Here is a 54,160-nt window from a genome sequence, read left to right on the forward strand (position 1 = left end):
CTGCCGAATTACCGCTTCATCATCATGCGTGAGGGCTACGCCTCCGTCGTGCCCGATCCCCGACGCACCGTCTGGGGCATCCTGTGGGAGTTGGCTGTCGACGACATCCCGGCGCTCGACCGCTACGAGGGCGTCGCCGGGGGGCTCTACACGAAGGCGGCGCTCCCGGTCCGCACGGGGGAGGGCGTCAAGCGCGCTCTGATCTATCGCGGATGCTCGACCGCGCCTGGCCGCCCGCGGCCCGGATATCTGGACGCCGTCGTCGCGGCGGCGCGCGCGGCGCAGCTGCCGCCGGCCTATCTCCGGGAACTCAGCAGTTGGGCCCGCGGCCTTCCCGCCTGAGCGCCGCGCACTTGGTACGCGACATGCTTGCCCACGATCGAGCTGGAGGGCGAACGGCAGCACCACGCCTGGCCAGCCATCCATGATTGCGCAGCGCGCCCGTCGGCCAACGATGATTGGCGTGCGCCTGCGAGGGAGAGTTGTACATGTCGTATTTGGCGCCCGCCGATTTCGTGAAGAAGGCCGTCGATGCCGGTGAGGCAAAGGTCTTCATGGCGACCAAGGATACCTTCATCCGGGCCTACATGGCCGGCGCGATCCTGGCGCTCGCCGCCGCCTTTGCGGTGACCGTCAACCAGGCGACCGGTCAGCCTCTGGTCGCGGCGCTGCTGTTCCCGGTCGGCTTCTCGATGCTGTACCTGCTCGGCTACGACCTGTTCACCGGCGTCTGCGTGCTGACCCCGCTCGCCCTGATCGACAAGCGGCCGGGCGTCACCGTCGCCGGCGTCGCCCGCAACTGGGTGCTGGTCTTCTTCGGCAACTTCGCGGGCGCGCTCACCACCGCGGTGTTGATGTCGATCGTCTTCACCTTCGGCTTCGCCACCGAGCCGAACGCCGTGGGCAAGCTCATCGCCGGCATCGGCGAGGCGCGCACCCTCGGCTACGAGAAGTACGGCGCCGCCGGGATGCTGACCCTCTTCGTCCGCGCCATGCTGTGCAACTGGATGGTCTCCACCGGCGTCATCGGCGCCATGCTGTCGACCTCGGTGCCCGGCAAGGTCATCGCGATGTGGATGCCCATCACGGTGTTCTTCTTCATGACCTTCGAGCACTCGGTGGTGAACATGTTCCTGTTCCCGTCGGCGATCCTCATGGGCGGCCACCTGACGGTGATGGACTACCTGCTCTGGAACGAGATCCCGACGCTGATCGGAAACATCGTGGGCGGCATCGCCTTCACGGGCCTGATGCTCTACTCCACCCATGTCCGCACCGGTGCGACGCGGAGCCCGGCCCTGGGTGCCGGCGTCCGTCGCCCGATCGCGGCCGAGTAAGGCCATCCCGGCCCGCGTCGCCCGGCGCGGGCCCAGTCAGACGAAGCGGCGCCTGCATGAGCGAGACCCGGACGATTTCAGTCATCGTCGCGGGCCGCGTCCAGGGCGTCTCCTACCGGGCCTGGACGCAGGCGGAAGCCCGCGCCCGGGGCCTCTCGGGTTCCGTGCGCAACCGCGACGACGGCACGGTCGAGGCGGTGTTCAGCGGCCCACCGGAGGCCGTGGCGGCGATGGAGGCCCTGTGCCGGTCGGGTCCCGCCGGTGCGCGCGTGACCGACGTGGCCGTGCGTGCCGGCGGCGACGTGCCGCCCGGCGGCGGTTTCCGGATCCTGCGCGACTGACCTCGGCGGCGCGGGTTCAGTACGCGCCCGCGGGCTGATATGCGGGATCGCCCCCTCGCGAATCCGCCATCCGGAGACCATGAACGACTTCTCCGCCGGCAGCGCCGCCTTCTCGCACCTCGACCTCGGGGCGCTCCTCTACTTCATCGTCGCCTGGGTCGCCTACGGCCTCTCCGTGGGCCGGCTGCGCGGACGGATGGTCTCCCTCAGCCAGATCATGAACGGCCACCGGGCCAACTGGGCGCGCCAGGTCATCGGCCGCGACAACCGGGTGGTCGATACGCAGATCAACGCCTCCCTGCAGAACGGCACGGCCTTCTTCGCCTCGACGTCACTGATCGCCTTGGGCTCCGTCCTCACCCTGTCGCGGTCCGGGGACGATGTCCTGAACCTGTTCGCGACGCTGCCCTTCGGGACGGTGGCCAACCGCCTGACCTGGGAGTTGAAGGTCGCCGGCCTCGCACTGATCTTCGTCTACGCCTTCTTCAAGTTCGCCTGGGCCTACAGGCTGTTCAACTACACGGCCATCCTGCTCGGCGCCGTGCCGCCGAAAGGATCCGGCGCGAGCGACACCGAGATGCTGCGGGCCGTGCGGCGGCTCGCGGCCATGAACGTCAGCGCCGGGCGTCACTTCGCCCGCGGACAGCGGGCGTTCTTCTTCGCGCTCGCCTATCTGGGCTGGTTCATCAGCCCCTACATCCTGTTCGTCTCGACGACCGCCGTGGTGATCATCATGTGGCGCCGCCAATTCGCCTCGGAGATCCGCAAGGCGCTTCTGGAAGCCGGGGAGGGACCGCACGAGGGGCCGCTCCTGTCGCCCGCCGAGGAGGCACGCACATGACCGACGCACGACCCGACGACGACGCCATCGAGACGACGATGCTGCGCCTCGTGACCGAGCGCGGCGCCGACAAGACCGTCTGCCCCTCGGAAGTCGCCCGCGCCCTCGGCGGTCCGCATCCGGATGGCTGGGGGCCACTGATGCAGCCCGTGCGACGGATCGCGGTGCGGCTCGCCCATGCCGGGCGCATCGCGATCCTGCGAAAGGGAAAGGCCGTCGATCCGGACGATTTCCGGGGCGTCTACCGGCTGTCGTTGCCGGGCTCGGGCGCGGGAAGCCAGTCGGGCGTGTAGCCGGACCAGCGGTAGACGGCGAGGCCGATCCACTCCTTGATCGCGAGGTCGAACTGGAGGAGCCCGTCCGAGGCGAAGCCGTGGACACGGGTCACGTCACCCCAGCCGCGGGTCCGGTAATCCACCGGGAAGGCGTCCACCGTGAAGCCCGCTTGGCGGAAGCAGCCGATCGCCCGCGGCATGTGCCAGGCCGAGGTGACGAGCAGCCAGCGCTCGCCGGGCTTCGGCTGCACCAGAGCGGCCGAGAAGGCGGCGTTCTCCTGCGTGTTGCGTGAGCGGTTCTCCAGGATGAGGCGCGTCCGCGGCACGCCGATCACATCCGCCTGCCGACTGACGATGTCGGCCTCCGCGATGCCGCCGGCGATGAAGCCGCTGCCGCCGGAGAAGACCAGCCGCGCCCCGGGAAAGCGGCGGGCGAGGTCGGCGAGGTAGATCGGTCGCTCGCCGGCATCGTTGACGACGATCTGATCCCGCGCTTCCGAGAGGCCGGCCTCGATCCCGCCCCCCAGCACGATGATCCCCGCCGGCGCCGGACCGTCGGCCGGATAGGGCGGGAACCGCTGCTCGAGGGGCAGCAGGACCATTTCCGACACCGGCGACAGGCCGCCTGCGGCGAGCAGCAGCGCGCCGAAGAGCGCGCATCCGAACCCGGTTCTGCGCCACCGCGTCATCGCCGTCAGGCCGAGGCCGACCAGGATGGCGAAGATGCAGAAATTGGAGGGCGTGATCAGGAAGAAGATCAGCTTCGAGGCGGGGAAAAACACGGATCTCAAGCCGGCTTCGTCTCGGACTCGAACCGGGCCAGGGCGGCGGCATCCGGCGGAAGCAGGCTCGCGAGCGTGGCACCCCGCTCCACCTCGCGCTGGATCCAGAGGTCGAGACGCTGCTGCTCCACGGCTTCGAGGGCGACGCGCTCGGCGATCGCGGCCGGCACGGCGACGATTCCGGTGGATTCGCACACGAGAATGTCGCCCGGATGGATCGCCGCCCCTCCGCAGGCCACCCGCTCCTGCGTGCCGACCAGGGCGAGAGTGCCCCCGGCGGCTGCCGGACGGCTCCAGGCCGGTATGCCGATCTCGTCCGGCAGGGCCGCGTCGGTCACGAGGCCGACGGCGCCCCGCTGGGCGAGCCGCGCGGCCAATATCGCCCCGAACGGCAGGGCGAGGCCGGACGCGGCGGCATCGATCACCACGACCGCGCCGTCCGGCACGGCGTCGATGGCGGCGGCGAGGTCGCCGGCGGCATCGTCACGGGCGGGAATCATCCGCATTGTGTAGGCGGGGCCGACGACGGCGCCGCTCCCGCGCGCCGAGAGGCCGTGCGGGGTGAAGGCCTTCACGCCGGCCCGCGTCAAGGCGCGGGCGAGGCTCGCCGGGGTGACGGCGGAGAGCGCATCGCGCAGGGTCGGATCGATGGCCATCGGGGGCTCCGTGAAAGGCCGGCCCCGGTCCGGGCGGCGCGGTCGGGAAAGGTGGATCGCGCCGGCGCGCCGGCAAGTCCGAGGATGCCGTCAGGCGATGGGCTCGCCCAGGGCGCGGGCGGCGCCGGGCCGGGCGGCCACGCGCTCGTACCAGCGGTGCAGCGCCGGGCGCTCGATCCGCTCGGCCGGCAGGTTCAGCCAGCGATGCGCCGCGCAGCCGAGGGCGATGTCGGCGATGCTGAAGCCCTCGCCGACCATGTAGGTCCGCTCCGCGAGATGGTGGTCGAGGATCGCGGCCATGGCCTCGCTCTTCTCCAGCGAGGCGGCGATCAGGGCACGGTCGGGCGCGGCCGCCCGGTAGAGTTGCCAGAACGCGTCGCGCATGGCGGGCGTGAAGCTCGTGGCCTGCCAATCGACCCATTGCTCCACGTGGGCGCGCGCCCGCGGATCCGCCGGCAAGGCCAGGGCCGGACTGGTCGCCGCGAGGTAGCGCAGGATCGCGTTGGATTCCCAGAGGACAAAGCCGTCCTCCTCCAGCGTCGGGACAAGACCGTTCGGGTTCAAGGTGCGATAGCCGGGATCGTTGACGACCCCGTGGGCACCGCCGGCCGCGACCCGCTCGTAGGGCAGGCCGGCCTCGTCGAGCCCCCATACGGCCTTCTGCACGTTCACCGAGGTGAGGCGGCCCCAAAGCCTGCGCATGGTCGAAGAGTCTCCGTCACACCTTGGGCGGGTAGGCATGATCCTGCCCGTTCGGATCGGTCACGCGGACCCCGTCCCCCGTCTCGCGGAGGTAGCCGGGGCCGATCGGCACCTTGCCGTGCCCGCCGGGAATGTCGAGCACGTAGGTCGGCTGGGCGAGGCCCGAGAGGCGGCCGCGCAGGGCGCGCATCAGCTCCTGCCCCTCGGGCACACCCGTGCGGAGATGGCCCGTTCCGGGGGCCAGATCGCCATGATGGAGGTAGTAGGGCTTGATCCGATTCTCGACGAGAACTCGCATCAGCGCCTCGAGGGTCGCGGCCTCGTCGTTGACTCCGCGCAGGAGCACCGACTGGCTCACCAGGGGGATGCCCGCATCGACCAACCGGGCGCAGGCGGCGCTGGCGGCGGCGGTGAATTCCCGCGGATGGTTGGCGTGGATGGCGACGAAGACCGCCCGCCCGAAGCGCTTGAGCGCCTGGACGAGCGCGTCGGAGACGAGATCGGGCTTCACCACTGGCACGCGGGTATGGACCCGCATCACCCGGACATGCGGGATGGCGGCGAGGCGCTCCGCGATGACGCCGAGGCGGCGCGGCGAGAGCGCGAACGGGTCGCCGCCGGTGAGCACCACCTCCCAGATCCGCGGATCCTGCGCGATGTAGGCGAGGGCGGTGTCGAGCTCGGCGTCGGTGAGCGTCCCGAGCCCATCGGGTCCGACCATCTCCCGGCGGAAGCAGAAGCGGCAATAGACCGGGCAGACATGGAGCGGCTTCAGCAGCACGCGGTCGGGATAGCGATGCACGATCCCGGTCACGGGGGCGTGGGCGGCGTCGCCGATCGGGTCGGCGCGCTCCTCCGGCGTCGCCACGGCCTCCTCGGCCCGGGGGACGAACTGGCGGCCGATCGGATCGTCGGGATCCTGCGGGTCGATCAGTTCGGCCATGTCGGGCGTCACCGAGACGGCGTAGCGTGCGAGGACGGCGCCGAGGGCCTCGGCCTCCGCCCCGGAGATCAGGCCGGCGGAGAAAAGGTCGTCCGCGCTGCGCAGGGCCCGGTTCATGGCCGCGTCTCCGCCACGGGTGTCCAGATCACGTCCTCGATCCGGGTTGCCCCGCAGGCCAGCATCGCCAAGCGGTCGAAGCCCAGGGCGATCCCGGACGCCTCCGGCATGACGGCGAGCGCCGCGAGGAAGTCGTCGTCGATCGGGTAGCGCTCGCCGTAGACGCGCTGCTTCTCGGCCATCTCCGCCTCGAACCGGCGGCGCTGCTCCTCCGGGTCGGTCAGCTCGCCGAAGGCGTTGGCGAGTTCGACGCCGCAGGCGTAGAGCTCGAAGCGCTCGGCCACGCGCGGATCGTGCGGCGCCGGACGGGCGAGGGCGGCCTCGCTGATGGGGTATTCGCACAGGATGGTCGGGCGGCCGAGGCCGAGATGCGGCTCGATCCGCGCGACGAGGACGCGGGAGAACAGGTCGGCCCAGGTGTCGTCCGGGACGACCCGGAGCCCGGCCCCGGCGACGGCGGCGGCCAGGGCATCCCGATCGGTCGCACCGCTCGGCGTGACGCTGGCCAGGAGGTCGATCCCGGCGAAGCGGTCGAAGGCCTCCGCCAGGGTCAGGCGCTCCGGTTCCGCGAAGGGATCCGTCTCCCGGCCGCGGAAGACGAGACGGCGGGCGCCCGCGGTCTCGGCCGCGCAGGCGAGCAGCGCGGCGCAATCCGCCATCAGCGCCGTGTACGAGGCGCCGGCCCGATACCATTCGAGCATGGTGAACTCGGGATGGTGCAGGGGCCCGCGCTCGCGGTTGCGGAACACGCGGGCGACGCTGAACAGCCGCGTCTCGCCCGCGGCCAGAAGCTTCTTGCAGGCGAATTCCGGTGAGGTGTGGAGGTAGAGGGGCGTGCGGGCACCGCTGGCGCCGATCGCCTCCGTGGCGAAGGCCGACAGATGCGCTTCGTTGCCGGGCGAGACCTGGAGGCAGGCGGCCTCGGCCTCGATGAAGTCGCGGTCGGAGAACCATGCGCGGAACGCCGCGAGGATGCGGTTGCGCAGGAGCAGCGCCGGGCGCCGGTCGGCGTGGCGGCCGGCTGACCACCAGGGGGAGGCCGCGCCCGTCACGACCGGCCTCCGCGTCCGCTACGGAGCGAGTCCGGCCGGCTCCGACCGTACGGCGTCGCGTTCTGGAGCACTCTCAATCCTCGGCCCTGACTGGCTCCGGACCGCGGAGACGCGCCGCGGCCGAGGCTGTGTGCCATCGACGGTTCACGCCCGCCCGCTGGCAACCGCGGCGCAGATGCGATAGTGGCGGGGTCCGAGATGCAGCGCCCGCGCTTGGCGCGTGCCGGCCCCCATGTCAATGCAGGACGCAATTCCGTGAAGGTGATCGCCTCAACGCTCCGTAAGGGCAATGTCGTCGAGAAGGATGGCAAGCTCTACGTGATCCTGTTCGCCGAGAACATTCACCCCGGCAAGGGCACGCCGGTGACCCAGCTCGACATGCGCCGGATCACGGACGGCGTAAAGGTGTCCGAGCGCTACCGGACGACCGAGCAGGTCGAGCGCGCCTTCGTGGAGGATCGCGAGCACACCTTCCTTTACAGCGATGGAGAGGGGTTCCACTTCATGAACCCCGAGAATTACGAGCAGATCGCCGTGCCGGAGGACGTGGTGGGCGATGCCGCCCCGTACCTCCAGGAGGGCATGGCGGTGATGCTCTCGGTCCATAACGGCGTCCCGCTGACGATCGAGCTGCCGCAGCGCGTGACCCTTGAAGTCGCCGAGACCGAGCCGGTCCTCAAGGGCCAGACCGCCTCCTCGTCCTACAAGCCCGCGACCCTGTCGAACGGCGTGCGCACGACCGTGCCGCCCCATATCGCGGCCGGAACCCGCGTCGTCGTCATGACGGCCGACGGTTCCTACGTCGAGCGCGCCAAGGACTGATCCGGTCCTCGCCGGTCGCCGGGCCCGGGCGGTTCGGCGCCGGGCTCAAGGCGCGGCCCGCGCGGCCGCGTCCAGGGTGGCGTAGCAGGCCTGCGAGAGCCCCTGCGCGCGCAGGCGCTCCGTCCCGCTGAAGGGGCGCCCATCCTCCCGGAACAGATCCTCGCGGAGCAGCGCCTCCGACGTGCAGCGCGCGGCGATGCGGCAGAGCGCCGGCTCGCCGCCCGTGCGGGTGCAGATCGTCACGTAATCGGCGCGGAACGCCCGCAGCCCGGCGCGTGGATTGGCGCCGATCACCGTGACGACACCGGTCAGCAGGGCCAGCAGGACGGGCTGGTGGATGAGGTAGATCGCGAGGCTGTGGCGGCCCGCGAAGGTGGCGGCGCGCCCCAGGCGCGTGCGTGGAGCCCAGGCCCCGAGGCGCGAACGGGCAAGCTTCGGCAGCGCCAGACGACCCAGGACGATCCCGGCCAGAACCAGCCCGAACCAGGGGAAGAGCGGCACGTAATCGTTCGTCCGTGGCACGACCGAGCCCAGGCCGAGAAAGGACAGGGCCGCGGCGTCGAAGATGGGCGCGTGCACGACATGCGGTGCGGCGAGGAAAGCGGCGGCCGCAACGGCCGTGACGGGCACCGGCAGGTACAGGAACGGCAGCCCGAGCAGGCTCGAGACGGCGATGCAGTGGAGCACGCCGAAGAACACGAAGGCGTCCGGGAACATGACCCAGGTGCCGAGGGTCACGAGCAGCGCCGCCCCGCCGATCCGCGCGAACCGCAGCAGGGTCGGCCGGACCCGGACGCCCCGGCCGTTCATCAGCACGAGCCCGACGCCGACCAGAAGCACGAAGCTTCCGGCGATCGCCTCGGCGGCGTGCCGGCCCAATGGGGTCAGCGCGTAATTCTCCGCCGTCAGCCGCAGGTGGCCGAGATCCCAGACCGTGTGGTAGCTCGCCATCGCCGCCAGGGCTGCGGCCCGGGCGGCGTCGATGACCGGCCATCGGCGCTGCGCAGCCGGTGATGCGGAGACGGGGCGGTCGAGGGTGACGTCAACGGACATGATGGTGCTCCCAAACCATGTCGGCGCCGCCCTTTCCACCGGAACCGGCTCGGGGCGCCTCGGCCCACCGTGACGCAGGCGCGAAGGCTCTCGGAAACGTGAAGGCGGTGGGCGCGCGAATGTGCGGCGACGGTCCGCAGCGGGGGATCGGAAAAACCCTTCGGCGGCCCCGGCGCTTAAACCCCGGTTTCCCCGGTAGCTGCGACCGATCGACTGTTGCGGCCCCGCCTCCGTGCGCCAAGATTGCAACTTCGCGGGGCTCATCAGGCGGCCAAATGGGCTTCCCGGCCATCAGGACTTCGTTAATCTTGTCGGGAGAGCGCGCGGCGTGATTCGGTGTAGGTTGCTCGGCCATGTCTGACGAACGCGGATCCGGGCCGGAGAACCCCGAACGGTTGCCGGTCGCCCGAACCGGCGAACAGGGTCAGTACGAGGACGAGGCTCTCGATCTCGTCGAGGTGGCGGGGCGCATCAAGTGGTTCGACGTCTCGAAGGGCTTCGGCTTCATCGTGCCCGACGACGGCGCGCCGGACATCCTGCTGCACGTGACCTGTCTGCGTCGCGACGGGTATCAGGCCGCGAGCGAGGGCGCACGCATCGTCGTGGAAGCCGTCGAGCGCCCACGGGGCTGGCAGGCGTTCCGGGTGATCTCCCTCGATCAGGCCACGGCGGTGCATCCGTCCGAGATGCCCATGCCGCGCACCCACGTTACCGTGACGCCGACCAGCGGATTGGAAACGGCCGTCGTGAAGTGGTTCAACCGCCTGCGCGGGTTCGGCTTCCTCACGCGGGGCGACGGAACGCCTGACATCTTCGTGCACATGGAGACGTTGCGGCGCTACGGGATCGCCGAGCTGAAGCCCGGGGAGTCCGTTCTCGTCCGCTATGGCGACGGCTCGAAGGGCGTCATGGCGGCCGAGGTCCGGCTGATCGACGGGGCGATGCCCGCCTCGCATTAGTTTGCGCCCTGCCGGCAGCGCGCAGCCTGCGCCATAGGCCTGGCGAATCGGCGGAAATCCAGCGCCGGATTCCCCTGTCGCACATCCTGGTCTAACACCGGCGCCGGGCGCGCGGGCCCGCGCGCCATTCCTCGAGAGGCTTGAGCCTGTGAGATCCATATTCCGCGCCGCCTCGGCGGCCGCACTAGCCTGTCTCGCCGTGAGCGCGGTCGGCCCGACCCCGGCGGCCCGGGCACAGGCTGCGGCGCGCGCCGCTGCGGTCAAGTCGGAGCCGCTGACGATCATCACGAAATCCGGGCCCAAGCGCTTCGACGTCGAGGTGATGCGCGACGACGCCGCCCGCGCCCGGGGCCTGATGTTCCGTCGGCACATGGCGGGGGATCACGGCATGCTGTTCGATTTCGAGCAGGACCAGCCCGTCACCATGTGGATGAAGAACACCTATCTGCCTCTCGACATGGTCTTCATCCGCGCCGACGGGACGATCAGCCGGATCGCGGCCGATACCGAGCCGCTCTCCACCGCGATCATCGCTTCGGGCGGCCCCGTCCTCGCGGTCCTGGAACTGAATGCGGGAACCGCGGCGAAGCTCGGAATCGCGCCGGGCGACCGGATCGAGCACGCCATTTTCAAGGCCCGCTGACGTCCATCCCGGCCCGCGAACGCACCGGGAACAAGTGCCTTGACCGCCGCCGAATTCCGCGCCAGTGTTCCGGCAATGTTCCGGTGCGCCGGAAGGCAGGTTCAGGGCGGAGGACCCGATGGGCAACGCAGCCGCGGCCGAACTGTTCGGCAATGACGACTGGTCGGTCCAGACGGACGGGATCGAGCACCGGGAGACCGGCTATTTCATCGCACGCGGCGCCCTGGCCATGCGCCGGGCCGAGGGCTTGTGGGACTGGCCGCTGCAGATGGCCGAGAAGCGCTGGTGCCGGCCGAGCCTGTTCCGGGAAGCCTTCCTGGCGGCCCTCGACCGCTTCGGTATTGCGCGCGACGCCGAGCTGATCCGGTCCTTCGCGCTGGGCTACGGCATCCGCGCGGTGGTCGCACCGGCGGCCGAGACCTTCGTCAGCCTGGGTGAGATGCTGACGCCGCGCGAGACGCCCGAACCGGTCCGGGTGACCGTGCGCCGGCCGGCGCGGGCCCTGGCTGCCGCAGGGGCGTGACGGTCCGGCGGCGGGCGGAAGATTTGACCCGGGCCGCCGCACGCGGATAGCCCTCATCCTTGAAGCAAGGGAGAGAGCATCATGGCGGATCACGACCGGGCTGGACTCGACGGGCTGATCACGCAACCCTTCTCCCGGCGAGGCTTCGTGATGACGAGCCTGATGAGTGGCTTGACCCTCGCGACCACCCGCGTGGAGGCTCAGGTGATCCACACGGACCCGACCGGCATCGAGGCCGGCGAGGTCAAGATCCCGGCCGCAGACGGGCCGATGCCGGCCTATCGGGCGGTTCCGGAGGGCACCGGCCCCTTCCCGATCGTTCTGGTGATCGAGGAGATCTTCGGCGTCCACGATTATATCAAGGACATCTGCCGCCGGCTCGCGAAGGCCGGCTACTGCGCGGTGGCGCCCGAACTCTACGCCCGCCAGGGCGATCTCTCGACCATGTCGGATCCCAAGCAGATCATCCGGGACGTCATCGCGAAGACGCCGGACGCGCAGTGGATCGGCGACCTCGATGCGGCGGCCGCCTGGGCGGCTTCGGCGGCGAAGGGTGATGCGAACCGGCTCGGCGTCATGGGCTGGTGCCGGGGTGGACGTGACGTGTGGCTGTACGCGGCGCATCGTCGCGACCTGAAGGCGGCGGTCGCTTGGTACGGGCCTGTCGGCGGCGAACGCACCGACATTCAGCCGCGCACCGCCGGCGACGTGGCCGCCGAGATCCATGCTCCGCTGCTCGGCCTGTATGGAGGAGCCGATACCGGTATCCCGGTAAAGGCCGTGGAAGAGGCGCGTGATCGTGCTCTGGCGGCGGGCAAGAGCGTCGAGATCGTGATCTATCCGGATGCGCCGCACGGCTTCCATGCGGATTACCGTCCGAGCTACCGGCGTGAGGCTGCCGAGGATGGCTGGACACGCGCTCTGGCTTTCCTGAAGTCACACGGTGTCGGCTGAAAAGACGTCATCGACGGTCGAGCGAACGCGTTCTGCGTTGGCTGTGTTGCCCAAGACACGGCCTCAATTTCTCAATTGTGCAAGGATCAAAGGAGGATCTGTGCCCGCGCGGGTGTGGCCCTTCGCGGCGTTCGGGCGTTGAACCGATCGAAGCGACCGCCGTTCAGCCCCTGTAGAGTGTCCTGGCCCATGAGCGAATCGGTACAGCCTGGCCAGAAGCCCGTGATCCTCGTCGTGGAAGACCAGCCCGACGAGCGCTTCCTCGCGGCCACGCTGCTGGAGGATACGGGCTTCACGGTCATCGAAGCCGAGACCGCCGATCGCGCCCTGGCCATTCTCAATGATCGCGCGGACGAGGTCAGCGTGGTGTTCTCGGACGTCCGGACTCCCGGGCCGATCGGCGGTTTCGAACTGGCGCGGATCATCGGCGTGACCTGGCCGCGCGTGCGGGTCCTCCTAACCTCCGGCGATGCCGGCGACCAGCCGAGCGACCTGCGCGTCTCGGCGACATTCATCCCGAAGCCCTGGCGCGCCGAAGACATCCTCGCCTGGGTGGAGCAGGCCGCCGGCCGGCCGTCCACCGAGCCCGGACCGTCCGTTATCGGACCGGGCGGCAAAATAATCCCCACCGGCCTGGAAACCTGAGGCGGCCACACAGTTGTACGCCACTCCGGAGCAGCAGCCCCCGGACGTGCGCAGTACACTTGACCCGCGGCACCGCCATGAAGATCGTTGCAATCAACCACGCCGATTCCCTGCGCCGGCCCGGCGCCCGGGATACGGTCGAGTCCGTCCTTCTCGATACGGTCCGCGAGGGGCTGCTCAGCGTCTACGGCGCAGCGGAATACGACATTCCGGCGGAGATGGCAGCGATCGTGCGGCGGCTCGACCGTCCGGATATGACGCGGTGCATGCTGTCCTGAGGCTCGACCGCCGAAGCTTGGCGGAAGACTGAGGCGATGAGTCGCCAAGGCGAGAGAATCTGCTATTCAGCGCATTCTGACCTGCCGACGCCAAGCGTCTCTCAGTCGAGTCCCTGATGCGTCTCACAGTTCTTCGCGGATCGCTGACTGCCGCCGCGATCATGACCCTGGCCGGCCTCGTATCCGTCCAGGCGGCGACGCCGCCCGCCCAGCCTGCCGATGGGGCGGGGGGTGCGGGTGACCGCAAGGCCACGATCACCAAGCGGCTGCTCGGGCGCGGCACGGCCTCCACCTATGCGTTCTACGCAGCGGGCGCTGCGCCGGAGGCGGGACGGCCCGTCGCCATCGTCCTGCACGGGTGGGGGGCGGTCAATCCGCAGAGCTATGGCGGCTGGATCGACCATCTCGCCCGCCAGGGCTGGCTCGTCCTGTTCCCCCGGTTCCAGGAGGTCAACCGGACGCGACCGGCCGATGCCCCGGCCATCGCGGAAGGCTTGGTCAAGGCCGCGCTCGCGGAACTTGCGACGGAGAGCGAGGCCAAGCCCGATCTTGGCCGCGTCGCGATGATCGGCCATCTCGCCGGCGCGCCGCTCGCCATGGATCTCGCAGCGGCCGCAAAGGCGCAGGGCCTGCCGGTTCCGAAGCTGATCTTTGCGGCGACGCCCGGCGGTATCGCCAGCGGGCCGAAATCCAGAGGTATCGCGCTGACCGACCTGGCGGCGATCGACCCATCCACGCTCCTCGTGGCCATGGTCGGCGACAAGGACACGCGGGCTGCCGACCTCGCGGCGAAGCGTCTCCTGCGCGAGGCCAGCGGCGTGCCGCTGGACCGCAAGTTGTTCGTGCGGGTCCTTTCGGACGATCATGGCTTCCCGGCCCTTACGGCGACGCTGGCCGCCCCTGCGGGCGTCGACAGCGCCTATGACGGGGGCAACATCAAGCCCGCGCCGGAGCCCAAGGATGCGCCGAAGGAGTCGACCAAGCCGCCGCCGTTCCGCTGGTCCGCCGACATGGCCTTGACCGGCGAGCAGCAGACGCTGGTCTCGCAGATCAATCTCGCCCGGGTCGATGCCCTGGACTATCTCGGTTTCTGGAAGACCTTCGACCTCGCCGCCGCCGCGGCCTTCGCCGGGTCGGATGCGACGGCGCTGAAGAACAATCCACGCCTGGCCGACATGGAGCGCTGGAGCGACGGTTGGCCGGTGAAGCGGCTCGCCGTCGAGACGCCCCGGCCCACGCCGGCCGCGCAGGCGGGGACGCCGGCATCCGCGCCCGCAGGCCGCAAGCGCTGAGATCGGCGGTTCCGGCAGCTTGGCCCTGGCGCGGGGCTTGCTAATCTCCTCCCGTTCGACACGGGAGCGCGATCATGCCCGAGTTCGTCGCCAGCCTGCTGGCCGCTGCAGCCTTCTGCCTGACATTGCTCGCGCTGAACGCGCTGACGCGGCTGCTGATCCAGGCGCATTTCGCGCCCTCGGATCTCGGCGAGACCGGCCTCCTGCAAATCGGCGGCGCGCTGGTGATGGCCCGGGCGGCCTACCGCCGGGCGCCGCACCGCCGCACGGGCTGAGCCTCAGCGCAGAAAGGCGCCGAACGAGCGCGGGCCGTTGCCGGTGGGGATGGTCGCCAGCACCTTGAGCGTCTTGGAATCGAGGACGCTCAGGGTGTTGTCGCCCCAATTGGCCACGTAGAGGCGGCCGTCCGAATCCGCGGCGATCCCTTCCGGATGATCGCCGACATCGACGTCGGCGATCGGCTTCAGCGTGGCGAGGTCGAACGCCGTGACGCTGCCGGCATATTGGTCGGTGACGAAGCCGCGCCCGCCGGCGAGGGCGATCACGTAAGGCCGGCGGCCGGTCGGCACGCGGCCGATCTCGCGCCCGGTCTTCAGGTCCAGAACCGAGACGTCGTCCCCGGTGACATTGGCCGTGTAGGCGCGCCCGGCCGCGGCATCGAGGGTGATGCCGAACGGATGCTGCCCCACGGGAATGACGGAGCTCTCCCGTCGGGTCGCTGTATCCACGACGGAGACCGTGTCGGCCTCGCGGTTGGCGACATAGAGCGTTCCGCCATCGGGGCTGACGGCGATTCCCGAGGGCGAGGCGCCGACCGCGATCTCGCCGTCCGGGACCAGCGTACCGTCGCGCTCGGTCAGCACGAACAGACGGTGCCCGTACCAGTCGGCCACGTAGACGGTGCCGCCCCGCGGGTCGGCCGCGACGCCGAGCGGCCCGCCGGGCAGCGGCACCTCGGCGAGGACGCGGCCGGCATCGAGATCGAGGATCGCGAGACCGTGCCCCTCCGGACGCGTGACGTAGGCGCGCCGGCGATCGGGCGACAGGGCGATCCCGGCCGGGGCCCCGTCGACGGGGATGCGGCGCACCACCGTCCGGGTGGCCAGATCGACGATCTCGATCGCGCCGCCGAGCTGCGCGGTGACGATGGCCTCCCGGGCCGGTTCGGCTCGGGAGGCGGTTGCGATGAGAACGAGGCCGGCGACGAGGGCCGCGCGGCCCCGAGACAGGCTCACGAGCCCTTCTCGACCTTGGCCTTCAGGTTGGCGAGGCTCGCCTTGATCCAGTCGCCGACGCCCTTCTCGGAAGCCTCGTCGTTCAGATCCGGCGGCGGATCGTTGTTCATGTAGCCGCGATAGAAGGCCGCCTTCCACTCGACCTTCGACTTGGCGTTGCCCTCGGGCTCGACCGTGATCGTCGCCGAGTAGTCGTTCGCCGGAAGATCCTTCACGTCGACCTTGTCGATGTAATAGGAGAACAGCTTGTCATCGGGCTTGTACTTGTTGCTGGTCTCCTGGATCTGATCGCCGTTCTTCAGGGTCAGGACACGCTTGAACTTGCCGGCCGGATCGCCGTTGAGCTCCGTCTTGGTGACGTTCTGCATCCAGTCGGAATTCTTCATATCGCCGAGCACGGCCCAGACCTTGTCGGCGGGGGCGTTGATCTCGATCGACTCGGTGATCTTGCGCCGGGTTGGGCCGTGGGCCTGCGCGGTAGCCGCCACTAGGGCTGCCGTGGCCGCCAGGGCCAGGGTGATTTTCTTCATCTTGTCCTTCTCCTCCCGCCCTCAGCGGTCGTCGCGATCGAGAACGCGCGCCTCGGGGCCGAACGCCGCCGCGACCTTGTCCTCGATCCAACCCCAGGCCTCGCGCTCGCGCGGCCCAGCGGTCTTGCCGATGGCGATGGCGAGGTAGGCCATCTCCGTCAACACCTTATCGGGCTCCAGCATGTGGAGCCGGGTCGAAAGAATGGCGCCTTCGAGGACGGCGGCCTGGGCGCGGTTATAGCCGATGAACGGCTGATGCGCGGCGCTGTGGACCATGCGGCCGCGGAAGCGCGGCCGCGTCTCGTGGGCCTCGACGGCGGCGACGGCGAACTCCGCGTGGCCGAAACTGTCGGCGAGGCGGCGGCCCTCGATCGCCGTGCAGGGCAGCGTCGGCCATTCGCGTCGGCCGGTCACCGCGCCGGCGATCACCCGGATGTCGCGGGGGCTCGAGGCCGCGAAGCAGGGGTTGGCCTCCAGATTGGCGATGGTCGGCGACGGCCGGAACGGCGCGAGGACGTAGCCGTCATCCTCGCCGATCAGTCCGAACGGAACGAGGTGCAGTTCGCCCGCCGGGGACAGGGTCGTGACGATGGTCTCGAGGATCAGCGGCATGGCCTCACGCCTTGTCGGCGGGGACGAGGCGCCCGCAGACCAGCTTCGTCGGCGGGTCCTGCGGACGCTCGGGCGCGGCCTCGGCCCGCACCTGGGCTTCGGGAATGGTCTCGGGCGGCGTTGCGCCGGCCTCGGGCCCGACCAGCCGCGCATCGCGTGTCCCCGGTGGCGGCGCATCGGGTCCCGAATGCCGGGTATGGCCGGCCTTCTTGAAGGCGGTGGCATCCTCGATGTCGGCGTCGGCGGCGCAGCCCCAGTCGAGCGCCTCGTCCTGGACGTAGCGCTTGCCGAGTCGCCACGCCGTCTCCGCCTTGGCCAGTTCGGCGCCAAGATAGAAGGCGTGGGCGCCGTCGCTGGCCACATCGAGTTCGGGGAAGAAGGCCATCGCGTCGGTGCCGACCCTGTGGATGTCGCGATTGTAGAGGTGGATCCCGTCTTCGGCGGTCACGATCCGGTAATTCGGGTCGCGCACCTCCGCGGCGGCCTGGGCGATCTCGTCGGCCGTCTGCACGAACGGGCGCTTGTCGTGGAGGGCAAGCAGCGCCCGACCGTATCCCTTGGGCAGCGCGGAATCGGCCTTGGCCGCGTACATGATCCGTCGGGCGGCGTCGTGCTCCTCGACGGTGCGGCGGGTGTGGTTGGAGACCTGCACGATCAGCACATTGCCGATCGACAGTTCCGAGCACATGCCGACGAGCAGCGCGGTGACGCCGAGTGAATCGGCCTCGGTCAGCTCGGTGAGATTGCCGGTGCCCATCATCATGTCGATCTCGGGCCAGCGGGCGCGGGTGTCGCGGTAGCGCGCGATCGAATCGACGAAGCCGTGATGGATCGGCTCCAGGATCGGATCGGCGAGGAAGGGGCGTCCCGCCTTCAGCATGCGCTCGATCGCGCGATCCAGGGAGGGCAGGTCGTCCGGCCGCAGGGGCACGAGGATCGGCACCGCGTCGGTCTCGAAGGCGAGATCGAGAGTCTCCTCGTTCAGGCTCAGCAGGAAGTCGGCGCCGGCCCCGGCGCCCCGGACCAGTTCCTCGCGGGAGAAGGAATCGACGCTGACCTTCAGGCCTGCGCCCTTGAGGGCCTGGACGGACTCCTCGAGATGCGGAAACGGAGTGTCGGGCAAGCCGCCGAGATCGATGACGTCCGAGCCGCGCTGGGCGAGATCGAGGCCCTTGGCGACGATCTGCGCGACACTCATCTTCGACGCATCCACGATCTCCGAGAAGATCCGGAGGTCGTGCCGGGACAGATCGACCTTGCGCGCGGTCAGGCCGAGCCAGGCCGGCAGGTCGACCACCTCGTCGGGTCCCCGCTCCACGGGCACACCGAAATGGGCGGCGAGATGCTCCGGGTTGGCCCGGCACCGGCCCGGAAGGATGATCCGGGTGGCGCCCTCGGGGAGGACGATCCGTCGGCGGATGATCTCCTCGGTCATCAGCGCCGCGACCTTCACGCCGGCATCCGCGATGCTCCAGTGCAGATTCTCCGGCAGCCCCGCCGCGACCTTCTCGAGCCGCGCCCGGGCCAGACGGCCGGTGACGAAGACGATGTGCTCGGGGGTGCTCACGCGGCGGTCCTCGTCTCGACCGCAACGCGGCACTGCGGGCCCCAGATCTCGATCGCCCCCTCGAACTTGGCTGCGAAGCCCGGGAAGGCGCCATCCACGATCCCCTCCTGCGCCAGCGCGACGGGATCCCGGCCCTGCGGTACATCGATGGATTTCACCAGGACGCAGCGCTCGGCCCGGATCCGCGTCGCGAGCCAGAGGGCGAGGCTGTCCGAGGTCACGTCCCAGGTTTCCGGAATGTCCGGATGGCCGCCGCGCAGGCCGCGCGGATTCCAAACCCGAATCCGGGCGGGCGCGGTCTCCGCCCAGGGCTCCAGGCTCTGCGCCAGACGCGGCTCGATCCCGCGGAAGATTCCGGCCGCGTCGCTCATGGCATCGAGGGCCCGGCGATGGGCCTCGGCATCGCCGAACCGCTCCCGTGCCTGCGCGGCCCGGACGGCGTCGGCGAAGGCGCCGCCGCCCGGGACCACGATGCAGCGCCCGTGCGCCCCGTCGCCGATCGCCGTCAGCAGGGCGCGGCGGCGATGCGGATCCGCTTCGAGGCTGCCGCCGACCTTGATGACGGTGGTCACGCCGCGTCCTGCCTGCTCGGCCGGAGGGCGCGCAGCGCCTCGGCCACGCGCAGGGGATCGATGCCGTTGCGGCGGTCGAAGTCCCGGCACAGGCCGCCGCGGAAGCCGAGATAATCCGGCCGGTATGCGCACAGAACCGGGATGTCGATCACCCGAAGCGACCCGGCGAGGCCACTCATCAGGCCGTGCACCCGGCAGGCGGCGGTGAAGGCCGAGAGATCCGCGGGAGCGGCGAGATCGGGCAGGCGGGCGCCGGTCTTCCCTGCGGTATCGACCATGGCGCCCGCGAAGCCGGCGGCTGCGAGTGCGGGCACATGCGGGGCCGTCGTGCCGTCCTCGGCGAACAGCACGGCGATCAGCCGCCCCGGTGCCGCCGCGACAAGGTCGACCAGGGCCGACGGATCCCGGAGCAGGGCTGGCGCGAGGCCCACCTTCACCCAGTCGACGCCGGTCTGCGCCAGGGCGGCCACGGATCGGACCGCGGGATCGGCCACCGCACTCGTCGCGGCACCGCCGGACACGCGGGCGACGATCTCCCGCACGATCCCGTCGTCCAGGGCGCCGAGCGCCCCGCGCTCCGGATCCTTGGCATCGATCAGGTCGGCACCCGCAAGGCGAGCGGCCTCGGCCTCAGCCGGATCGCGGACGCTGACGAGGAGCCGGGGCAGAGGATCTTGCTGGGTTGAAGACGTGGGCACGAAACACTCGGACTTGAACGGACCGTCTCAAGACTTCCCGGGCAGCGGCTCGGCGAGCAGGCGGTTCTTCACCACCCAGCGCATCGCGTGCGCCCAGGTATCGTCGGTGTCGGCGCGGATCGTCACCTGGCCGCCGCGCACCGCCTTGCCGGTATCGGCCTCGGCGATCGTGACGCTCAGGTTGAAGATCTGACCGGACCCCTTCTCCACATAACCGGTCACGACGAGGTCCGCACCCAGGCTCTTGGCGATGTCCGCCGCGCAGCCGTTGCATTTGTAGAGCGGCCCCTCCTTGGCGACGACGTCGGCCTTGGATGCGGTATCGACGATCTCCAGCCCGGCCCTGTCACGGAGGGCGTTGCGCAATTCGTCCGTGACGAGGGTGAGTTTTCGCGCATCGACCGGCCGCGTCCGGGTTCCGTAGGAGGCGCCGGGATCGAAGAGTTCGACCGGAAACACGGCCGCCTTCTCGGCTGCGCTGGCCGCGCCGGGCAGGGCGGCCGAGAGCGCCACGAAACTGCAGGCAATCGCGGCGCGGAGAGACGTCAGGCGCATCGGCGGGAGCTTCCTCTCAAGGCGTTCGGCCGCCCGTATCGGCGGCGTCGTTCCCGCCATAGGTCGGGCGAAGGGACAATTTGGCAATGTACTTCCGCGTCCACCTATCCCACGACGGCAACGTGAACGTCGGGACGACACGCCGCGGTTGAGCGGCCAGAGCGGAAGCTGATAGAGGCCGCCCACATGCATCATCCTGCACCCGACACCGTCTTCCGGCCTCCGACGCGCCCGGCTTGGCTGCGCGCGGCCCTCGTCGCGCTGGCCCTGGCTCCGCCGTCGGCATGGGCCGAGGACCAAGCCCCGGCTGCGGCGGCGCAACCGGCCCAGCACGCGGCCCCGCAGGGGATCGAGACCCATATCGGCCTGATCTACCGGCCGCAGCCTGCGCCGTCCTCCTACGATGCCGAGGCGGCGCCCGAGGACGAGGGCCTGGCCGGCGCCAAGATGGGCATCGCCGACAACAACACCACCGGCCGTTTCACCAAGCAGTCCTACGTCCTCGACGAGGTGGCGCTGACGGACGACAAGCCGGACGCCGTGGCGGCCGCCAAGACGCTGATCGGTAACGGCGTCCGCTACCTCGTCCTGGCGCTCCCCGCAGATTCCGTCCTGGCGGTCGCGGACGCGGTCAAGGACACGGGGGCCGTCATCCTCAACGCGGGGGCTGCCGACGACCGTCTGCGCGGCACCGATTGCCGCGCCAACGTGTTCCACATCCTGCCGTCCCGGGCGATGCTGACCGATGCCCTGGCGCAGTACCTGACCGTGATGCGCTGGCGGAAGCTCTTCCTGATCGTCGGCCCGACCGAGGCCGACAAGGCCTACGCCGACGCGATGCGCAATTCGGCGCGGAAATTCGCGCTGAAGATCACCGCCGAGAAGCCCTGGACCTTCGGCCCGCTCGCCAAGGCGCGCGGCGACACGCCGACCCGGGCCGAGGCGATGGTCTTCACCCGGGGCCTCGACTACGACATGGCCGTCGTGGCGGATGAGGAGGGCGACTGGGGCGACTACGTTCCCTACCGCACCGTCGATCCGCGGCCCGTCGGCGGAACGCAGGCGCTGACGCCGACGACGTGGTCGCCGGTCCTAGAGACCTGGGGCGCCGCGCAGGCCCAGAACCGCTTCCGCCGGCTCGCATCGCGGCTGATGCGCCCGCTGGATTACCAAGCCTGGGCGGCGGTGCGGACGGTCGGCGAAGCCGTCACGGCGAAGAAGACCAACGATCCGGCCGTGATCGCCCCGTACCTCGTCGATCCCGCCTTCACCCTTCCGGCCTACAAGGGCGTGCCGCTGAGTTTCCGGCCTTGGGACCATCAGTTGCGCCAAGCGATCATCGTCGTGCAGCCCAAGGCGCTGGTCTCCGTCGCGCCCGAGCAGGGCTTCCTGCACCAGCGCACGCCCCTCGATACGCTGGGCGTCGACCTCCCGGAGACCACCTGCAAATTCAGGTAGGCCCGCGGCCTGCGGCGATGGAGAGCGGCCAAGGCCCTCGCAACGCGCGGGAATCGCACTACAAACCACCGGAGAGAACGTCCGCCGAGGACGCCGGGAAGCCGCAAGGGAAGGAATTGGGATGAGCCGCCCCGTCGAGGCATGTCTGAGTGGGATCGCCCTTGGGGCGTGGTTCGCCCTGTGCGGTCCGGCCGCCGCCTTCACCGCCTACGTCACGAACGAGAAGGGCAACTCGGTCAGCGTCATCGACACCAACACGATGGCGGTGACGGCGACCTGGAAGGTGGGGCGGCGCCCGCGCGGCGTGACCGTCTCCAAGGACGGCAAGGAGGTGTACGTCTGCGCCAGCGACGACGACCGGATCGACGTGCTCGATACCAGTTCCGGCAAGGTGGTGCGCTCGCTGCGCTCCGGGCCGGATCCGGAGCAGTTCATCCTCGATGCCTCCGGCAACCCGCTCTACGTCGCCAACGAGGACGACAGCCAGGTCACGATCATCGACATCGAGAAGAACAAGGTGCTCGCCGAGGTGCCGGTGGGGGTCGAGCCGGAGGGGATGGGCCTGTCGCCGGACGGCAAGGTCCTGGTCAACACCTCCGAAACCACAAACATGGCCCACTTCATCGACACGAAGACCTTCCAGGTCATCGACAACGTGCTGGTCGATGCCCGGCCGCGCTTCGCCGAGTTCACCGCCGACGGCAAGTACCTGTGGGTCTCGGCTGAGGTCGGCGGCACGGTGAGCGTCATCGACGTGGCGCAGCGCCGGGTGATCAAGAAGATCACCTTCAAGATCCCGAGCGTGAACGACGAGGCGATCCAGCCGGTGGGCATCCGGATCACCAAGGACGGCAGCAAGGCCTTCGTCGCCCTGGGACCGGCCAACCGCGTCGCGGTGATCGATGCCAAGACCTACGAGGTCGAGAAGTATCTGCCGGTCGGCCAGCGCGTCTGGCAACTGGCCTTCACGCCGGACCAGAAGATGCTGTTCACCACGAACGGCACCTCGAACGACGTCTCGGTGATCGACGTGGCCGCCGAGAAGGTGGTGAAGAGCATCCCGGTCGGGCTCCTGCCCTGGGGCGTGGCGATCTCGCCGAACTGATCCGCGCGACCTCCGGGCGCCAAGCGAGGACGGCCGCGCGCGAAGCGGCCCTAGGGTGGAACACGACATGACGCGCATGTTTCGAACGGCGGCCCTCGGCCTGGCAGGGCTGCTCGCCGCAGCCCCGGCGAGTGCCCTCGACCTGACCAAGAAGCGGGAGAACCTGCCCGACCTCGTCCTGGGCGACGATCAGGGCAACGACTTCGTGGTCGAGAACAAGGACATCACCCTGGAATCCGGCAAGGCCTACCGGCTGCGGATCGTCGCCAAGGGGCGCCAGGAATACAAGTTCTACGCGCCGGAGTTCTTCCGCTACATCTGGTTCAACCAGATCGTGATCGAGCACAAGGAGATCCACGGCGGCGGACCGCCCGATCACCTGGAGTTCGACGATCCCGGCGAGATCGCCATCGAGTTCGTGGCGATCAAGCCCGGCACCTACACCTGGGCGGCGCGGGGCCTGGAATCCAAGGGCATGACCGGCACGCTGACGGTGAAGTGATGCGCATCCTCCTGCTCTCCGCCTGCCTCCTCGCTGCCGGTCCGGCTTTCGCGGCCGACGATGCCTCCGCCTGTGCCGAAGGCATCACGATGATCCGCGACGCCCTCGCGCTGAACCCGCCGGAAGCGGCCGTGCCGAAGCTCAAGAAGGCCCTGCGGGTCGCCGAGCGGGAGCAGAAGGAGGGCGAGTTCGACGAGTGCCTCGACGCCGTGGCCGACGCCCGCAAGGTCCTGGGCCGATGAGCACATCCGAGGCGGCGGCCCTCCTGATCGAGCATGTCGGCCACCGGTTCGGCGCCCGCGCCGCGCTGGACGACGTCTCGATCACGGTGGAGCGCGGGCACTTCGCCGCGCTGCTGGGGCCGAACGGCGCCGGCAAGACGACGCTGTTCTCGGTCATCACCCGGCTCTACAACAACCAGACGGGGAGGGTCTCGATCTTCGGCCACGCTCTCGATCGCGAGCCGTCCCGGGCGCTGGCGCGGCTCGGCGTCGTGTTCCAGGCCCGCACCCTCGACACCGATCTCACCGTCGAGCAGAACCTTCTCTACCATGCGAGCCTGCACGGCATCACCCGCACCGCCGCCAAGGTCCGGGTCGGCGAACTCCTCGACCGCGTCGGTCTGGCGGACCGGCGCCACGACAAGGTACGCACGCTCTCGGGCGGCCAGTCGCGCCGGATCGAGATCGCCCGCTCGCTGATCCACCGCCCGGACCTGCTGCTCCTCGACGAGCCCACCGTCGGACTCGACCTCGAGTCGCGGGCCGACATCGTGGCGATCGTCCGCGCCCTGGTGCGGGAGGAGGGATTGTCGGTGCTCTGGGCAACCCACATCTTCGAGGAGATCGCGGACGACGACGATGCGGTGGTCCTGCACCGGGGCCGGATCGTCGCCCGGGAACGGGCCGGCGAGATCGGCATGCCCGGCGAGGCGCTCGCCGACGCGTTCCGCCGCCTCGTGGCCGAACCGGGGAGGGCGGCGGCATGACCCATCCGACACCCCTCGCCACACGGATCGGCGCCGCCCCGCCGCGGAGCCAGACGGAACGGATCGGTCGCCTCGACGCGGTGGGCTACCTGCTCTGCCTCGGCGGCATCGTCCGCCGCGAATTGCTGCGCTTCTTCAATCAGAAGGAGCGGTTCTTCTCGGCGCTGGTCCGGCCGCTGGTCTGGCTGTTCATTTTCGCGGCGGGTTTCCGCAACACGCTCGGCGTGTCCATCGAGCCGCCCTACCAGACCTACGTGCTCTACGAAGTCTACGTGGTGCCGGGCCTCGCCGTGATGATCCAGCTGTTCAACGGCATGCAGTCGTCCCTGTCGATGGTCTACGACCGCGAAGTCGGCTCGATGAAGGTTCTGCTGACCTCGCCCTATCCGCGCTGGCTGCTGCTGCTCGCCAAGCTGATCGCCGGCGTCGCCGTCTCGATCGTGCAAGCCTACGCGTTCCTCGCCGTGGCCTATTTCTGGGAAAGCGACATCCCGGTGCTCGGCTACCTCACGGCGCTCCCGGCCTTCCTGGCCACCGGGCTCATGCTCGGGGCGATCGGGCTGTTCCTGTCCTCTCTGGTCCGCCAGCTCGAGAACTTCGCCAGCGTGATGAACTTCGTGATCTTCCCGATGTTCTTCGCTTCCTCGGCCCTCTATCCCCTGTGGCGGATTCGGGAATCCTCGGAGACCCTGTACTGGATCTGTGAGCTGAACCCGTTCAGCCACGCGGTCCAGCTCGTCCGCTACGCCCTCTACGTCCAGTTCGAGCCGGTCGCCTGCGCCGTGGTAGTGGGCGTGGGGCTCGCCTTTTTCGGCATGGCGGTGGTCGCCTACGATCCCGGTCGCGGCATCATGGCCCGGCGCGGCGGCCCGGCCGGCGACAACACCTGATGGAGCCTGCCCGATGAACGTCCTCCTCACCCGCATCCTCGGCCCGGTGCTGGGGCTGGCCTTTCTCTCCGGCCCCGCCCTGGCTCAGCCGAAGCCGGACCCGAATTGGCCCTGCGTCCAGCGCAAGGTCGCCACCCTGAGCGCCGGCCAGTTCTGGACCGGACCGGACGTCGCGGCGGCCGGCGATTGGGGCAGCGACAACGATGCGGCGGTCCTGGCGCAGAAAATCGCCTCCCGGCGCACGGACCTGTCGCAGGTCGGGCCGCTCCTCGACACGTTCGTGGAGAAATTCGGGTCCGACAAGGACGCGAAGGACAAGGCCCTGACGCGCGTCTTCGCGGGCGTGTTCGAGGTGCTGAACGGCGAGCGGGACAAGGTGGTCAGCGGCATCGCGCGCTACGCGCAGGGTCAGCGCCGGATGGCCGAGCGGATCCGCGACGAGGCCGACAAGATCAGCCAGGTGAAGGACGCGCCCAGCGCCTCGGACGCCACCGAGCTTCCCAAGGACCAGTCCGAGCTGGAGACGAAGTTCGCCTGGGATCGCCGGATCTTCCAGGAGCGAAGCCAGTCACTGACCTATGTCTGCGAGGTTCCGCAGCTGCTGGAGCAGCGGCTCGGCGAGCTCGCCCGCCTGATCCAGGCGCGACTGTGACAGCGTTCGGCCTCCTCTTGCCGATTCATCCCGGACATATTGCCGAAACGTCCCTAAGCCTCTGAGATCGTTATCGAAACTGTTGCCGTTTCACCACGTCGTGACGGCTTAGCTTGGCTCCAACCGGAAATAGAGCCGAAACGCGGCTCGCGTGTTCTTGAACCAATTGTGTGCGTCCCCGGCACCCGCCAAGAGAGACCCAAGCTCGGAAGTCACGAGCATGTGTTCGGTCTTGAGGGGGTTGGGGATGTCACTTCGGGCGCTTCGGAGCAGCCTGGTCGCGTCAGCATCGGTCCTGGCGGGGACGATTCTCCCCACCGCCGTGCAGGCTCAGCAATCGGTGACGCTCGGCGAGATCAGCGTCGTCTCGACGTCGCCGGTCGGGTCCGGCGGCGGCAATTCGAGCCAGGCGCAGATCTTCAACGGGCCCGGCCCGGTGCCGCCGGCGGGTTCGGTGGGACCGAGCACCGGAACGCGGCTGCGCGGCTCCGAGCAGCCGCTCTACAAGATCCCCAGCACCGTCGAGTCGGTCACCGCCAGCGATCTCACCATCGATCGCGCCAGCAACAACCTGACCACGACGCTGGCCCGGCGCACCCCTGGCATCAACGTCTCCGACTCGCAGGGCAACAACAACCGCGTCGACATCACCTATCGCGGCTTCACGGCCTCGCCGGTCCAGGGCGTGCCGCAGGGGCTCGCCGTCTACCAGAACGGCGTGCGTATCAACGAAGCCTTCGGCGACATCGTCAATTTCGACCTGATCCCCCCGCAGGCGATCCAGCGGATCGACGTCGTCACCGGCAACCCGGTCTTCGGCCTCAACGCGCTGGGCGGCGCGGTCAACATCCAGATGAAGAACGGCTTCACCTGGCAGGGGACCGAGATCTCGGCCTGGGGCGGCTCGGACGCGCGCACCGCCGGCTACCTCGAATACGGCAAGGTCTCCGGCCCCTGGAGCGTCTACTTCACCGGCGACGGCCTGAACGACCGCGGCTGGCGCTACGAGAGCCCGAGCACGATCGGCCGGATCTACGGCGACATCGGCTACCGCTCCCAGGATTCGGAGTTCCACCTGATCGGGCTCGCCGCCCGCAGCTTCTACGGCGCAGCCGCTGCCACCCCGGTGGACTTCACCCACCGCGACCCGCGGGCGATCTTCACCTACCCGCAGACCACCACCACCGAGGTCGGCACCCTCCAGCTGACCGGCCGGGTGGACATCTCGCCGACCTGGGATCTCGCCGGCAACGCCTATTTCCGCCGCTTCAGCCAGACCTACGTCGACGGCAACGACGGCAACTTCGAGAATTGCAGTACACGGTCGAGCTTCCGCGGGAATCTCTGCTTCGAGGATGACGGCTTCAGCCCGGCTGCCGGCCAGTCGCAGAACGCCTTCCGCAACCAGTTCCTGATCCTGGGCCAGCAGAACCAGCGGATCCCGTTCCGGGCGGGCATCCCGTACGGCACGCTGGACACGACCCGGACGGAAGCCACCGGCTTCGGCGGCTCGCTGCAGGCGGCCAACCGCGACCGGATCTTCGGCCTGTCCAACACGTTCGTGGTCGGCGGCAGCATCGACGCGGCCAACTACTCGTTCAAGTCGTCCAGCACCCTGGGCGTGATCAACCCGAACCTGTCGATCACCACCGATCCGAGCAACCCGTTCTACGGCAACATCCCGGGCCTCGGCACGCCGCAGCTGCGGACCGCGGGCGCGCTGGGCATCGCGCCGAGCTCGGTCAACGGCTCCAACCTCTATATGGGCCTCTACACCCTCGACACGCTCGACGTGACCGACCGGCTGTCGCTGACCGCCGGTGCCCGGCTCAACTTCGCGCGCATCCAGAGCGAGGATCTGACCGGCTTCTCGCCGGACGTGACCGGCACGCACTACTTCAACAAGATCAACCCGGTCGCCGGCCTGACCTACCGGTTCTTCGACGCGCTGAACCTCTACGGCAGCTACTCGGAGTCGAACCGCGCCCCGACCCCGCTGGAACTGGCCTGTGCCAACCCGGACCGGCCGTGCCTGCTGCCGAACTCGCTGGTGGCCGACCCGCCGCTCAAGCAGGTCACCGGGCGGACCTACGAGGTCGGCTTCCGCGGCCAGCTGCCGAACACCTATGACGGCGGCATCATCACCTACAAGATCGGCGCCTTCCGCACCGACCTCGCCAACGACATCCTGTCGCTGGCCACCCCCGGCAACACCGCCCGTGCCTATTTCGTCAACGTGCCGTCGACGCAGCGGCAGGGCATTGAGGTCGGCGGCGAGTACACGGCGGATTACCTGCGGGTCTACGCCAACTACGCGCTGGTGGACGCAACCTTCCAGTTCAACGGCACCCTGTCGTCGCCCAACAACCCGCTGGCGGATGACGGCGCGATCCAGGTCCGCAAGGGCAACATCGTGCCGCTGGTGCCGACCCATCAGATCAAGGCCGGGTTCGACTATTTCGTCACGCCCGACTGGCAGTTCGGCCTCTACCTCCAGGCCTTCTCCTCGTCCTACTTCCGCGGCGACGAGTCGAACCTGAACCGTAAGCTGCCGCCCTACTACGTGCTGAACTTCCAGACGAAGTATCAGGTGACGAAGAACCTCGAGGTCTTCGGCCTGATCACCAACCTGACCAACAACCGCTACGCCACGTTCGGCACCTTTGCCGAGCCGGGCGCGGTGGCCGGCAACCTGCGGATCAGCGATCCGCGGACCACGACCCTGGCGCAGCCGTTCTCGGTCTACGCCGGCATCCGCTACGCCTTCGGTGCCGACCCCGTGCCGATGTCGCCGGAGCCGATCATCCGGAAGTACTGATCCGTCCCAGGTGTCCAGAAGCGGGCGCCTCCCGCGGCCGACCGGCCGCGCGGGGCGCCCGTCGCGTTTCGCGGCCCTGCATGCGGCCTCCTGTCTCGGGAACGGGCCCGTCTGCCCGGCGTCTCCCCGGTAGCCGCGCCGGCGCGTCACAATCCGCTCAGGAACGGGATGTCAGCGCCGGCCGCAATCCGACACCGTGGAGTTTCATCCTGATGATCATGCGTTTCGCCGTTGCAGCCCTGGCCCTGGCGGCCGCCACGCCGGCCCTGGCGACCCCGTGCGCCGACGAGGTCTCTACGCTGCAGAGGCGGCTCGACAGCGCCGGCGCCGTCGCAGTGACGGGCAAGACGCCGCCCGGCGGCCCAACCTCGTCCAACTCGCCCAAGGCGCTCGACACGCCGCCAAAGCTCACCGAGTCGGATGCCGCGGTGAAGCCCACGGCTGCGGGTGTCGAGGAGGCCAAGAAGCTCGTCGCGCAGGCGAGCCAGCAGGACAAGGCCGGGGATGCTCAGGGCTGCCGCGACACGATCATGAAGGCCAAGGAGAAGGCGGGCGCCCTGCCGTAGCGGCACCCGTGGCCGGCACTGCTCGGGTGCCGGCCCCTCCGCTCAGTAGGCGTTCTCGGTTTTGAACAGCGCGAAGGGCGTGGTGAGCAGGATCTGCAGGTCGAGCAGAACCGACCAGTTCTCAATGTAGTAGAGGTCGTGCTCGACGCGCCGCTGCAGCTTCTCGGACGTATCGGTCTCGCCGCGCCAACCGTTGACCTGGGCCCAGCCGGTAATGCCGGGCTTGACCTTGTGGCGGGCGAAGTACCCGTCGACCACCTGATCGTACAGAGTGTTGGCGGCCTTCGCCTGAAGGGCATGCGGGCGTGGGCCGACGAGCGACAGGTCGCCCTTCAGCACGTTGAACAGCTGCGGCAACTCATCGAGCGAGGTCTTGCGGATGAAGCGGCCGACCGGCGTCACGCGCGGATCGCCCCGCGTGACCATCCTGGCGGCGCCGGCGTCGCACTGATCCACGTACATCGAACGGAACTTGTAGACCTCGATCAGCTCATTGTTGAAGCCGTGGCGCTTCTGCCGGAACAGGACCGGCCCGCGGGAGGTCAGGCGCACGGCGAGGGCGATCACCAGCATGAGCGGCGACAGCGCCAGAAGCATCATCAGACCGACGCACCGATCGAACACCGCCTTCACCACCACGTCCCAATCGGCGATCGGCCTGTCGAAGACGTCGAGCACCGGAACCGAGCCCAGATACGAGTAGCTGCGAGGACGCAGGCGCAGCTTGGCGGCGTGGGCCGAGAGCCGGATATCGATCGGCAGAACCCAGAGCTTGGCGAGCATCTGGAGGATGCGCGCCTCCGCGGTGATCGGGATCGTGAAGACGATCAGGTCGAGCCGGGCGTGCCGCGCATAGGCCACGAGGTCGTCGACATTGCCGAGCTTCGGATGCCCCGCCACCACGTCCGACGACCGATCGGCGTTCCGGTCGTCGAACACGCCGACGATGCGGATGCCGCTCTCGCTCTGTGTCTCCAGGGCGGCGATCAGGGCTTCCGCGGGCTGGCCGCCGCCCACGATGGCGGTGCGCCGGTCGAACCGTCCGGCCCGGGTCTGGGCGTCGATGATCCGGAAGAGGACGAAGCGCCCGACCAGCAGCATCGCGAGGCCGGCGCCGAAGAAGGTTCCCAGCCAGAGGCGCGAGTAATGGTCGGCCACCTTGGCCAGCACGAGGCCGGTGGCGACCATCAGAAAGGTCAGCGACCACGCCACGATCAGCCGGATCGCCGTCCTGAAGAAGCTCCGGAAGGCGGCGATCCGATAGCCGCCGGACGCCTGAATCAGCGTCACGGTGGTCACGGCGATCATCCCGATGGCGCCCGCATAGGTCAGACCGAACGGCACGCGACCGCGCAGCATCAGCACGTGCAGGAGCGTGCCGAGGCCGAAGATCAAGGCGCATTCCAGCGCGCGCACCAGCCCGGCCACGACGACGGGAGAGATCGCCGTGGGCCCGGGAACCGCAGCCTCGGCGAGGGGGACGCTGTCACGAGCCGGCGCCGAAGAGGCCTCCATCGGCACGGCGGCGTCGAGAAGATCGCGAATATCGAACGCGCTCATCGATCGGCTCCCCCCGAGCCCTGCAGCCGCCACTTCGAACGGAACTTGGCACGGGGCATTGATTGAAGACTTAAGGGCGAGGCTGTCGCCGCCTTTTCCACTGCGACGCACAAGCCCCGGCGCATCACGTCCCTGCGACCGAGCTCAGGCGGTCCGGGCTCCGGCGATCTCACCGGGGGCAGGCTTGCGGCTTTGCGCGCGGGCCTCGAAGGCCGCGGCGTAGCCGGAGATCACCTCGCTGCCCATGCGCTCCAGCGAGAAGCGCTGCCGGATCGATGCGCTGAGGCTCTGCGTCCGGGCGGCGAGCACATCGGGTGGGGCGTCGAGGACGCGCCGGATGCCGTCTGCGAGCGCGCCCGCATCCCCGGACGAGACCAGATCGGATGCGGCCGGACCGAAGATCTCCGGTATGCCGCCGACTCGGGTGGCGACCAGGGGCTGCGCCGCCGCCGCGGCTTCCAGCACGACGTAGGGCAGCGATTCCGCCAGCGACGGGACGACCAGGATCCGTCCGCGGGCGAGGACGGAGCGAATCGCCTGGGGCGGCTCGAATGCCACCGCGTCGGCGAGACCGAGGCGTGCCACGGTCTCGCGGAGGCTCTGGGCATCCGGGCCCGAGCCGACCATCAGCAGGCGCAGCGCCCGGCCCTCGGCGCGGAGCCGGACCAGGGCTTCGAGCAGATAGGGCAGACCCTTGGCCTCCCGCAGCTCGCCGACATAGAGCAGGTCGAAGGGCTCCGCGACGCGGTCCAGGGGCGCGAACTCGGCCTCGGCGATACCGTTGTGCACGATCCGCGTCACACGCTCGGGACCGCCGACGAAGCGCCGGTGCCGGCCGGCGACGTACTCGCTCTCGAACAGGAACGCGTCGGTGCGGCGGGCCAGCATCGCCTCAGCCCCCATGTAGAGACGGTGGAGCCCAGTGCCCGGACGGTAATTGTAGCTGCCGCCATGCGGGGTGTACGCGCGGATCGCCGGGCCCGCCCCGGCAAGGCGTGCATAGACACCGCCTTTGGCGCCGTGACCGTGAAGCACCTCCGCGCCGACCGCGGCAGCCCGTTGCGCGACGTTCCGGAGGCAGGACCAGTCCGACGGATGCGGATTGCGGCGCATGGGGATGCGGAGGAGGCCGAGATCCAGGATCGGCAGCAGATCCGCCAGGGCTCCCGCGGCGCGCTCGCCGCCGGTGGTGGCGTCGCAGACGATCCCGACCTGATGGCCCGCGTCGGCCTGCAGGCGGGCGAGATCCATCACGTGCCGGAACAGGCCGCCTACGGGCGCCCGGAACACGTGAAGGATCCGGTAACGCTCAGCACGGCCAGGGGCGTTCGACTTCGGGACCACGGTTCAGCTCCCGGAAATATAAGTTCCCAGGTTATGGTCCACCGGCGGTCGCGGGACACTTAAAGCAGGATCGGGGGGCTCGACCTTTCGGTCGGGACGGTAAGCGGAGTTTTACGTGCGGGGCCGCAACCGATCCCGCCCTATGTCAGCGGTGCGCCGTTCAGGCTGGCCCAGATCGTCCCGTAATGGCAGGCCGCCGCGGCCAGGACGAAGCCGTGCCAAATCGCGTTCTGGAAGGGCAGGGTCCGCCAGATGTGGAAGATCACACCGATGGAGTAGAGCGCCCCGCCGATGCCCAACAGCCACAGAGCCGTGGGCTGGAGCGCTGCGATGACGGATTCGTACGCGAGCAGGCCGCTCCAGCCCAGCAGCAGGTAGAGGCCGATCGACAGCCGATCGAACCGGCCCGGCAAGAGGAGCTTCACCGCGATCCCGATCAGCGCCACCACCCAGATGATCGCCAGCAGCGCATAGGCTCGGATCCCCGACCCCACGAGGGCGACCAGCGGCGTGTAGGTGCCGGCGATCATCAGGTAGATCAGGGCGTGATCGGCGCGGCGGAGCAGCCATTTGCGCGGACTCACGGGGTACAGGTTGTAGAGGGCAGAGACGCCGAGCATCAGGACCAGTGCCGCGGCGTAGACGACGACCGCCGCCCGCTCGCCGAGGCCGAGATGTGTGGTGACCGCCGTGGCCACCAGGGCTACCGCGCCGGCGAAACCGAGGAGAACGCCGAGGCCGTGGATCACGCCATCCGCCACGATCTCCCGCGGCGTGTAGTGCCAGGTCAGAGAGAGGGGTCGGCCATCTTCCGCGAGAGACATCTTGAAGCCTCCTGCAACGCTTGCAGCATAAAGCTTGAGAAGTCTAAGTCGTTCCCCGTGCAGATTGCTGATGCGGAGTTATCCCAAGGTTCCACTAAAAGCGGTAAAAGTCTCGTGCAGCGCAGCACGATGGCCGCACCGCACGATAGCCTAGATCCGGCCTCTCGCCAGCCCCTCGAACCCCAGGGGCGGCTCCGCGGCCGCCGGCATCACTACGCCGGATCCCCGGCTGATCCGGGCATGGACTGTCGCCATCGTCAGCACGGCCATGGCCAGCACCTGATGTGCGAGCGCCGCCCAGAGCGGAACGGCGAGGAGCAGCGTCGCGATTCCAAGCGCCATCTGGGCGAGAACGAGGATCACGACACCGTTGGCGCGGCCGGCCGCGTTCGCCGGCCCGGTGAGGCGGGCGTCGATGGCGTGAAGGATCGCCACGACCAGGACCAGATAGGCCGTCACCCGATGGTCGAACTGAACCAGGGCGTGGTTGTCGACGAAGTTCTCGATCCAGGGCCGGATTGCGAACAGGCTGTCCAGCGGCGGCACAAAAGCGCCGTCCATTGTGGGCCAGGTATTGAAGACGAGGCCGGCATGGGAGCCGGCGACAAGCCCTCCGAGGAAGATCTGCACCAGCACCAGGATCGGGAGCACCATCGCGGTCGCCTGCAGGCGTGCCGGGACCGGCGCCAGGACGCCGCGGCGCTCGCCCGCCGCCAGCCAGACGAGGCCGGCCAGGATCAGGCTGGCGGTGGTGAGGTGCAGGGCGAGCTTGAGCGGGGCCACCGCGGTCATGCCGGGCTGGAGGCCCGAAGCGACCATAATCCAGCCGATGGCGCCCTGAAGGCCGCCGAGCACGCCGAGGCCGAGCAGCCCGAATCCGAGACGCCGGCTGATCCGGCCCTGCCACCAGAACACGATCAGCGGCAGGAAGAACACGAGGCCGATGAGCCGGCCGAGGACGCGATGGCCCCATTCCCAGCCATACAGGACCTTGAACGCGGACAACCCCATCCCCTGGTTGAGGATGTTGTATTGCGGCGTGTCCTTGTACTTGGCGAATTCGGCGGCCCAGTCGGCCTCGGTGAGGGGGGGGATCGCCCCGGTGACGGGGCGCCACTCGGTGATCGACAGGCCGGACCCGGTCAGACGCGTCGCGCCGCCGACCGCCACCATGGCGACGACCATGGCCGCGACCACGTAGAGCCAGGTTCGCACCGCCCCCGACCGCCGGTCGCCCGCGCCACTCATGTCCATGCCCGTCCCTTCCGCGGATGCCGGGATGCCCCGGCCGCCGCCTTCGGGTTAGGGGATGTCCGACCGCCCAGCAACGGCGCCGGCGCCGCAGCCCGCGTCAGCGGGCGCGTTGCCAACCGGACCACAGGACGGTAGCCGTCCCCGGTCGGCGCCGGGAGCGCCGGCCGCGAGGCCACGGACACAGCAATGCGCCGCCGCACCCGAACCCTGATCGGCACCCTCGTGATCCTCGCCTTCGTCTGCCTCTACGGCCCGCTGGCGATGGCCCTGGCCGACAGCCGCATCGCGGAGACGCCCGCGCCGGTGCAGGCGGTGATCTACTCGATTCTCGGCATCGCCTGGATCTTCCCGCTGATGCCGCTGATCCGGTGGATGGAGCGGCCCGATCGCTGACGCCGATCCCTCGATTTTGCCGCACTCGGGGATCACAAGCCTGCCCGTTCCCGCTCGAGATCCCGCTCCGTGCACCGCCCGTCCCTATGCCTTACGCCTCTGGCTGCCCTCGTCGTGATGCTGGCGCCCTTGCCGGCCCTGGCTCAGGGGACCCCGCGCTCCATCGGTGAATGCGAGCGCCTGAAGAACGACCTCGCCTACAATCAGTGCCTCGCGATGTTCGGCCCCGCGGCCAAGAACGTCGCCGGCGGCTACGCCTCGGCCGACACCGCTGTGGCCACGGCTGCCACCCCGGCGGCCGCCATGGCAGAGCCGATCCCCCAGGTGGAGGAGACGGCCGAGGCCAGCACCAGCCGCCGCCGGCGCTACCGGTCCGCGCGCGGCCGGCAGTACGCCTCGTTCTCGACCGGCTACCGGCACCGGCGCCGGCGCTGACGCCGGCCTCCGGATCGGCCGCTCCGACGCCTGGCAGTTCGACCGGGATCCTCTGGGATCTCGACCCTAAGGCAGGTCCGGAGATTCCAGAGCCTCGAGGACCCGCGCGCCCGGCATCGAGCCGTCGCCGGGCCAGACGTTCCAGTCGGCGACCTGATCGAGGGCTTCGGCGAGCCGCCGCTTGTAGACGTGCCGCGGCACCTCCTCGGCGCCGAACTGGGTGAGATGGTCGGTGACGAACTGGGTATCGGCGAGCCGGTAGTGCCCGGCGCGGAGGCGGCCCATCAGGTGGACGAGGGCGACCTTCGAGGCGTCGCGCACCTCGTGGAACATGCTCTCGCCGAAGAAGGCCGCCCCCAGCGAGACACCGTACAGGCCGCCGACGAGCCGCCCGTCCGCGCCCGCATAGACCTCGACCGTGTGGACATGGCCGAGATCGAACAGGGCGCCATAGAGTTCGCGGATCCGTGCGTTGATCCAGGTGCGCTCGCTGTCCCGGCGCGGCGCCGCGCAGCCGTCGATCACAGCTTCGAAGTCGGTGTCGCAGCGGACCACGAACTGGTCGGACCGCACCGTCCGGGCGAGGCGCCGGGGCACGCGGAACGCGTCGAGGGGCAACACGCCCCGCGCCTTGGGCTCGACCCAGTAGAGCGTCGGGTCGTCGGCGTCCTCCGCCATCGGGAAGATTCCCGCCGCGTAGGCCTTCAGCAGGATCTCGGGGGTGATGTCCACGCGGGCGGAATCGTGCATGCCGTGAGTGTCGCGCGCGGCCGGCGCGAAGACCAGATCCCGCGCGTGGAGCGGTCGCCGCAGCCCCGCCCCGGTCCGGTCAGGCTTTCATGCCGCCGTCTTCCAAGAAATGCTCCAGCCAATGGATGTCGTAAAGGCCGTTCTGCACGTCCGGGTTGCGGACCAGCGTCCGGAACAGCGGCAGCGTCGTGTCGATGCCGTCGATCACGAACTCGTCCAGCGCCCGGCGCAGGCGCATCAGGCACTCGTTGCGGGTCCGGCCATGGACGATCAGCTTGCCGATCAGCGAATCGTAGTTCGGCGGGATCCGGTAGCCCTGGAACGCCGCCGAATCGACCCGGACGCCGAGGCCGCCCGGCGTGTGATAATGGGTGATCTCGCCCGGCGAAGGCCGGAAGGTCTCCGGGTGCTCGGCATTGATCCGACACTCGATGGCGTGGCCCTCGACCTTGATGTCCGCCTGGCTGACCGAGAGCGCCCCACCCGAGGCGACCTGAATCTGCTCGATGACGAGGTCGATTCCGGTGATCATTTCGGTCACCGGATGCTCGACCTGGATGCGGGTGTTCATCTCGATGAAGTAGAACCGGCCGTCCTCGTACAGGAACTCGACGGTCCCGGCGCCGAGATAGCCGAGTTCCTTCATGGCGTTGGCGCAGATGCCGCCGATCTCGGCGCGCATCGATTCGTTGAGCGCCGGCGAGCCGCCTTCCTCCCACACCTTCTGGTGACGGCGCTGGAGCGAGCAGTCGCGCTCGGCGAGGTGGACGGCGCCGCCGCGCCCGTCACCCAGCACCTGCACCTCGATGTGTCGGGGCTTCTCCAGGTACTTTTCGAGATAGACCGCGTCGTCGCCGAAGGCGGCCTTGGCCTCGGACCGGGCCATGCCGATCGCCTGCTCAAGCTCGGCCTCGGTGCGCGCGACCTTCATGCCGCGGCCGCCGCCGCCGGCCGCCGCCTTGACGAGGACCGGGTAGCCGATCTCCGCTGCGACGCGCTTGGCCTCATGGGGATCCTCGACCCCGCCCTCCGAGCCCGGCACGCAGGGGATTCCGAGTTTCAGCGCCGTGCGCTTCGCCTCGATCTTGTCGCCCATGGTGCGGATGTGCTGCGCCTTGGGGCCGATGAAGCCGATCTGGTGATGGGCCAGCACTTCGGCGAAGCGGGCATTCTCCGAGAGGAAGCCGTAGCCGGGATGCACGGCATCCGCTCCGGTGATCTCGCAGGCCGCGATGATCGACGGAATGTTGAGGTAGCTGTCGCGGGCGGCGGGCGGCCCGATGCAGACGCTCTCGTCGGCCAGCCGCACATGCATGGCATCCGCGTCGGCGGTGGAGTGGACCGCCACGGTGGCGATCCCGAGTTCCTTCGCCGCCCGCAGAATGCGTAGGGCGATCTCGCCGCGGTTCGCGATCAGGATCTTGTCGAACATCGGACCCGTTAGGGCGTCCTGGCGATCCCGGACCGCACAGGATGCTCTATCCTCTTGAGTTGCGGCATCGTCCGGGACGGAGCGGCGAGCGCCCGGCGGACGTCCTAAGTGATGACGAGCAGGGCCTCGCCGAACTCGACCGGCTGACCGTCCTCGACGAAGATCGCGCTGATCGTGCCGGCGCGGGGCGCCACGATCTCGTTGAAGGTCTTCATCGCCTCGATGAGCAGAAGCTTGTCGCCGACCTCGACCTTCGAGCCCACATCCACGAAGGCCTTGGCGTCGGGCGAGGGCCGGAGATAGGCGGTCCCGACCATCGGCGAGGGCACGGTGCCGGGCTGCGCGCGGGCCGGCTCGGCCGGGGCGAGGGGGGACGGCGCCGCGGCCGCCGCCGGGGGCGGGGCCACGGCCGCGAGGGGCGCGGGCGCCGCCACCTGAACATTCACGGGTTCGAGCCGCCGCGCGACACGGATGCGCAGGTCGCCCTTCTCGACCTCGATCTCGGACAGGCCGGTCTCGGTGACGAGGTTGGCGAGCTCGCGCACGAGTTCGGGATCGATGGCGTCGTTCTTTGGCATCCGGCCTACTTCGTCTCGCGGCACGTCGGTGCGTCCATCCGGGCTCGGCCCTGGACCTCCACCGCGGCCCTGCGGCTGGCGGCTCTTAGACGAAGGCGCCCCGGCGCGACAAGGCTGCGCGGAACGCCTTCGGGGTCCGTCGGGTCGATCCGTCAGCTCAGCAGGAGGCGTGGCCGCACTGGCGCACGTCGGCGATGGTCTTGCGGATCGGCTCGACGCCGACCGCGCCGGGAATCACCTCGTCGCCGATGATGAAGGCCGGCGTGCCCGAAAGGCCCAGACGGTCGCCGAGACCGCGGTTCTCGCTGAGCGCGGCCTTCACCTCGGGGGAGGCCATGTCCTTCTGGAGCTTGGTCGTGTCGGCGCCGAGGTCCTTGGCGACCTGGATCGCCCGGGCGCCGTTCACCCGGCCCTTGGTCTCCAGGAGCTTCTGGTGGAACTCCCACAGCTTGTCGCCCTTGAGCTGCTGGCGCACCGCGATGGCCACCTGGCTCGCCTCGAGCGATTCCGGGCCGAGCACCGGGAAGTCCTTGATCACCACCCGCAGCTTCGGATCGGACTTGATCAGCGTCTGGACGTCCGCCAGCGCCTTGCGGCAGTAGCCGCAATTGTAATCGAAGAACTCGACCAGCGTGACGTCGCCCGACGGGTTGCCGGCGACGACATCGTGGGGCCCGTTGAGCAGCGCCTCGCGCGACTCCTTCAAGGCGGCGGCCTGGGCGAGACGCTGCGTCTCGGCCTGCTGCTTCTCAGCCTCGGCAAGGGCCTCCTGAAGCACCTCGGGATGCTTGATCAGGTAGTCCTTGACGATCGCCTCGATGCCGGCGCGCTGCGCGTCCGTGAAGGGCGCGGCGGGGGGCGTCGCGGTCTGCGCGAGGGCGGGGACGGCGACGAGGCCGAGCGCCAGGACCAGCGCGGGCAGGGGGCGGATGAAAGGCATGGATCCTCGCTTGCGCGGCAGGCCGGCCCGCGCGTGGCGCGAGCGGTAGGGGCTGGGTTAGGCGTTTTCGCGGCGTCCGGTCAAATCCTGCCCGTGCCGATCGAATCGGTCGCGGCTGCCGGTCCGGCATCCGGTTGAGGCGCGGGCCGCGAGGGTCTACCCCCGGCGCGCCGGCAGCGCGGCGCAGACGACTTTGCAGCGAGGGATGCCATGACCCCGATCTCCCGGCGGGCCGCCGCAGTCCAGCCGTTCCTCGCGATGGATGTCATGGCCGCCGCCGCCGCCAAGGCGCGGGCTGGCGTCGACGTGGTGCGGATGGAGGTGGGCCAGCCCTCCGCCCCCGCGCCCGGCCCGGTGATCGCGGCCGCGCAGGCGGCGCTCGCCACCGGCCGCATCCCCTACACGGAGGCCCTCGGCCTGCCTGCCCTTCGGGCCCGCATCGCCCGGGACTATGCCGAGCGGCACGGCGTCGCGGTGAGCCCGGAGCGGGTGGTGATCACGACCGGATCCTCGGCCGGCTTCGTCCTCGCCTTCATGAGCCTGTTCGATTCCGGCGACCGGGTCGCCGTGCCGCAGCCCGGATACCCGGCCTATCGCAGCATCCTGACGGCCCTCGACCTCGTTCCGGCGCCGATGGTGCTGCGCGCCGAGGACCGCTTCGCCCCGACCGCCGCCCTGCTCCGCGAGACCCATGCCCGCGCGCCGGTCGCCGGGGCGCTGGTGATGAGCCCGGCCAATCCCTCCGGCACGGTGATCACGGAGGCCGCCCTGCAGGATCTCTGCGCGGCAACGCGCAACCTCGGCCTGCCGCTGATCTCCGACGAGATCTATCACGGCCTCAGCTACGGCCTGCCCACGGTCACGGCCCTGCGCTTCGACCCCGACGCGGTCGTCATCAACTCCTTCTCGAAATACCATTGCATGACCGGCTGGCGCGTCGGCTGGATGGTCGTGCCGGAGGCGCTGGTCCGCCCGATCGAGCGGCTGGCGCAGAACCTCTACATCTCGGCGCCCTACCTCTCGCAGGTCGGTGCGCTGGCGGCCTTCGACGCCACGGAGGACCTGGACGCCGTGCGCGACGGCTACGCGCGCAACCGCGCGATCCTGCTGGACGCGCTCCCGGCCCTCGGCCTCGGCCGCGTGCATCCCGCCGACGGCGCCTTCTACCTCTACGCCGACGTCTCGAACCTCACCGACGACGCCTCGGATTTCTGCCGGCGGATGCTGGACGAGGCCGATGTCGCGGCTACGCCGGGTCTCGATTTCGACCCGGATCTCGGCCACCACCACGTCCGGTTCTCGTTCGCGGGCTCGGAGGCCGAGTGCCGCGAAGCGGTGTCGCGGCTGAAGACCTGGCTGCGCTGAGGATCAGGCGAGTACGGCCGGTACGAGGGCGCCCACCGCCTCGACAAGCTGCGAGAAGTGCTCGATCACCCGATCGGGCCCGAGTTCGGAAACCGGGCGATCGGTATAGCCGAAGGTGACCGCCACCACCGGGATGCCGGCGGCCTTGGCGGTGTCGATGTCGGTCCGGGAATCGCCGACCATCACGGCACGCGCCGGATCGCCACCGGCGCGTGCGATCGTGCCGGTGAGATGGCGCGGATCGGGCTTGGCTTGCGGGAAGGTGTCGCGGCCGCAGATCGCCGCGAAGCGGTGACCGATGCCCAGGAGGCGCAGCAGCTCCACCGATTGCCCCTCGAACTTGTTGGTGCAGACGGCCAGCGTGAATCCCGCCGCCTCGAGAGAATCGAGGGCCTCGACCACGCCGGGGAAAAGGTAGGTCGTGTCGGCAAGGTGGTCCCCGTAATGGTCGATGAAGGCATCGAACAGCCGGTCGTGGTCTTCCGGCGAGAGCGGCCGACCCTCGGCCTCGAAGCCGCGCCGGATCAGCGCCCGGGCGCCGGCCCCGATCAGCCCGCGCGCCTGGGAAAGGGGCAGCTCCGACAACCCCTCGCGCGCCATCAGGACGTTGAGCGTGCCGATCAGGTCGCCTGCGGTCTCCGCGAGGGTCCCATCCAGGTCGAACACGGCGATCGGGGGCGGGGTCGTCGGTTCGGTGGGCATGCCTGCGGGTCTCCGTGCTGGCCGGGATCTCGAAACGGCGTCGCTATCGGGGCCGGCGATGCGGGGCAAGCCGGCGGAGGGGACGCGGCAGATGCACCGATCGTCTCACCCAGCGCCCCAGACTCGCCTGAAAGCGCGGCGAAACGCAGCGCGTACCAGCCCCGGGATCCGCGATGAAACCGTCTCTGCCCCTTCTGGCCGCCTGCGCCGTGCTCCAAACCCTGCCGGCGGCCGCGACCTCCTTCGAGTTCGTGCCCGCGCCACAGACCGACCTGAACCGGATGTACCGGGTCGACAAGGTGACCGGAGAGGTCACCTCCTGCCAGTACGGGCTTCAGGAATCGGCGGGGGGAATCGGCCAGACGGTCTGCTTCGGGCCGGGCGAGGGCGCCGGGCCCCAGACCCCGTCGGAATACGGGCTGGTGGCGAGCCGCCACACCCGCGAAGCCGGGGTCTTCCGGGTGAATTACCGGACCGGCGAGATGAGCATCTGCTTCGTGCTGGTTAAGAAGGAGCAGGTCGTCTGCACCCAGCAGGGCAAGCCCGGGGTCGAGAGCGCGTCCGATGCGCCGCTGACCGGACCTGCGCCCGGTCGGGCCGGGGCCAGCGCCACGCCGACACAGGGTGGGCGGCCGTGATGCCGCCTTGCCGGCGCGGGCGTTCCGGTCGGCCCGGTCCCGTGCTACGGGCCGACCGAATCTCACGGAGAGAGCGGCTGCCCATGACGCGCGATTCCTCGCCCAACCTCGCCGATCGGGCGGTGTCCCGGTGAGCGGGCCGGATCTGCGCCGGGCTGCGGCCGCCCGCGCCCTGGACCTCATCGAGCCGGGCATGCGGCTCGGCCTCGGGACGGGATCCACGGCGGCGGCCTTCGTGGCACTCCTCGGGGAGCGGGTCGGCGCCGGACTCGACATCCTCGGGGTCCCGACATCCGAGGCGACCCGGGCCCAGGCGGAGAGCCTCGGCATCCGCCTCGCGACCCTCGACGAGCAGCCGGAACTCGACCTGACCATCGACGGCGCCGACGAGGTCGACGACCAGCTGCGCCTGATCAAGGGCGGCGGCGCGGCCCTGCTGCGGGAGAAAATCGTCGCCTGCGCGAGCCGCCGCATGGTGGTGATCGCCGACGCGGCCAAGCACGTGGCGCGGCTGGGCGCCTTCCCGCTTCCGATCGAGGTCAATCCCTTCGGCCTCAAGGCCACGCACCGGGCCGTCGAGGCGGCGGTCGCGGCGGCCGGCTGCTCCGGTGCGGTCCGGCTGCGCGGCCGGCCCGATGGCAAGCCCCTGGTCACCGACGGCGGCCATTACATCCTCGACGCGCATCTCGGTGCGATTCCCGATCCCGAGGCTCTCGGCGCCGCGCTGTGGGCCGTGCCGGGCGTGGTCGAGCATGGCCTGTTCCTCGGCATCGCCGACGCCGCGATCCTGGCGGCGGCGCGGGACGGGCAGGCCGAGGTCACCGTTCTCGGCAGCCTCGCCTGAGGCGCCGTCCTCAATCGCAGGTCATCCTCGCAAGAAAGTCCAGCATGTCCCGACGCCTCATCGCCGCGCCCGGCCTCGCGCTCGGCCTCGCGCTCCTGGCGCTTCCGCATCCAGCTGCAGCCCAGCCTCAAAAACCCGCGCCGACCAAGCCGACGGCGCAGCCGAATGCCCCGGCGGGCGGCACCCCGGCCGCCAATACGCCGGCAGCCTCTACCTTTTCGCCGAGCCATCTGGCACTCGCCCGCGAGGTGATGCTCAGCTCCGGTATCGCCCGTTCGTTCGACTCGGTGCTGCCTGCCTTCGCCGATCAGATCCGCAAGCAGACGGTCACCCGGCCCGAGCTTTCCAAGGATCTCGAGGAAGTCCTGGCCTCGCTGCAGCCGGAGATGGAACTGCAGAAGCAGCGCATGATCGACATCGCGGCGCGGACCTACGCGTCGAAATTTTCCGAAGCCGAGCTGAAGGAGATCGCGACCTTCTTCCGCTCGCCCGCCGGGAAGCACTATGTCGAGGCGCAGCCGCAGCTTCTCGACGAGATGGTGCAGGAGATGCAGGACTGGACGCAGGACGTCTCGGAATACGTCATGGTCCGCGTCCGCGCCGAGATGGGCAAGCGCGGGCATCAGATGCAGTGAGGGTGGCCGCCCCCGCGGGTCGATCACCGTGAGAGGTCGCCCATGAGCGCGGCCGGCCGCTTCTACGCGGCGGGCGGCGTGCTCCTCGCCGTCATGCCGCTCGCCATGGTGCTCGCCAACCGGTCGAGCCCGCTCATCTGCGGGCTGGCGGCGCTCGCCTTCCTGGCCGGGCACTGGGCGGAGGACGCGGCCGCCCTGCGCCGCCATCTGCTGGGACCGCTCCGGACGCCGCTCGCCGGCGCAGCGCTCGCCTTCTTGGCCTGGGCCCTGATCTCGCTCGCCTGGAGCCCGTTCCCGGCCGCGTCGCTCCGGGTTCTCGGGGAGTTCCTGCCGACGCTGCTGGCCGCCTACCTGCTCGCCTGTCTGGCGCCCGGCCGCATACCGGCCTTCGCGCCGCGCCTCGGCGCGATCGCGGTCGGGCTCGCAGGCCTCCTGATCGCGATCGACCTCGCCTCCGATCTTGCCCTGGAGCGTGCGCTCGGGCGCCGGATCGCCGCCTTCGTTCACAACCGGCCGGCCTTGACCCTCGATCTCGTGGCCGGTCCGCTGGCCTTGGTGCTCTGGAAAGGCAGCGCCCGGGGCCTGGCGGCGGCGGTGCTGGGCTTCGCGGCGCTCGGCGTCCTCCGCTCGATCAGCGGCGCCGCCCAGCTCGGCCTGCTGGCCGGCGCCGCGATGGCCGCCCTGGCCCGGATGCTGCCCCTGCGGGTAGGTCTCGGCCTCGCCGGCCTCGGTCTCGGCCTCGCCGTGGCGCTCGCCCCGGTCGAGGGCGACCTTCTCGCCCGCGCCATGCCGGAGGCGGCGCACGAGCGGCTCGTCCAGTCCTCCTCCCGGGCACGAGTCGCGATCGCGCGCAGCTTCGGCGCCGCCGTGGCGGCCGATCCCTGGCGCGGCGCGGGCTTCGGCACCAGCGCGCGCTTCGCCGAGACGCCCGTCGCGGAGACGGTGCCCCCCGAGATGCGGGTCCTGCTCGGGGTCGGGCATCCGCACAACAGCTTCCTGCAGATCTGGGCCGAGCTGGGCCTGCCCGGCGCCCTCCTCGCCGCCCTGACGCTGATGCTGATGCTTGCCCGGATCGCGCGGCTGACGCAGCCGGACCGCGCCGCGGCCCTCGGTCTCGTGGCCTGCGCGGCCGCGATCGCCTTCGTCGAGCACAACGGCTGGGCGGCATGGTGGACGGCGGGGCTCGGCGCTGCCATCACCTGGATGCGTGCGGCGTCTCCAGCCGACGCGAACGAGAGATCCGAGCGGGACGGTCCGGCATGAGCGCGTTCGACGTCGACCTCTTCGTCATCGGCGGCGGGTCCGGTGGTGTCCGCGCGGCGCGGATCGCGGCCGGATACGGCGCGCGGGTGATGCTGGCCGAGGAGTACCGCGTCGGCGGCACCTGCGTGATCCGCGGCTGCGTCCCGAAGAAGCTGATGGTCTATGCCGGCCGCTTCGCCGACGAGTTCGCGGATGCCGCGGGCTTCGGCTGGACGGTGGGACAGCCCCGCTTCGACTGGGGCACCCTCAAGAGCCGGCGCGACGCGGAGGTGACCCGGCTCGAAGGCATCTACGACGCCAACCTGATCCGCGCCGGCGTCGAGATCGTGCCCGAGCGGGCGGTGATCGAGGATTCCCACACGGTCCGCCTGCTGAAGTCCGGCCGCACGGTCCGGGCGGAACGCATCCTCGTGGCGGTGGGCGCGCATCCGGTGAAAGAGCCGGCGGTGCCCGGGATCGATCTGGCGATCACCTCGAACGAGGTGTTCGAGCTGGAGAGCCTGCCGGAGCGCATCCTGGTGATCGGCGGCGGCTACATCGCGGTGGAATTCGCCGGCATCTTCGCGGCGCTCGGCAGCCGCACCACGCTGCTGCACCGGGGCGACAGGCTGCTGCGCGGCTTCGACGATGAGATCCGCGACGCCCTCGCCGAGGCCTACGGCCAACGGATGGACCTGCGGCTCGGGCGCACGCTGCGGCGCATCGCACGGCAGGACGGCGGCCTCTGCGCGGAGCTCGACGACGGCAGCGAGATCCGGGTCGATCAGGTGCTCATCGCCACCGGCCGGCGGCCCAACGTGGACGGGCTCGGCCTTGATCGCGTCGGGATCGAGACCGACGGGGTCGGAGCGATCCCGGTGGACGCCTATTCGCAGACCAAGGTCCCGTCGATCTATGCGGTGGGCGACGTGACCAACCGCGCCAACCTGACGCCGGTGGCGATCCGCGAGGGCCACGCCTTCGCCGACACGGTCTATGGCGGCAGGCCCTCCTGCGTCGATCACCGCCTGATCCCCACCGCGGTGTTCTCGACCCCCGAGATCGGCGTCGTCGGCCACAACGAGGCGGCCGCCCGGGAGATCTACGGCAAGATCGACGTCTACAAGGCGCGCTTCCGCCCGATGAAGGCGACCCTGTCCGGGCGCGAGGAACGCATCCTCATGAAGGTGCTGGTCGACTGCGCCAGCGACCGGGTGGTGGGCGTCCACATCTTTGGCCACGATGCCGGGGAGGTGATCCAGGCGGTCGGTATCGCCGTGACCATGGGTGCGACGAAGGCCGATTTCGACCGGACCATCGCGGTCCATCCGACAGCCGCCGAGGAACTCGTGACCATGCGGGTTCCGGAGGTCACCAAGCATCCGGTCGGCGTCGGCTGAAACCTCCGTGCGGGCGGGGCCTCGACGCGGTGCGCGACCGAGCCATATCTGTGGCATGGGCAAGCCGAGCACAGGCAAGGGACGACGCGAGGACGACGCGCATGCGCGGCGGCAGGCGATCATCGATGGCCTGCTGGCGGACGCCCTGCGGCCGGCCTTCCATCGGCCGCCGAGCCACGATGCCCTGCCGCCCGATATCCGTCAGGCCATCGACCGCCTGCTCGCCAAGGCTGAGGCGCAGCGCAGCCGCAACCTGACCTACGACGATCTGGAGGAGGCGCTGCCCCCCCGGGACGTGTCGGCGGAAGACCTGGAGGCGATCTTCTGGATCCTGGCCGAGCACGGGATCGAGGTGGAAGACGGCGAGGCCTGACGCCGAGGCGCGCCTGCCCCCGGTTTCGCGGCACTCGCAAGTGTGAAGGAACCTCTCTATAAGCCGCGCTTCGCGCGACGGCGCGATCGCACGAAGAGGTGCGCGGAGAGAGACCATGGGCGAGCGTTGGACACCGAAAAGCTGGAGACATCTGCCGATCGAGCAGGTGCCCGCCTATCCGGACGCTGCCGCCCTGGGTGCCGTGGAGTCGCAGATCGCGAGCTTTCCGCCGCTGGTCTTTGCAGGTGAGGCCCGCAAGCTGAAGGCGGCGCTGGGGCGCGTCGCCGCGGGCCAAGCCTTTCTGCTGCAGGGCGGCGACTGCGCCGAGAGCTTCGACGAGCATTCCGCCGACAACATCCGGGATTTTTTCCGGGTGTTCCTGCAGATGGCGATGGTGCTGACCTTCGCGGGCGGATCGCCCGTGGTGAAGGTCGGGCGCATCGCCGGCCAGTTCGCCAAGCCGCGCTCCTCGCCCACCGAGACCCTCGAGGGCGTGAGCCTGCCGAGCTACCGGGGCGACATTATCAACGGCATCGGCTTCACCGAGGAGTTGCGGGTTCCGGATCCCCGCCGCCAGCTCGAGGCCTACCGTCAGTCGGCCGCGACCCTGAACCTGCTGCGCGCCTTCGCCACCGGCGGCTACGCCAACCTGGAGAACGCGCACCGCTGGATGCTGGGCTTCGTGAAGGATTCGCCGCAATCCTCGCGCTACCAGGATGTGGCCGGCCGCATGACCGACGCCCTCGACTTCATGCGGGCGATCGGCATCAATCCGGAGACGCATCCGGAGGTGCGGACCACCGATTTCTACACCAGCCACGAGGCACTGCTGCTCGGCTACGAGGAGGCGCTGACCCGCGTCGACTCGACCACGGGCGATTGGTACGCGACCTCCGGCCACATGCTGTGGATCGGCGATCGGACCCGGCAGCCCGACCACGCCCACGTGGAATACGCCCGCGGCATCAAGAACCCGATCGGCCTCAAGTGCGGCCCGTCCATGAAGGCCGAAGGCTTGATCCGGCTGATCGACCTGCTCAACCCGGAGAATGAGCCGGGGCGCCTCAGCCTGATCTGCCGCTTCGGCGCCGACAAGGTCGGCGACCACCTGCCGGCGCTGATCCGGGCGGTCGAGCGGGAAGGGCGCTCGGTGGTGTGGATCTGCGATCCGATGCACGGGAACACGATCCCGGCGGGCCGCTACAAGACCCGGCCCTTCGAGCGGGTGATGCAGGAGATCGAAGGCTTCTTCGGCGTTCACCGGGCCGAGGGCACCTTCGCGGGCGGCATCCATCTGGAGATGACCGGCAAGGACGTCACCGAATGCACGGGCGGCGCCCGGGCGCTGACGGCCGACGACCTTCAGGACCGCTACCACACCTACTGCGACCCGCGCCTCAACGCGGAGCAGGCCCTCGAGGTGGCGTTCCGAACCGCCGAGCTGGTCAAGGCCGAGCGCAGCCACGTGGAGCGCCCGCGTCTCGACGCCGCCGAATAGGGCGGCCCGTCCGCCCGCAGACCGATGGCGCGCGCGGCCTCCTCGCGGGGGCGGCGCGCGTCCGGCTCCGGCCGCCGTCCTGGCAATCCGGTCCGCCGCAGTGCCGGGTGCAAAGCGGTGACGAGGCGTGCCGACGTGAACGCGCAGATGCGATCCGCCCCGAGGCTGTAGACCGGCCGATCACAGGCCTCGAAGATCTCCCCGGCGAGCACATCGGGCAGATCGCCTTCCAGGATCCTGCGAACCTGGGGGCGCTCATCCATCGCAGGCCCGAAGAACCGCAACGCGCCGCACGCCTCGGCCTTTTCCGCGATTGCGGGTGACCTCGGCGTTCTTGATGCGCTTCTCACAGCTCGTCCCGTCGCTCGGCGCGAGGGTGAGGCCGATGGTGAGCCCGACGCGGATTGCAGGGGGCTGTTCCCGGCCGATCAGCGTTGCGCCGATCGGAGCGGCTCCATCGACTGCGGCGGTTTCACGGGTTCGACCGACTGGCCGTCGCGCAAGTCCGGAGCCGGGCTGTAGATGATGCGGCTGTCCGCGGAGAGACCGGAATCCAGCTCCAGCGTGCGCCCGAGATCGCGCCGCACGCGGATCGTCCGCCATGTCACCCGGTCATCGTCGCCCAGGGTCGCGACCTGCAGGCCGTTGCTGTTGAACACCGTCGCCTCGGCGGGGATCGTTACGCCGGGCTCGGTCCGGGGGATCTTGAGGGTGACGTAGGCATAGAGCCCGGCGCGCAGGGTCCGGTCGGGATTGGGCACGTCCACCTGGGTGGTCAACGTACGCGACGCCGCGTTCAGCGCAACGGAGCTGCGCTCCACGAAACCCTCGAAGCGGCGGCCCGGCATCTGCGGGACGGTGATCAATGCCTGGACACCGGGCTTGACGCCGATGGCGTCGTTCTGCGGGACGTTGACGGTGATACGCAGGGTGCTGTCCTGATCCATGCTCAGGAGCGGCGTCCCGCCGTTATCGGCCCGGACAAGATCCCCGACATCGACATTGCGCACCGTTACGACGCCATCGAACGGGGCTACGACGCGCTCGAACGCAGTGAGCGCCTTCAGGCGGTCGACGACGGCCTCCTGCACCTTGATGTTGGCCGTGGCGACCTTCACGCCGGCCTCTGCGGCGGCGAGCGCCGCGGCCTGACTGAGCACACCGGCCTGGGTGTTGTCGGCGTTCTGCCGCGACGCCCAACCTTGCACCGCGAGCGTGGAGGTGCGGTTATTGGTGAGGTTGGCGAGGTTGACGTTGGCGCGCGCCTGCTCGACCTGCGCCTGTGCCTGGAGCAACTGCGCCCTCAATTGTCCGACCTGCGCCTCGGCCTGCGCGAGTTGCTGATCGAGATCCGGTGCGGCGATGCGCAGGAGCAGCTCGCCCGCCTTCACGCGCGATCCGATATCGACCCGGCGTTCGGCGATGTAGCCGGTGGCGCGGGCGGCGATCGCCGCCGTGGTGAAGGCCTGCATCTCGCCGGGAAGCACGAGATCGACGGGGCCCTCCGCCCGCACGGCCGCGACGGTCCGCACCTGGGGCACGAGGGTCTTGATCCGCTCCAGCGTCGCGGTCGCCTCCGCGTCGCGCTGCCAATGGCCGTAGGCGCCCCAGGCCAGGAGACCCATTGCGGCAAGCCCTACGAGAAAGAACGGGACCTTGCCGGGCGGCGGTGGAACGTCCGCACCCGCGTCGTGCGCCTTCATCGATCGGCTCTCCGCCCCGAACGTCCGGTCGGGTCACGGTGAAGGTAGCGGGCGACGGCCGGGCCGGCCAGAGCGGTCACGGGCCGCATCCTCGCAGATGCGTGGGCCTAACGCAGGGGTCCGGTCACCAGCGGGCGTCGGCCGAGGCGCTTGTGGAGGTGGACCATCAGCGCGATTCCGAAGAGCGGCGTCAGCAAGTTGAGGATCGGAACGACCATCAGGGCCGCCAGCAGGCAACCGGCACCGAGTGTCCGGACGGAGAAAGCGCGGCGCATCTCGGCGGCCTCCGGAAGGGGCCGGAACCGGGCCGCCGCCATCTCGAAATACTCGCGGGAGAGCAGATAGGCATTGGCCGCGAAGAAGGCCGCGATTCCGATCACCGGCACGAAGAAGATCACCAGCGCCGCGAGATTGACCAGAAGCGTCAGGCCGGCGAAGCGCACCGCATAGAGCATGGCGGTTCCGAACGGCATGGGGCGTCCGGGCGGGTCATTCGGGAAATCGGTGCGCTCGACGATCTCGGCGGCATCGTCGAGGAAGAAGCCCGCCACGAGGATCGAGACCGCCGGCATCAGGTAGGCGAGGACCACGACGAGACCGACCCCCGCCAGATAGTAGGCGAGGTTGTCGAGGATCGGGTACTGGGTGGAGATGTGGTGGCTCGCCTGGAACGCCTGGATGAGCCGGGTCAGGCCGAGCCAGACCAGGAGCAGGAGCCCGACCGTCAGGCCGAGGGATTTCCACAGGATCGCCCGCAGCGGTGGCGAGAAGGTCTGGCGCAACGCCGCCGCGGCGGACTCGACGAGCATCGGGCGAAGTGTTCCGGCCCGCGCCGAAAGCGGCGCAGGCGCGTTGTGGAGCGGTGTGGCGACCGGTGCAAGGCCGGGAGCCGTCGCAGGGGCGAGAGGGTGCGGGGAGAACGCGTGCAGGATACCACCGGACAGGACACGACCGGACAGGGCACCACCGGACAGGGCACCACCGGACAGGTCGCGATGCCGCAGGCTGCGGAGTCCCGATGGATCGACCCGGCGTTCCGCCCCGCCTACAGGCCGCGCCTCGCGCCGCTTCCCGAAGTGGCAGACGTGCTGGTGATCGGTGCGGGTGCCGCGGGGATCGGCGCGGCCCGGACTCTTGCCGCACGGGGGGTTTCGGTGGCCATGCTGGAGGCACGGGACCGCGTCGGTGGCCGCGCCCTGACTGTCGCCCTGCGCGGACATGCCCTCGATCTCGGAGCCCATTGGCTGCATGCCGGGCCGATCAATCCCCTGGTGACGCTCGGTCGGACGCGCGGCGAGCGGCTGCGCCGTGCGCCGCAGGAGAGCCACGTCTGGGTCGGGCGTCGGCCCGGCCGCGCCGCCGAGATCCGGGCCAACGGGCGTGCCTTCGACCGGGCCGACCGGGCCATGACCCGCGGCGCCGCGCAGCACGGTCCCGACCGGCCGGCAGGCAGCGCGCTGCCGCCGGGGCTCGGGCCCTGGGGGGCGCGGGTGGCGCAGGTCCATGGCCTCGTGTCGGGCCGGCCGCTGAACGAGGTCTCGCTTCAGGACTTCCCCAGCCTCGAATACGGCGACAACTACTTCCTCGCCGACGGCTACGGCAGCTACCTCGCCCGCTTGGCGGACGGGTTGCCGGTGGCGCTCGCGACAGCGGTGACGCGGATCGACTGGTCGGGCGGCCGGGTCCGCGCGACCACCGCGGCCGGAGCCGAGCACGCCGCGCGCGCCGTGATCGTGACCGTACCGATGATGGTGTTGCGTGAGGGGCCGGTCTTCTCGCCGCCGCTGCCGAATGCGGCCCGCGTCGCCATCGACGGGTTCACCACCGGTATCTACGAGCACGCGGTGCTGCACTGGCCGTCGAGCCCGTTCCGCGGCCGCGACCGGCTCGCGGCGATCCATGGCGGGCGTCACGCGCCGCCGGGGCTTCTGACCCGCATCGACGGAACGCCGTTCCACTATTACGAACTCGACCTGCACGAGGCAGCGGCAATCGACGCCGCTGGCTCCGGCGCAGACGGCGTGCGCCGCCATGTCCGCGCGGTCCTGGCCGAGCATTTCGGCGGCGCACGGCTGCGCGACCTCACGATCCCGGCGGTGAGCGCGTGGCGCCACGACCGATGGTCGCGCGGATCGTGGGCGGTAGTCCCGCCGGGCCATGCGCCGGCGCGACAGGCCCTGCGCGGCGCGGTGGCCGATACGGTCTGGTTCGCCGGCGAGGCGCTGTCCCGGGAACAGTGGGGCACCGTCGGCGGCGCCTACGAGGAGGGCGTTCGGGCCGCCGAGGCCGTGGCCGCGGTCGTCACGGACGGGGCCGGGACGCGTATCCGTGCAGGCACAGGCTGAGATCCCCGCTGCGCGGAAAGCCCCGAAAAGCTTGCCGGAGCGGGGCAAGACAGGCATCCCCCGGCTGACACGCTTCAGGGGGCGGCCATGGATTGGGTCGAGGGCATCGGCTATCTCGGGACGGCGCTGACCATTTCGGCGACGGCCATGAGCACGATGATTCCGTTGCGGATCATCTCGCTCTGCGCAAGCTGTGCCGTGATCACCTACGGCATCCTGATCGGCAGCATGCCGGTGGTGCTCACCGAGCTGATCCAGATGCCCTTCAACGCCTATCGGCTCTGGCAGATGATGCGCCTCGTCCGCGACGTTGAGACGGCCGCCGACGGCGACCTGTCCCTCGAATGGCTGCGGCCCTTCGGCTCGCGGCGCCCGTTCGGTGTCGGCGAGGTGGTGTTCCGCAAGGGGGATCTCGCCGACGAGATGTACTACATCGAGAGCGGCGTGTTCCGGATCCCGGAAGTCGGCCTCGAGGTGCGCAAGGGCGGGATCGTCGGCGAGCTGGGTCTGCTGTCACCCGGCAATGCCCGAACCGCGTCGTTGGTCTGCGTCGAGGCGGGTCACGCGCTGTGCGTGTCCTATTCGGACGTGAAGCAACTCTACTACCAGAACCCTGAATTCGGGTTCTACTTCCTGAAGCTGACAAGCGAACGCCTGTTCCAGGGCGTTCAGGGCATGGCCAAGCCCCAGGCGGTGACCGGCGACGCCCTCTGATCGCGGCAAGACCGCCCGTGCGGACCCTCTGCGCTTCCGGACCGGCCGTCCACGCCGCGCGATCGAACCATCCCGTTCGCCGGCTCCGCGCCTTGCCCCAGGGAAACACGGCCGGCCATCTGCCGCATCGAGAGCGGCGTCTTCCGGGTTCCGGAAGTCGGTCTCGCGGCGGGCGCGGGCAGTGTCGTGGGCGAATTGGGCCTTCCGTCGCCGGTGCACGCGCGCACCGCCTCGCGGTCTGCGCGGAGCCGGGCAAGGTGCTGTGCGTCGGCCATTCCGATCTGAAGGACCTCTCCGATCAGAGCCCGGAATGCGGCTTCGCTTTCCTCGCGCCGACCTCGGAGCGCCTGTTCCAAAGCGTCGAGGCCGCCAGAAAGCCGCTGGCGGCCTGAGGCCCCTCGAAGGCGCAGCGCTGCTCAGAGCATGCTGGGCAGGATGCGGTCCGGCGGCCTGTGGCCGTCCATGAAGGTCTTGATGTTGATGATGACCTTCTCGCCCATGTCGGTGCGGCTCTCATAGGTTGCCGAACCCATATGCGGCAGGAGCACGACCTTCCCCTGGCGCGCGAGCTTGACGAGCCGGGGGCTGACTGCGGGCTCCTGCTCGAACACGTCGAGGCCGGCCGCCGAAACCTCGCCGCCCTCGATCAGGCGCGCCAGGGCGTTCTCGTCGATCACCTCGCCGCGGGCGGTGTTGACCACGATGGCCTCGGGCTTGAGCAGCTTCAGGCGCCGCGCCGAGAGCAGATGGTAGGTGGCCGGCGTGTGCGGGCAATTCACCGACACGATGTCGACGCGCGCCAGCATCTGGTCGAGGGATTCCCAGTAGGTGGCGTCGAGGGCGCTCTCGATGGCGGCGGGCACCCGGCGGCGGTTGTGGTAATGGACCTGCAAGCCGAAGGCGCGGGCGCGCTTGGCCAGGGCCTGGCCGATCCGGCCCATGCCGACGATCCCCAGCCGCTTGCCGGTGATGCGCCGGCCGAGCATCCAGGTCGGCGACCAGCCCGTTGTCCACTCGTCATCCGGGATGATCCGCGCCCCCTCGGTCACCCGGCGGGCCACCGCGAGAATCAGCGCCATCGTCATATCGGCGGTGTCCTCGGTCAGCACGCCGGGCGTGTTGGTGACCGTGATGCCGCGCTCCAGCGCCGCCGCCACGTCGATGTGATCGACGCCGTTGCCGAAATTGGCGATGAGCCGCAGGTTCGGTCCGGCCTGGGCAATCAGGCCGGAATCGATCTCGTCCGTGACAGTGGGGACGAGGACATCGGCCTCGCGCAAAGCGGCCGCCAGATCGTCCGCCGCCAGCGGAGCGTCGTCGGCATTGAGCCGGACGTCGAACAGCTCACGCATCCGCGTCTCGACGGCATCCGGAAGGCGCCGCGTCACGACCACCAGCGGCTTGCGCTTCGACACGTCTCTCTCCCCGTCAGCCCCGCGGCCCTGATTGCGGCTCGCGCCCGGCGGCTTCCGCCCGGACCGCTTCCCGCAAGCGTCCGTTAACCGAACTCGGCCAGACAGGATCGGTCACGAGGCGCCGGTTCCGGAGCCAGTTCCGACCCATCGGCCTCTCTACCAGAGGTGGGCCGGAACACAATCGGATGCGGCCCGGTCCGCGTGTCGAACCGGCCCTGCTTTCGACAGGTCCGGCGCCCACCAACGCCACGTCTGGATAGGGAGACGACCATGCGCGTGTCACGCCTCAGCTTCGCCGTCGTGGCGATGCTGGCCGGCGGCCTCGCGACCGGTGCCCGGGCGGCGCCGCCCGCAGGCCCCGAGGCTGGGGTCGGACCGGTGACCAAGCTGCCGCTGCCGCGCTACGCGAGCCTGAAGACCGATCGCGTCAACCTCCGCGAGGGCCCCTCCAAGGATCACCGCACCCTTTGGGTCTTCCAGCGGGCCGGCCTGCCCGTCGAGATCATCGGCGAGTTCGAGACCTGGCGCCGGATCCGCGATTCGGAGGGGACCGAAGGCTGGGTGCTGCACTCCCTGCTGTCCGGCCGCCGGACTGCCATCGTGAATGCCGGCCCCGACAAGGGCGTCGAGAAGGCTGCCGTATCGCTGCGTGCGAAGGCCGACGACGGCGCCGAGGACGAGGCCAAGCTTCAGACCGGGGTGATCGGCAGCGTCAAGAGCTGCACCGGCACGTGGTGCCGCCTGATCGTCGCCCTGCCGAACAAGCGGGACGTGGATGGCTATATCCGCCAGAATCGCCTGTGGGGCGTCTAT

General features: G+C 69.9%; 62 protein-coding genes (2 of these 62 cut by a window edge). 37 read left to right on the top strand and 25 right to left on the bottom strand.

What is annotated here, in order from left to right; genetic code table 11:
- The 5 genes from ABIC70_RS10830 to ABIC70_RS10850 form a co-directional block, all read left to right on the top strand.
- Positions 1-342 carry the 3' portion of a gamma-glutamylcyclotransferase family protein gene (locus ABIC70_RS10830; RefSeq protein WP_354439718.1) on the top strand. The gene continues 90 nt to the left of window position 1, outside the view, so 342 of the gene's 432 nt are visible here — the last part of the coding sequence; its start codon lies off the left edge, out of view; its stop codon occupies positions 340-342.
- A 146-nt stretch (positions 343-488) separates the two neighbouring features.
- Positions 489-1,337 carry a formate/nitrite transporter family protein gene (locus ABIC70_RS10835; RefSeq protein ID WP_043357000.1) on the top strand — a complete coding sequence of 283 codons (849 nt, stop codon included), beginning with the start codon at positions 489-491 and terminating at the stop codon, positions 1,335-1,337.
- A 56-nt stretch (positions 1,338-1,393) separates the two neighbouring features.
- Complete coding sequence (locus ABIC70_RS10840; protein WP_354439719.1) at positions 1,394-1,678, top strand: acylphosphatase; 285 nt, start codon at positions 1,394-1,396, stop codon at positions 1,676-1,678.
- A 79-nt stretch (positions 1,679-1,757) separates the two neighbouring features.
- Positions 1,758-2,519 carry a DUF599 domain-containing protein gene (locus ABIC70_RS10845; RefSeq protein WP_075380370.1) on the top strand — a complete coding sequence of 254 codons (762 nt, stop codon included), beginning with the start codon at positions 1,758-1,760 and terminating at the stop codon, positions 2,517-2,519.
- Positions 2,516-2,812, top strand: coding sequence for a DUF3253 domain-containing protein (locus tag ABIC70_RS10850; protein ID WP_043356993.1), 297 nt, complete (start codon positions 2,516-2,518; stop codon positions 2,810-2,812). Before ABIC70_RS10845 ends, ABIC70_RS10850 begins: the two co-directional genes overlap by 4 nt.
- Here the strand turns inward: ABIC70_RS10850 and ABIC70_RS10855 are convergent.
- From ABIC70_RS10855 to epmA, 5 genes are all read right to left on the bottom strand, one after another.
- On the bottom strand, positions 2,761-3,576 hold the full coding sequence (locus tag ABIC70_RS10855; RefSeq protein ID WP_043356991.1) for a YdcF family protein: 816 nt from the start codon (positions 3,574-3,576) through the stop codon (positions 2,761-2,763). The two genes, ABIC70_RS10850 and ABIC70_RS10855, sit on opposite strands and share 52 nt — an antisense overlap.
- 5 nt (positions 3,577-3,581) lie before the next feature.
- Positions 3,582-4,232, bottom strand: a complete 651-nt coding sequence (locus ABIC70_RS10860; protein WP_043356989.1) for an RraA family protein — start codon at positions 4,230-4,232, stop codon at positions 3,582-3,584.
- Between the two features lie 90 nt (positions 4,233-4,322).
- Positions 4,323-4,934 carry a glutathione S-transferase family protein gene (locus ABIC70_RS10865; RefSeq protein WP_043356988.1) on the bottom strand — a complete coding sequence of 204 codons (612 nt, stop codon included), beginning with the start codon at positions 4,932-4,934 and terminating at the stop codon, positions 4,323-4,325.
- 16 nt (positions 4,935-4,950) lie between these two features.
- Positions 4,951-5,994 (bottom strand): lysine-2,3-aminomutase-like protein, encoded by a 1,044-nt coding sequence (locus tag ABIC70_RS10870; RefSeq protein ID WP_354439720.1) that lies wholly within the window; start codon positions 5,992-5,994, stop codon positions 4,951-4,953.
- On the bottom strand, positions 5,991-7,046 hold the full coding sequence (epmA, locus tag ABIC70_RS10875) for an EF-P lysine aminoacylase EpmA (RefSeq protein ID WP_279898297.1): 1,056 nt from the start codon (positions 7,044-7,046) through the stop codon (positions 5,991-5,993). Before epmA ends, ABIC70_RS10870 begins: the two co-directional genes overlap by 4 nt.
- A gap of 198 nt (positions 7,047-7,244) precedes the next feature.
- On the opposite strand from epmA, the gene efp reads away from it, so the two are divergent.
- Positions 7,245-7,868: an elongation factor P gene (gene efp / locus ABIC70_RS10880; RefSeq protein ID WP_197739341.1), complete on the top strand. Its 624-nt coding sequence runs from the start codon at positions 7,245-7,247 to the stop codon at positions 7,866-7,868.
- A gap of 45 nt (positions 7,869-7,913) precedes the next feature.
- Here the strand turns inward: efp and ABIC70_RS10885 are convergent, their stop codons facing one another.
- Positions 7,914-8,921 (bottom strand): heparan-alpha-glucosaminide N-acetyltransferase, encoded by a 1,008-nt coding sequence (locus ABIC70_RS10885; protein WP_354439721.1) that lies wholly within the window; start codon positions 8,919-8,921, stop codon positions 7,914-7,916.
- 353 nt (positions 8,922-9,274) lie between these two features.
- On the opposite strand from ABIC70_RS10885, the gene ABIC70_RS10890 reads away from it, so the two are divergent.
- The 8 genes from ABIC70_RS10890 (at position 9,275) to ABIC70_RS10925 (ending at position 14,490) form a co-directional block, all read left to right on the top strand.
- Positions 9,275-9,880 carry a cold-shock protein gene (locus ABIC70_RS10890; protein ID WP_043757891.1) on the top strand — a complete coding sequence of 202 codons (606 nt, stop codon included), beginning with the start codon at positions 9,275-9,277 and terminating at the stop codon, positions 9,878-9,880.
- 148 nt (positions 9,881-10,028) lie between these two features.
- Positions 10,029-10,523, top strand: a complete 495-nt coding sequence (locus ABIC70_RS10895; RefSeq protein WP_354439722.1) for a DUF192 domain-containing protein — start codon at positions 10,029-10,031, stop codon at positions 10,521-10,523.
- 118 nt (positions 10,524-10,641) lie between these two features.
- The gene (locus ABIC70_RS10900; protein ID WP_179696748.1) at positions 10,642-11,046 is read left to right on the top strand and encodes a hypothetical protein; all 405 of its coding nucleotides are present in this window, start codon (positions 10,642-10,644) and stop codon (positions 11,044-11,046) included.
- Between the two features lie 81 nt (positions 11,047-11,127).
- Positions 11,128-12,000, top strand: coding sequence for a dienelactone hydrolase family protein (locus ABIC70_RS10905; protein ID WP_354439723.1), 873 nt, complete (start codon positions 11,128-11,130; stop codon positions 11,998-12,000).
- A gap of 189 nt (positions 12,001-12,189) precedes the next feature.
- Positions 12,190-12,645: a response regulator gene (locus tag ABIC70_RS10910; RefSeq protein WP_043347066.1), complete on the top strand. Its 456-nt coding sequence runs from the start codon at positions 12,190-12,192 to the stop codon at positions 12,643-12,645.
- Positions 12,646-12,722: 77 nt separating this feature from the next.
- Positions 12,723-12,923, top strand: a complete 201-nt coding sequence (locus ABIC70_RS10915) for a hypothetical protein (RefSeq protein WP_354439724.1) — start codon at positions 12,723-12,725, stop codon at positions 12,921-12,923.
- 116 nt (positions 12,924-13,039) lie between these two features.
- Complete coding sequence (locus ABIC70_RS10920) at positions 13,040-14,215, top strand: alpha/beta hydrolase (RefSeq protein ID WP_043757883.1); 1,176 nt, start codon at positions 13,040-13,042, stop codon at positions 14,213-14,215.
- Between the two features lie 74 nt (positions 14,216-14,289).
- Complete coding sequence (locus ABIC70_RS10925) at positions 14,290-14,490, top strand: hypothetical protein (RefSeq protein ID WP_043347054.1); 201 nt, start codon at positions 14,290-14,292, stop codon at positions 14,488-14,490.
- Positions 14,491-14,493: 3 nt separating this feature from the next.
- Here ABIC70_RS10925 and ABIC70_RS10930 read toward each other — a convergent pair whose 3' ends face one another.
- From ABIC70_RS10930 to ABIC70_RS10960, 7 genes are read right to left on the bottom strand one after another with little or no spacing between them, the layout of a single operon-like run.
- Positions 14,494-15,450 (bottom strand): beta-propeller fold lactonase family protein, encoded by a 957-nt coding sequence (locus tag ABIC70_RS10930; RefSeq protein WP_179696745.1) that lies wholly within the window; start codon positions 15,448-15,450, stop codon positions 14,494-14,496.
- A complete protein-coding gene (locus tag ABIC70_RS10935; protein ID WP_043380734.1) occupies positions 15,447-15,980 on the bottom strand; it encodes an SRPBCC family protein in 534 nt (177 codons plus the stop codon). The genes ABIC70_RS10930 and ABIC70_RS10935 overlap by 4 nt, the downstream gene beginning before the upstream one ends.
- 21 nt (positions 15,981-16,001) lie before the next feature.
- Positions 16,002-16,592: a DUF447 domain-containing protein gene (locus ABIC70_RS10940; RefSeq protein WP_179696744.1), complete on the bottom strand. Its 591-nt coding sequence runs from the start codon at positions 16,590-16,592 to the stop codon at positions 16,002-16,004.
- Between the two features lie 4 nt (positions 16,593-16,596).
- Entirely contained in the window at positions 16,597-18,159 is a 1,563-nt protein-coding gene (locus ABIC70_RS10945; RefSeq protein ID WP_053610680.1) for a DUF6513 domain-containing protein, read from the bottom strand.
- Positions 18,156-18,731, bottom strand: a complete 576-nt coding sequence (locus ABIC70_RS10950) for an amino acid kinase family protein (RefSeq protein ID WP_354439726.1) — start codon at positions 18,729-18,731, stop codon at positions 18,156-18,158. The genes ABIC70_RS10945 and ABIC70_RS10950 overlap by 4 nt, the downstream gene beginning before the upstream one ends.
- Positions 18,728-19,429: a (5-formylfuran-3-yl)methyl phosphate synthase gene (locus tag ABIC70_RS10955; protein ID WP_354439727.1), complete on the bottom strand. Its 702-nt coding sequence runs from the start codon at positions 19,427-19,429 to the stop codon at positions 18,728-18,730. The genes ABIC70_RS10950 and ABIC70_RS10955 overlap by 4 nt, the downstream gene beginning before the upstream one ends.
- A gap of 27 nt (positions 19,430-19,456) precedes the next feature.
- Positions 19,457-19,984 (bottom strand): DUF3280 domain-containing protein, encoded by a 528-nt coding sequence (locus ABIC70_RS10960; protein ID WP_043380837.1) that lies wholly within the window; start codon positions 19,982-19,984, stop codon positions 19,457-19,459.
- A gap of 186 nt (positions 19,985-20,170) precedes the next feature.
- Between ABIC70_RS10960 and ABIC70_RS10965 the strand changes: the two genes are divergently transcribed.
- The 9 genes from ABIC70_RS10965 (at position 20,171) to ABIC70_RS11005 (ending at position 28,963) form a co-directional block, all read left to right on the top strand.
- A complete protein-coding gene (locus ABIC70_RS10965; RefSeq protein ID WP_354439728.1) occupies positions 20,171-21,442 on the top strand; it encodes a lanthanide ABC transporter ABC transporter substrate-binding protein PedA1 in 1,272 nt (423 codons plus the stop codon).
- 121 nt (positions 21,443-21,563) lie between these two features.
- Complete coding sequence (locus tag ABIC70_RS10970) at positions 21,564-22,547, top strand: YVTN family beta-propeller repeat protein (RefSeq protein WP_043348205.1); 984 nt, start codon at positions 21,564-21,566, stop codon at positions 22,545-22,547.
- Between the two features lie 67 nt (positions 22,548-22,614).
- Complete coding sequence (locus ABIC70_RS10975) at positions 22,615-23,049, top strand: cupredoxin domain-containing protein (RefSeq protein ID WP_078947281.1); 435 nt, start codon at positions 22,615-22,617, stop codon at positions 23,047-23,049.
- Positions 23,049-23,291 carry a hypothetical protein gene (locus ABIC70_RS10980; RefSeq protein ID WP_043757860.1) on the top strand — a complete coding sequence of 81 codons (243 nt, stop codon included), beginning with the start codon at positions 23,049-23,051 and terminating at the stop codon, positions 23,289-23,291. The genes ABIC70_RS10975 and ABIC70_RS10980 overlap by 1 nt, the downstream gene beginning before the upstream one ends.
- The gene (locus ABIC70_RS10985) at positions 23,288-24,037 is read left to right on the top strand and encodes a lanthanide ABC transporter ATP-binding protein PedB/LutE (RefSeq protein ID WP_354439730.1); all 750 of its coding nucleotides are present in this window, start codon (positions 23,288-23,290) and stop codon (positions 24,035-24,037) included. The genes ABIC70_RS10980 and ABIC70_RS10985 overlap by 4 nt, the downstream gene beginning before the upstream one ends.
- Positions 24,034-24,927, top strand: a complete 894-nt coding sequence (locus ABIC70_RS10990; protein ID WP_354439731.1) for a lanthanide ABC transporter permease protein PedC — start codon at positions 24,034-24,036, stop codon at positions 24,925-24,927. The genes ABIC70_RS10985 and ABIC70_RS10990 overlap by 4 nt, the downstream gene beginning before the upstream one ends.
- 13 nt (positions 24,928-24,940) lie before the next feature.
- Positions 24,941-25,579, top strand: a complete 639-nt coding sequence (locus tag ABIC70_RS10995) for a hypothetical protein (protein ID WP_043348195.1) — start codon at positions 24,941-24,943, stop codon at positions 25,577-25,579.
- 247 nt (positions 25,580-25,826) lie between these two features.
- The gene (locus ABIC70_RS11000; RefSeq protein ID WP_354439732.1) at positions 25,827-28,397 is read left to right on the top strand and encodes a TonB-dependent receptor; all 2,571 of its coding nucleotides are present in this window, start codon (positions 25,827-25,829) and stop codon (positions 28,395-28,397) included.
- A 212-nt stretch (positions 28,398-28,609) separates the two neighbouring features.
- Entirely contained in the window at positions 28,610-28,963 is a 354-nt protein-coding gene (locus ABIC70_RS11005; RefSeq protein WP_078947280.1) for a hypothetical protein, read from the top strand.
- Between the two features lie 42 nt (positions 28,964-29,005).
- Here the strand turns inward: ABIC70_RS11005 and ABIC70_RS11010 are convergent, their stop codons facing one another.
- From ABIC70_RS11010 to ABIC70_RS11025, 4 genes are all read right to left on the bottom strand, one after another.
- Entirely contained in the window at positions 29,006-30,523 is a 1,518-nt protein-coding gene (locus ABIC70_RS11010) for an undecaprenyl-phosphate glucose phosphotransferase (protein ID WP_043348191.1), read from the bottom strand.
- Positions 30,524-30,667: 144 nt separating this feature from the next.
- Positions 30,668-31,867 carry a glycosyltransferase family 4 protein gene (locus tag ABIC70_RS11015; protein ID WP_053610677.1) on the bottom strand — a complete coding sequence of 400 codons (1,200 nt, stop codon included), beginning with the start codon at positions 31,865-31,867 and terminating at the stop codon, positions 30,668-30,670.
- Positions 31,868-32,007: 140 nt separating this feature from the next.
- Entirely contained in the window at positions 32,008-32,691 is a 684-nt protein-coding gene (trhA, locus tag ABIC70_RS11020) for a PAQR family membrane homeostasis protein TrhA (protein ID WP_043345925.1), read from the bottom strand.
- A gap of 150 nt (positions 32,692-32,841) precedes the next feature.
- On the bottom strand, positions 32,842-33,945 hold the full coding sequence (locus ABIC70_RS11025) for a COX15/CtaA family protein (RefSeq protein WP_053610676.1): 1,104 nt from the start codon (positions 33,943-33,945) through the stop codon (positions 32,842-32,844).
- A 186-nt stretch (positions 33,946-34,131) separates the two neighbouring features.
- On the opposite strand from ABIC70_RS11025, the gene ABIC70_RS11030 reads away from it, so the two are divergent.
- Both ABIC70_RS11030 and ABIC70_RS11035 read left to right on the top strand, forming a co-directional pair.
- Entirely contained in the window at positions 34,132-34,338 is a 207-nt protein-coding gene (locus ABIC70_RS11030) for a DUF2842 domain-containing protein (RefSeq protein WP_043345928.1), read from the top strand.
- A gap of 69 nt (positions 34,339-34,407) precedes the next feature.
- Positions 34,408-34,773, top strand: a complete 366-nt coding sequence (locus tag ABIC70_RS11035; protein ID WP_043345929.1) for a hypothetical protein — start codon at positions 34,408-34,410, stop codon at positions 34,771-34,773.
- 66 nt (positions 34,774-34,839) lie between these two features.
- On the opposite strand, the gene aat is transcribed toward ABIC70_RS11035, so the two are convergent.
- From aat to ABIC70_RS11055, 4 genes are all read right to left on the bottom strand, one after another.
- Complete coding sequence (gene aat / locus ABIC70_RS11040) at positions 34,840-35,523, bottom strand: leucyl/phenylalanyl-tRNA--protein transferase (protein ID WP_179696739.1); 684 nt, start codon at positions 35,521-35,523, stop codon at positions 34,840-34,842.
- Positions 35,524-35,602: 79 nt separating this feature from the next.
- On the bottom strand, positions 35,603-36,955 hold the full coding sequence (accC, locus tag ABIC70_RS11045; protein ID WP_043380714.1) for an acetyl-CoA carboxylase biotin carboxylase subunit: 1,353 nt from the start codon (positions 36,953-36,955) through the stop codon (positions 35,603-35,605).
- Between the two features lie 104 nt (positions 36,956-37,059).
- Positions 37,060-37,533: an acetyl-CoA carboxylase biotin carboxyl carrier protein gene (gene accB, locus ABIC70_RS11050; RefSeq protein ID WP_043345938.1), complete on the bottom strand. Its 474-nt coding sequence runs from the start codon at positions 37,531-37,533 to the stop codon at positions 37,060-37,062.
- A 157-nt stretch (positions 37,534-37,690) separates the two neighbouring features.
- Positions 37,691-38,473: a DsbA family protein gene (locus ABIC70_RS11055; protein ID WP_043345940.1), complete on the bottom strand. Its 783-nt coding sequence runs from the start codon at positions 38,471-38,473 to the stop codon at positions 37,691-37,693.
- A 210-nt stretch (positions 38,474-38,683) separates the two neighbouring features.
- Here ABIC70_RS11055 and ABIC70_RS11060 point away from each other — a divergent pair, with 210 nt between their 5' ends.
- Complete coding sequence (locus tag ABIC70_RS11060) at positions 38,684-39,838, top strand: pyridoxal phosphate-dependent aminotransferase (protein WP_053610674.1); 1,155 nt, start codon at positions 38,684-38,686, stop codon at positions 39,836-39,838.
- A 3-nt stretch (positions 39,839-39,841) separates the two neighbouring features.
- On the opposite strand, the gene ABIC70_RS11065 is transcribed toward ABIC70_RS11060, so the two are convergent.
- Entirely contained in the window at positions 39,842-40,540 is a 699-nt protein-coding gene (locus tag ABIC70_RS11065; protein ID WP_075380350.1) for a phosphoglycolate phosphatase, read from the bottom strand.
- A 173-nt stretch (positions 40,541-40,713) separates the two neighbouring features.
- On the opposite strand from ABIC70_RS11065, the gene ABIC70_RS11070 reads away from it, so the two are divergent.
- From ABIC70_RS11070 to ABIC70_RS11100, 7 genes are all read left to right on the top strand, one after another.
- On the top strand, positions 40,714-41,178 hold the full coding sequence (locus tag ABIC70_RS11070) for a hypothetical protein (protein ID WP_043380709.1): 465 nt from the start codon (positions 40,714-40,716) through the stop codon (positions 41,176-41,178).
- Between the two features lie 130 nt (positions 41,179-41,308).
- Positions 41,309-42,022: a ribose-5-phosphate isomerase RpiA gene (rpiA, locus tag ABIC70_RS11075; protein WP_043757834.1), complete on the top strand. Its 714-nt coding sequence runs from the start codon at positions 41,309-41,311 to the stop codon at positions 42,020-42,022.
- Positions 42,023-42,066: 44 nt separating this feature from the next.
- The gene (locus tag ABIC70_RS11080) at positions 42,067-42,657 is read left to right on the top strand and encodes a DUF2059 domain-containing protein (RefSeq protein WP_043380704.1); all 591 of its coding nucleotides are present in this window, start codon (positions 42,067-42,069) and stop codon (positions 42,655-42,657) included.
- A 42-nt stretch (positions 42,658-42,699) separates the two neighbouring features.
- Positions 42,700-43,920 (top strand): O-antigen ligase family protein, encoded by a 1,221-nt coding sequence (locus tag ABIC70_RS11085; protein ID WP_354439733.1) that lies wholly within the window; start codon positions 42,700-42,702, stop codon positions 43,918-43,920.
- The gene (gene gor / locus ABIC70_RS11090) at positions 43,917-45,299 is read left to right on the top strand and encodes a glutathione-disulfide reductase (protein WP_354439734.1); all 1,383 of its coding nucleotides are present in this window, start codon (positions 43,917-43,919) and stop codon (positions 45,297-45,299) included. The genes ABIC70_RS11085 and gor overlap by 4 nt, the downstream gene beginning before the upstream one ends.
- 55 nt (positions 45,300-45,354) lie before the next feature.
- Positions 45,355-45,672, top strand: a complete 318-nt coding sequence (locus ABIC70_RS11095) for an RNA polymerase sigma factor region1.1 domain-containing protein (protein ID WP_043380700.1) — start codon at positions 45,355-45,357, stop codon at positions 45,670-45,672.
- 115 nt (positions 45,673-45,787) lie between these two features.
- Complete coding sequence (locus tag ABIC70_RS11100) at positions 45,788-47,170, top strand: class II 3-deoxy-7-phosphoheptulonate synthase (protein ID WP_043380697.1); 1,383 nt, start codon at positions 45,788-45,790, stop codon at positions 47,168-47,170.
- 428 nt (positions 47,171-47,598) lie between these two features.
- Here the strand turns inward: ABIC70_RS11100 and ABIC70_RS11105 are convergent, their stop codons facing one another.
- Both ABIC70_RS11105 and ABIC70_RS11110 read right to left on the bottom strand, forming a co-directional pair.
- A complete protein-coding gene (locus tag ABIC70_RS11105) occupies positions 47,599-48,873 on the bottom strand; it encodes an efflux RND transporter periplasmic adaptor subunit (protein WP_354439735.1) in 1,275 nt (424 codons plus the stop codon).
- Positions 48,874-48,980: 107 nt separating this feature from the next.
- Positions 48,981-49,682, bottom strand: a complete 702-nt coding sequence (locus tag ABIC70_RS11110) for a sulfate transporter family protein (RefSeq protein WP_043757826.1) — start codon at positions 49,680-49,682, stop codon at positions 48,981-48,983.
- 186 nt (positions 49,683-49,868) lie between these two features.
- On the opposite strand from ABIC70_RS11110, the gene ABIC70_RS11115 reads away from it, so the two are divergent.
- The 3 genes from ABIC70_RS11115 to ABIC70_RS11125 all read left to right on the top strand — a co-directional run bounded on the left by ABIC70_RS11115 (position 49,869) and on the right by ABIC70_RS11125 (position 52,324).
- Entirely contained in the window at positions 49,869-51,218 is a 1,350-nt protein-coding gene (locus tag ABIC70_RS11115; protein WP_354439749.1) for a flavin monoamine oxidase family protein, read from the top strand.
- Positions 51,219-51,305: 87 nt separating this feature from the next.
- A complete protein-coding gene (locus ABIC70_RS11120; RefSeq protein ID WP_043380688.1) occupies positions 51,306-51,932 on the top strand; it encodes a Crp/Fnr family transcriptional regulator in 627 nt (208 codons plus the stop codon).
- Between the two features lie 257 nt (positions 51,933-52,189).
- The gene (locus ABIC70_RS11125) at positions 52,190-52,324 is read left to right on the top strand and encodes a hypothetical protein (RefSeq protein WP_257791599.1); all 135 of its coding nucleotides are present in this window, start codon (positions 52,190-52,192) and stop codon (positions 52,322-52,324) included.
- 24 nt (positions 52,325-52,348) lie between these two features.
- Here the strand turns inward: ABIC70_RS11125 and ABIC70_RS11130 are convergent, their stop codons facing one another.
- Positions 52,349-53,347 (bottom strand): 2-hydroxyacid dehydrogenase, encoded by a 999-nt coding sequence (locus ABIC70_RS11130; protein WP_043380685.1) that lies wholly within the window; start codon positions 53,345-53,347, stop codon positions 52,349-52,351.
- Positions 53,348-53,617: 270 nt separating this feature from the next.
- Between ABIC70_RS11130 and ABIC70_RS11135 the strand changes: the two genes are divergently transcribed.
- Positions 53,618-54,160: the 5' portion of an SH3 domain-containing protein gene (locus ABIC70_RS11135; RefSeq protein ID WP_043355011.1), read on the top strand. Its footprint extends 21 nt past the window's final position; 543 of the gene's 564 nt are visible here — the first part of the coding sequence; the start codon lies at positions 53,618-53,620; the stop codon falls past the right edge of the window.

The sequence above is a fragment of the Methylobacterium sp. 1973 genome, from assembly GCF_040545035.1.
Lineage (GTDB): Bacteria > Pseudomonadota > Alphaproteobacteria > Rhizobiales > Beijerinckiaceae > Methylobacterium > Methylobacterium fujisawaense.

Coding starts and splice junctions, on each gene's coding strand:
- ABIC70_RS10835 (WP_043357000.1), top strand. CDS start 489: ATGTCGTATTTGGCGCCCGCCGATTTCGTGAAGAAGGCCGTCGATGCC.
- ABIC70_RS10840 (WP_354439719.1), top strand. CDS start 1,394: ATGAGCGAGACCCGGACGATTTCAGTCATCGTCGCGGGCCGCGTCCAG.
- ABIC70_RS10845 (WP_075380370.1), top strand. CDS start 1,758: ATGAACGACTTCTCCGCCGGCAGCGCCGCCTTCTCGCACCTCGACCTC.
- ABIC70_RS10850 (WP_043356993.1), top strand. CDS start 2,516: ATGACCGACGCACGACCCGACGACGACGCCATCGAGACGACGATGCTG.
- ABIC70_RS10860 (WP_043356989.1), bottom strand. CDS start 4,232: ATGGCCATCGATCCGACCCTGCGCGATGCGCTCTCCGCCGTCACCCCG.
- ABIC70_RS10865 (WP_043356988.1), bottom strand. CDS start 4,934: ATGCGCAGGCTTTGGGGCCGCCTCACCTCGGTGAACGTGCAGAAGGCC.
- ABIC70_RS10870 (WP_354439720.1), bottom strand. CDS start 5,994: ATGAACCGGGCCCTGCGCAGCGCGGACGACCTTTTCTCCGCCGGCCTG.
- efp (WP_197739341.1), top strand. CDS start 7,245: ATGCAGCGCCCGCGCTTGGCGCGTGCCGGCCCCCATGTCAATGCAGGA.
- ABIC70_RS10885 (WP_354439721.1), bottom strand. CDS start 8,921: ATGTCCGTTGACGTCACCCTCGACCGCCCCGTCTCCGCATCACCGGCT.
- ABIC70_RS10890 (WP_043757891.1), top strand. CDS start 9,275: ATGTCTGACGAACGCGGATCCGGGCCGGAGAACCCCGAACGGTTGCCG.
- ABIC70_RS10900 (WP_179696748.1), top strand. CDS start 10,642: ATGGGCAACGCAGCCGCGGCCGAACTGTTCGGCAATGACGACTGGTCG.
- ABIC70_RS10905 (WP_354439723.1), top strand. CDS start 11,128: ATGGCGGATCACGACCGGGCTGGACTCGACGGGCTGATCACGCAACCC.
- ABIC70_RS10910 (WP_043347066.1), top strand. CDS start 12,190: ATGAGCGAATCGGTACAGCCTGGCCAGAAGCCCGTGATCCTCGTCGTG.
- ABIC70_RS10915 (WP_354439724.1), top strand. CDS start 12,723: ATGAAGATCGTTGCAATCAACCACGCCGATTCCCTGCGCCGGCCCGGC.
- ABIC70_RS10920 (WP_043757883.1), top strand. CDS start 13,040: ATGCGTCTCACAGTTCTTCGCGGATCGCTGACTGCCGCCGCGATCATG.
- ABIC70_RS10925 (WP_043347054.1), top strand. CDS start 14,290: ATGCCCGAGTTCGTCGCCAGCCTGCTGGCCGCTGCAGCCTTCTGCCTG.
- ABIC70_RS10935 (WP_043380734.1), bottom strand. CDS start 15,980: ATGAAGAAAATCACCCTGGCCCTGGCGGCCACGGCAGCCCTAGTGGCG.
- ABIC70_RS10940 (WP_179696744.1), bottom strand. CDS start 16,592: ATGCCGCTGATCCTCGAGACCATCGTCACGACCCTGTCCCCGGCGGGC.
- ABIC70_RS10960 (WP_043380837.1), bottom strand. CDS start 19,984: ATGCGCCTGACGTCTCTCCGCGCCGCGATTGCCTGCAGTTTCGTGGCG.
- ABIC70_RS10965 (WP_354439728.1), top strand. CDS start 20,171: ATGCATCATCCTGCACCCGACACCGTCTTCCGGCCTCCGACGCGCCCG.
- ABIC70_RS10970 (WP_043348205.1), top strand. CDS start 21,564: ATGAGCCGCCCCGTCGAGGCATGTCTGAGTGGGATCGCCCTTGGGGCG.
- ABIC70_RS10975 (WP_078947281.1), top strand. CDS start 22,615: ATGACGCGCATGTTTCGAACGGCGGCCCTCGGCCTGGCAGGGCTGCTC.
- ABIC70_RS10980 (WP_043757860.1), top strand. CDS start 23,049: ATGCGCATCCTCCTGCTCTCCGCCTGCCTCCTCGCTGCCGGTCCGGCT.
- ABIC70_RS10985 (WP_354439730.1), top strand. CDS start 23,288: ATGAGCACATCCGAGGCGGCGGCCCTCCTGATCGAGCATGTCGGCCAC.
- ABIC70_RS10990 (WP_354439731.1), top strand. CDS start 24,034: ATGACCCATCCGACACCCCTCGCCACACGGATCGGCGCCGCCCCGCCG.
- ABIC70_RS10995 (WP_043348195.1), top strand. CDS start 24,941: ATGAACGTCCTCCTCACCCGCATCCTCGGCCCGGTGCTGGGGCTGGCC.
- ABIC70_RS11000 (WP_354439732.1), top strand. CDS start 25,827: ATGTCACTTCGGGCGCTTCGGAGCAGCCTGGTCGCGTCAGCATCGGTC.
- ABIC70_RS11005 (WP_078947280.1), top strand. CDS start 28,610: ATGATCATGCGTTTCGCCGTTGCAGCCCTGGCCCTGGCGGCCGCCACG.
- ABIC70_RS11010 (WP_043348191.1), bottom strand. CDS start 30,523: ATGAGCGCGTTCGATATTCGCGATCTTCTCGACGCCGCCGTGCCGATG.
- trhA (WP_043345925.1), bottom strand. CDS start 32,691: ATGTCTCTCGCGGAAGATGGCCGACCCCTCTCTCTGACCTGGCACTAC.
- ABIC70_RS11025 (WP_053610676.1), bottom strand. CDS start 33,945: ATGGACATGAGTGGCGCGGGCGACCGGCGGTCGGGGGCGGTGCGAACC.
- ABIC70_RS11030 (WP_043345928.1), top strand. CDS start 34,132: ATGCGCCGCCGCACCCGAACCCTGATCGGCACCCTCGTGATCCTCGCC.
- aat (WP_179696739.1), bottom strand. CDS start 35,523: ATGCACGATTCCGCCCGCGTGGACATCACCCCCGAGATCCTGCTGAAG.
- accC (WP_043380714.1), bottom strand. CDS start 36,955: ATGTTCGACAAGATCCTGATCGCGAACCGCGGCGAGATCGCCCTACGC.
- accB (WP_043345938.1), bottom strand. CDS start 37,533: ATGCCAAAGAACGACGCCATCGATCCCGAACTCGTGCGCGAGCTCGCC.
- ABIC70_RS11055 (WP_043345940.1), bottom strand. CDS start 38,473: ATGCCTTTCATCCGCCCCCTGCCCGCGCTGGTCCTGGCGCTCGGCCTC.
- ABIC70_RS11060 (WP_053610674.1), top strand. CDS start 38,684: ATGACCCCGATCTCCCGGCGGGCCGCCGCAGTCCAGCCGTTCCTCGCG.
- ABIC70_RS11065 (WP_075380350.1), bottom strand. CDS start 40,540: ATGCCCACCGAACCGACGACCCCGCCCCCGATCGCCGTGTTCGACCTG.
- ABIC70_RS11070 (WP_043380709.1), top strand. CDS start 40,714: ATGAAACCGTCTCTGCCCCTTCTGGCCGCCTGCGCCGTGCTCCAAACC.
- ABIC70_RS11080 (WP_043380704.1), top strand. CDS start 42,067: ATGTCCCGACGCCTCATCGCCGCGCCCGGCCTCGCGCTCGGCCTCGCG.
- ABIC70_RS11085 (WP_354439733.1), top strand. CDS start 42,700: ATGAGCGCGGCCGGCCGCTTCTACGCGGCGGGCGGCGTGCTCCTCGCC.
- gor (WP_354439734.1), top strand. CDS start 43,917: ATGAGCGCGTTCGACGTCGACCTCTTCGTCATCGGCGGCGGGTCCGGT.
- ABIC70_RS11095 (WP_043380700.1), top strand. CDS start 45,355: ATGGGCAAGCCGAGCACAGGCAAGGGACGACGCGAGGACGACGCGCAT.
- ABIC70_RS11100 (WP_043380697.1), top strand. CDS start 45,788: ATGGGCGAGCGTTGGACACCGAAAAGCTGGAGACATCTGCCGATCGAG.
- ABIC70_RS11105 (WP_354439735.1), bottom strand. CDS start 48,873: ATGAAGGCGCACGACGCGGGTGCGGACGTTCCACCGCCGCCCGGCAAG.
- ABIC70_RS11110 (WP_043757826.1), bottom strand. CDS start 49,682: ATGCTCGTCGAGTCCGCCGCGGCGGCGTTGCGCCAGACCTTCTCGCCA.
- ABIC70_RS11115 (WP_354439749.1), top strand. CDS start 49,869: ATGCCGCAGGCTGCGGAGTCCCGATGGATCGACCCGGCGTTCCGCCCC.
- ABIC70_RS11120 (WP_043380688.1), top strand. CDS start 51,306: ATGGATTGGGTCGAGGGCATCGGCTATCTCGGGACGGCGCTGACCATT.